This window comes from Streptococcus sp. HMSC074F05 (assembly GCF_001808725.1).
In the GTDB taxonomy this organism is placed as follows: domain Bacteria; phylum Bacillota; class Bacilli; order Lactobacillales; family Streptococcaceae; genus Streptococcus; species Streptococcus parasanguinis_I.
In genome coordinates this window covers 695,724-753,394 of sequence record NZ_KV794411.1, presented here as the reverse complement: position 1 = coordinate 753,394, position 57,671 = coordinate 695,724, and the positions used below count along the sequence as shown (strand labels likewise).

General features: G+C 41.3%; 57 protein-coding genes, 3 pseudogenes and 1 other annotated feature (1 of these 61 only partly in view). Of the genes and pseudogenes, 54 read left to right on the top strand and 6 right to left on the bottom strand.

Features of this window, described 5'->3' with window-relative positions; all coding sequences use genetic code 11:
- Nucleotides 1-612 carry the 3' portion of a UDP-glucose 4-epimerase GalE gene (gene galE / locus HMPREF2685_RS07425; RefSeq protein ID WP_070466171.1) on the top strand. It extends 387 nt beyond the left edge of the window, so only the last 612 of its 999 coding nucleotides appear in the window; its start codon lies beyond the left edge, outside the window; its stop codon occupies nt 610-612.
- Between the two features lie 128 nt (nt 613-740).
- Nucleotides 741-1,325 carry a DUF1307 domain-containing protein gene (locus tag HMPREF2685_RS07420; protein WP_003007820.1) on the top strand — a complete coding sequence of 195 codons (585 nt, stop codon included), beginning with the start codon at nt 741-743 and terminating at the stop codon, nt 1,323-1,325.
- A gap of 574 nt (nt 1,326-1,899) precedes the next feature.
- On the opposite strand, the gene HMPREF2685_RS07415 is transcribed toward HMPREF2685_RS07420, so the two are convergent.
- A complete protein-coding gene (locus HMPREF2685_RS07415) occupies nt 1,900-3,417 on the bottom strand; it encodes an ATP-binding cassette domain-containing protein (RefSeq protein ID WP_070466169.1) in 1,518 nt (505 codons plus the stop codon).
- Nucleotides 3,418-3,675: 258 nt separating this feature from the next.
- On the opposite strand from HMPREF2685_RS07415, the pseudogene HMPREF2685_RS10750 reads away from it, so the two are divergent.
- The 8 genes and pseudogenes from HMPREF2685_RS10750 to HMPREF2685_RS07375 form a co-directional block, all read left to right on the top strand.
- Nucleotides 3,676-4,932 (top strand): annotated as a pseudogene (locus tag HMPREF2685_RS10750) (hypothetical protein); the annotation flags it as partial.
- Nucleotides 4,933-4,934: 2 nt separating this feature from the next.
- Nucleotides 4,935-5,168: an Imm74 family immunity protein gene (locus HMPREF2685_RS07405; protein ID WP_024056346.1), complete on the top strand. Its 234-nt coding sequence runs from the start codon at nt 4,935-4,937 to the stop codon at nt 5,166-5,168.
- Nucleotides 5,169-5,470: 302 nt separating this feature from the next.
- Nucleotides 5,471-5,818, top strand: a complete 348-nt coding sequence (locus tag HMPREF2685_RS07400; RefSeq protein WP_003007812.1) for a barstar family protein — start codon at nt 5,471-5,473, stop codon at nt 5,816-5,818.
- Between the two features lie 153 nt (nt 5,819-5,971).
- On the top strand, nt 5,972-6,640 hold the full coding sequence (locus HMPREF2685_RS10880; RefSeq protein ID WP_053090794.1) for a hypothetical protein: 669 nt from the start codon (nt 5,972-5,974) through the stop codon (nt 6,638-6,640).
- 11 nt (nt 6,641-6,651) lie between these two features.
- Complete coding sequence (locus HMPREF2685_RS07390) at nt 6,652-6,957, top strand: PTS family porter (RefSeq protein ID WP_024055942.1); 306 nt, start codon at nt 6,652-6,654, stop codon at nt 6,955-6,957.
- A 3-nt stretch (nt 6,958-6,960) separates the two neighbouring features.
- Nucleotides 6,961-7,149, top strand: a complete 189-nt coding sequence (locus HMPREF2685_RS07385) for a hypothetical protein (RefSeq protein WP_070466168.1) — start codon at nt 6,961-6,963, stop codon at nt 7,147-7,149.
- Nucleotides 7,131-7,340, top strand: coding sequence for a hypothetical protein (locus HMPREF2685_RS07380; protein WP_070466166.1), 210 nt, complete (start codon nt 7,131-7,133; stop codon nt 7,338-7,340). The genes HMPREF2685_RS07385 and HMPREF2685_RS07380 overlap by 19 nt, the downstream gene beginning before the upstream one ends.
- Nucleotides 7,341-7,346: 6 nt before the next feature.
- Nucleotides 7,347-7,730, top strand: a pseudogene (locus HMPREF2685_RS07375) (ISL3 family transposase); the annotation flags it as partial.
- 120 nt (nt 7,731-7,850) lie between these two features.
- Here HMPREF2685_RS07375 and gshAB read toward each other — a convergent pair.
- A complete protein-coding gene (gshAB, locus tag HMPREF2685_RS07370; protein ID WP_070466164.1) occupies nt 7,851-10,115 on the bottom strand; it encodes a bifunctional glutamate--cysteine ligase GshA/glutathione synthetase GshB in 2,265 nt (754 codons plus the stop codon).
- A gap of 381 nt (nt 10,116-10,496) precedes the next feature.
- Here gshAB and HMPREF2685_RS10875 point away from each other — a divergent pair.
- The 5 genes and pseudogenes from HMPREF2685_RS10875 to trxA all read left to right on the top strand — a co-directional run.
- Nucleotides 10,497-10,688, top strand: a pseudogene (locus HMPREF2685_RS10875) (IS3 family transposase); the annotation flags it as partial.
- Between the two features lie 565 nt (nt 10,689-11,253).
- Nucleotides 11,254-12,291, top strand: a complete 1,038-nt coding sequence (locus HMPREF2685_RS07360) for a M42 family metallopeptidase (protein ID WP_070466162.1) — start codon at nt 11,254-11,256, stop codon at nt 12,289-12,291.
- Between the two features lie 395 nt (nt 12,292-12,686).
- Nucleotides 12,687-14,672 (top strand): peptide ABC transporter substrate-binding protein, encoded by a 1,986-nt coding sequence (locus HMPREF2685_RS07355; RefSeq protein ID WP_070466161.1) that lies wholly within the window; start codon nt 12,687-12,689, stop codon nt 14,670-14,672.
- A gap of 119 nt (nt 14,673-14,791) precedes the next feature.
- A complete protein-coding gene (locus tag HMPREF2685_RS07350) occupies nt 14,792-17,821 on the top strand; it encodes a CocE/NonD family hydrolase (RefSeq protein ID WP_070466159.1) in 3,030 nt (1,009 codons plus the stop codon).
- A 97-nt stretch (nt 17,822-17,918) separates the two neighbouring features.
- Nucleotides 17,919-18,233, top strand: a complete 315-nt coding sequence (gene trxA / locus HMPREF2685_RS07345) for a thioredoxin (protein WP_070449103.1) — start codon at nt 17,919-17,921, stop codon at nt 18,231-18,233.
- Between the two features lie 381 nt (nt 18,234-18,614).
- Here trxA and HMPREF2685_RS07340 read toward each other — a convergent pair whose 3' ends face one another.
- The gene (locus tag HMPREF2685_RS07340) at nt 18,615-20,096 is read right to left on the bottom strand and encodes an alpha-amylase (protein WP_081103056.1); all 1,482 of its coding nucleotides are present in this window, start codon (nt 20,094-20,096) and stop codon (nt 18,615-18,617) included.
- Between the two features lie 208 nt (nt 20,097-20,304).
- Between HMPREF2685_RS07340 and HMPREF2685_RS07335 the strand changes: the two genes are divergently transcribed.
- The 3 genes from HMPREF2685_RS07335 to HMPREF2685_RS07325 are packed head-to-tail and all read left to right on the top strand — an operon-like array spanning nt 20,305 to nt 24,354.
- A complete protein-coding gene (locus tag HMPREF2685_RS07335; RefSeq protein ID WP_070466693.1) occupies nt 20,305-21,936 on the top strand; it encodes a M20/M25/M40 family metallo-hydrolase in 1,632 nt (543 codons plus the stop codon).
- A 38-nt stretch (nt 21,937-21,974) separates the two neighbouring features.
- The gene (locus tag HMPREF2685_RS07330; RefSeq protein WP_070466157.1) at nt 21,975-22,718 is read left to right on the top strand and encodes an ABC transporter ATP-binding protein; all 744 of its coding nucleotides are present in this window, start codon (nt 21,975-21,977) and stop codon (nt 22,716-22,718) included.
- A complete protein-coding gene (locus tag HMPREF2685_RS07325; protein WP_070466155.1) occupies nt 22,708-24,354 on the top strand; it encodes a hypothetical protein in 1,647 nt (548 codons plus the stop codon). Before HMPREF2685_RS07330 ends, HMPREF2685_RS07325 begins: the two co-directional genes overlap by 11 nt.
- 193 nt (nt 24,355-24,547) lie before the next feature.
- Here HMPREF2685_RS07325 and HMPREF2685_RS07320 read toward each other — a convergent pair whose 3' ends face one another.
- A complete protein-coding gene (locus HMPREF2685_RS07320; protein ID WP_070466153.1) occupies nt 24,548-25,390 on the bottom strand; it encodes a DegV family protein in 843 nt (280 codons plus the stop codon).
- A 129-nt stretch (nt 25,391-25,519) separates the two neighbouring features.
- Here HMPREF2685_RS07320 and HMPREF2685_RS07315 point away from each other — a divergent pair, with 129 nt between their 5' ends.
- Both HMPREF2685_RS07315 and HMPREF2685_RS07310 read left to right on the top strand, forming a co-directional pair.
- Nucleotides 25,520-26,089: a TetR/AcrR family transcriptional regulator gene (locus tag HMPREF2685_RS07315; RefSeq protein WP_037599347.1), complete on the top strand. Its 570-nt coding sequence runs from the start codon at nt 25,520-25,522 to the stop codon at nt 26,087-26,089.
- A 99-nt stretch (nt 26,090-26,188) separates the two neighbouring features.
- Nucleotides 26,189-26,758: an HD domain-containing protein gene (locus HMPREF2685_RS07310; RefSeq protein WP_070466151.1), complete on the top strand. Its 570-nt coding sequence runs from the start codon at nt 26,189-26,191 to the stop codon at nt 26,756-26,758.
- 33 nt (nt 26,759-26,791) lie between these two features.
- Here the strand turns inward: HMPREF2685_RS07310 and HMPREF2685_RS07305 are convergent, their stop codons facing one another.
- Nucleotides 26,792-27,670: a polysaccharide deacetylase family protein gene (locus HMPREF2685_RS07305; protein WP_070466692.1), complete on the bottom strand. Its 879-nt coding sequence runs from the start codon at nt 27,668-27,670 to the stop codon at nt 26,792-26,794.
- Between the two features lie 175 nt (nt 27,671-27,845).
- On the opposite strand from HMPREF2685_RS07305, the gene HMPREF2685_RS07300 reads away from it, so the two are divergent.
- From HMPREF2685_RS07300 to HMPREF2685_RS07225, 16 genes are all read left to right on the top strand, one after another.
- Entirely contained in the window at nt 27,846-29,132 is a 1,287-nt protein-coding gene (locus HMPREF2685_RS07300) for a homoserine dehydrogenase (protein ID WP_070466149.1), read from the top strand.
- A gap of 2 nt (nt 29,133-29,134) precedes the next feature.
- Nucleotides 29,135-30,001, top strand: a complete 867-nt coding sequence (gene thrB, locus HMPREF2685_RS07295; RefSeq protein ID WP_070466147.1) for a homoserine kinase — start codon at nt 29,135-29,137, stop codon at nt 29,999-30,001.
- 83 nt (nt 30,002-30,084) lie between these two features.
- Nucleotides 30,085-31,065, top strand: a complete 981-nt coding sequence (locus HMPREF2685_RS07290; protein ID WP_037585223.1) for a hypothetical protein — start codon at nt 30,085-30,087, stop codon at nt 31,063-31,065.
- A 118-nt stretch (nt 31,066-31,183) separates the two neighbouring features.
- A complete protein-coding gene (gene murB, locus HMPREF2685_RS07285) occupies nt 31,184-32,080 on the top strand; it encodes a UDP-N-acetylmuramate dehydrogenase (RefSeq protein ID WP_070466145.1) in 897 nt (298 codons plus the stop codon).
- Between the two features lie 207 nt (nt 32,081-32,287).
- Complete coding sequence (locus HMPREF2685_RS07280) at nt 32,288-33,445, top strand: ABC transporter ATP-binding protein (RefSeq protein WP_070466143.1); 1,158 nt, start codon at nt 32,288-32,290, stop codon at nt 33,443-33,445.
- Nucleotides 33,426-34,232, top strand: coding sequence for an ABC transporter permease (locus HMPREF2685_RS07275; RefSeq protein ID WP_049475040.1), 807 nt, complete (start codon nt 33,426-33,428; stop codon nt 34,230-34,232). Before HMPREF2685_RS07280 ends, HMPREF2685_RS07275 begins: the two co-directional genes overlap by 20 nt.
- On the top strand, nt 34,229-35,002 hold the full coding sequence (locus HMPREF2685_RS07270; protein ID WP_070466141.1) for an ABC transporter permease: 774 nt from the start codon (nt 34,229-34,231) through the stop codon (nt 35,000-35,002). Before HMPREF2685_RS07275 ends, HMPREF2685_RS07270 begins: the two co-directional genes overlap by 4 nt.
- Nucleotides 34,999-36,069: an ABC transporter substrate-binding protein gene (locus HMPREF2685_RS07265; RefSeq protein ID WP_031573562.1), complete on the top strand. Its 1,071-nt coding sequence runs from the start codon at nt 34,999-35,001 to the stop codon at nt 36,067-36,069. The genes HMPREF2685_RS07270 and HMPREF2685_RS07265 overlap by 4 nt, the downstream gene beginning before the upstream one ends.
- A 145-nt stretch (nt 36,070-36,214) precedes the next feature.
- Nucleotides 36,215-36,682: a hypothetical protein gene (locus tag HMPREF2685_RS07260; protein ID WP_049507336.1), complete on the top strand. Its 468-nt coding sequence runs from the start codon at nt 36,215-36,217 to the stop codon at nt 36,680-36,682.
- Nucleotides 36,683-36,713: 31 nt separating this feature from the next.
- The gene (locus HMPREF2685_RS07255; RefSeq protein ID WP_070466139.1) at nt 36,714-37,139 is read left to right on the top strand and encodes a hypothetical protein; all 426 of its coding nucleotides are present in this window, start codon (nt 36,714-36,716) and stop codon (nt 37,137-37,139) included.
- 133 nt (nt 37,140-37,272) lie between these two features.
- Nucleotides 37,273-37,710: a lipoprotein BUG3 gene (locus tag HMPREF2685_RS07250; protein ID WP_148130449.1), complete on the top strand. Its 438-nt coding sequence runs from the start codon at nt 37,273-37,275 to the stop codon at nt 37,708-37,710.
- Nucleotides 37,711-37,756: 46 nt separating this feature from the next.
- Nucleotides 37,757-38,200, top strand: a complete 444-nt coding sequence (locus tag HMPREF2685_RS07245; RefSeq protein WP_070466135.1) for a hypothetical protein — start codon at nt 37,757-37,759, stop codon at nt 38,198-38,200.
- 342 nt (nt 38,201-38,542) lie between these two features.
- Nucleotides 38,543-38,983, top strand: a complete 441-nt coding sequence (locus HMPREF2685_RS07240; protein ID WP_070466133.1) for a hypothetical protein — start codon at nt 38,543-38,545, stop codon at nt 38,981-38,983.
- On the top strand, nt 38,976-40,676 hold the full coding sequence (locus HMPREF2685_RS07235) for a hypothetical protein (protein ID WP_070466131.1): 1,701 nt from the start codon (nt 38,976-38,978) through the stop codon (nt 40,674-40,676). The genes HMPREF2685_RS07240 and HMPREF2685_RS07235 overlap by 8 nt, the downstream gene beginning before the upstream one ends.
- 15 nt (nt 40,677-40,691) lie before the next feature.
- Complete coding sequence (locus HMPREF2685_RS07230) at nt 40,692-40,979, top strand: hypothetical protein (protein ID WP_083279708.1); 288 nt, start codon at nt 40,692-40,694, stop codon at nt 40,977-40,979.
- Between the two features lie 58 nt (nt 40,980-41,037).
- Entirely contained in the window at nt 41,038-41,376 is a 339-nt protein-coding gene (locus HMPREF2685_RS07225; protein WP_261710401.1) for a hypothetical protein, read from the top strand.
- Here HMPREF2685_RS07225 and HMPREF2685_RS07220 read toward each other — a convergent pair.
- On the bottom strand, nt 41,359-41,793 hold the full coding sequence (locus tag HMPREF2685_RS07220; RefSeq protein WP_070466128.1) for a DUF6556 family protein: 435 nt from the start codon (nt 41,791-41,793) through the stop codon (nt 41,359-41,361). The two genes, HMPREF2685_RS07225 and HMPREF2685_RS07220, sit on opposite strands and share 18 nt — an antisense overlap.
- Before the next feature lie 192 nt (nt 41,794-41,985).
- Here HMPREF2685_RS07220 and HMPREF2685_RS07215 point away from each other — a divergent pair, with 192 nt between their 5' ends.
- The 18 genes from HMPREF2685_RS07215 (at nt 41,986) to lacG (ending at nt 57,532) form a co-directional block, all read left to right on the top strand.
- Nucleotides 41,986-43,128, top strand: a complete 1,143-nt coding sequence (locus tag HMPREF2685_RS07215; RefSeq protein ID WP_070466126.1) for a cysteine desulfurase family protein — start codon at nt 41,986-41,988, stop codon at nt 43,126-43,128.
- Between the two features lie 18 nt (nt 43,129-43,146).
- Nucleotides 43,147-44,367 (top strand): tRNA uracil 4-sulfurtransferase ThiI, encoded by a 1,221-nt coding sequence (gene thiI, locus HMPREF2685_RS07210; protein WP_031573605.1) that lies wholly within the window; start codon nt 43,147-43,149, stop codon nt 44,365-44,367.
- Nucleotides 44,368-44,419: 52 nt separating this feature from the next.
- Entirely contained in the window at nt 44,420-44,962 is a 543-nt protein-coding gene (locus tag HMPREF2685_RS07205; protein ID WP_070466124.1) for a hypothetical protein, read from the top strand.
- 137 nt (nt 44,963-45,099) lie between these two features.
- Nucleotides 45,100-45,187: a sequence feature (ribosomal protein L21 leader region), on the top strand.
- 34 nt (nt 45,188-45,221) lie between these two features.
- Nucleotides 45,222-45,536 carry a 50S ribosomal protein L21 gene (gene rplU / locus HMPREF2685_RS07200; RefSeq protein WP_003007734.1) on the top strand — a complete coding sequence of 105 codons (315 nt, stop codon included), beginning with the start codon at nt 45,222-45,224 and terminating at the stop codon, nt 45,534-45,536.
- 15 nt (nt 45,537-45,551) lie between these two features.
- Nucleotides 45,552-45,896 (top strand): ribosomal-processing cysteine protease Prp, encoded by a 345-nt coding sequence (locus HMPREF2685_RS07195; RefSeq protein WP_031573608.1) that lies wholly within the window; start codon nt 45,552-45,554, stop codon nt 45,894-45,896.
- Between the two features lie 17 nt (nt 45,897-45,913).
- Nucleotides 45,914-46,207: a 50S ribosomal protein L27 gene (gene rpmA, locus HMPREF2685_RS07190; protein WP_003002805.1), complete on the top strand. Its 294-nt coding sequence runs from the start codon at nt 45,914-45,916 to the stop codon at nt 46,205-46,207.
- Nucleotides 46,208-46,420: 213 nt separating this feature from the next.
- Nucleotides 46,421-47,167 carry a DeoR/GlpR family DNA-binding transcription regulator gene (locus HMPREF2685_RS07185; protein ID WP_009731217.1) on the top strand — a complete coding sequence of 249 codons (747 nt, stop codon included), beginning with the start codon at nt 46,421-46,423 and terminating at the stop codon, nt 47,165-47,167.
- Nucleotides 47,168-47,357: 190 nt separating this feature from the next.
- A complete protein-coding gene (locus tag HMPREF2685_RS07180; RefSeq protein ID WP_023918370.1) occupies nt 47,358-47,834 on the top strand; it encodes a PTS sugar transporter subunit IIA in 477 nt (158 codons plus the stop codon).
- A 35-nt stretch (nt 47,835-47,869) separates the two neighbouring features.
- The gene (locus HMPREF2685_RS07175; RefSeq protein WP_003010999.1) at nt 47,870-48,175 is read left to right on the top strand and encodes a PTS sugar transporter subunit IIB; all 306 of its coding nucleotides are present in this window, start codon (nt 47,870-47,872) and stop codon (nt 48,173-48,175) included.
- Between the two features lie 94 nt (nt 48,176-48,269).
- The gene (locus HMPREF2685_RS07170) at nt 48,270-49,745 is read left to right on the top strand and encodes a PTS transporter subunit IIC (protein WP_003007726.1); all 1,476 of its coding nucleotides are present in this window, start codon (nt 48,270-48,272) and stop codon (nt 49,743-49,745) included.
- Between the two features lie 202 nt (nt 49,746-49,947).
- A complete protein-coding gene (gene lacA, locus HMPREF2685_RS07165) occupies nt 49,948-50,373 on the top strand; it encodes a galactose-6-phosphate isomerase subunit LacA (RefSeq protein ID WP_003007724.1) in 426 nt (141 codons plus the stop codon).
- A gap of 16 nt (nt 50,374-50,389) precedes the next feature.
- Nucleotides 50,390-50,905, top strand: coding sequence for a galactose-6-phosphate isomerase subunit LacB (lacB, locus tag HMPREF2685_RS07160; RefSeq protein WP_003002763.1), 516 nt, complete (start codon nt 50,390-50,392; stop codon nt 50,903-50,905).
- Nucleotides 50,906-50,915: 10 nt separating this feature from the next.
- Complete coding sequence (locus HMPREF2685_RS07155; protein ID WP_049515165.1) at nt 50,916-51,845, top strand: tagatose-6-phosphate kinase; 930 nt, start codon at nt 50,916-50,918, stop codon at nt 51,843-51,845.
- 1 nt (nt 51,846) lies between these two features.
- Nucleotides 51,847-52,827, top strand: a complete 981-nt coding sequence (gene lacD, locus HMPREF2685_RS07150) for a tagatose-bisphosphate aldolase (RefSeq protein ID WP_003007720.1) — start codon at nt 51,847-51,849, stop codon at nt 52,825-52,827.
- A gap of 309 nt (nt 52,828-53,136) precedes the next feature.
- Complete coding sequence (locus HMPREF2685_RS07145) at nt 53,137-53,970, top strand: PRD domain-containing protein (RefSeq protein ID WP_070466123.1); 834 nt, start codon at nt 53,137-53,139, stop codon at nt 53,968-53,970.
- Between the two features lie 35 nt (nt 53,971-54,005).
- Nucleotides 54,006-54,323, top strand: a complete 318-nt coding sequence (locus HMPREF2685_RS07140) for a PTS lactose/cellobiose transporter subunit IIA (RefSeq protein WP_049498249.1) — start codon at nt 54,006-54,008, stop codon at nt 54,321-54,323.
- A complete protein-coding gene (locus tag HMPREF2685_RS07135) occupies nt 54,323-56,023 on the top strand; it encodes a lactose-specific PTS transporter subunit EIIC (protein WP_070466121.1) in 1,701 nt (566 codons plus the stop codon). The genes HMPREF2685_RS07140 and HMPREF2685_RS07135 overlap by 1 nt, the downstream gene beginning before the upstream one ends.
- 102 nt (nt 56,024-56,125) lie before the next feature.
- Nucleotides 56,126-57,532 (top strand): 6-phospho-beta-galactosidase, encoded by a 1,407-nt coding sequence (lacG, locus tag HMPREF2685_RS07130; protein WP_083279707.1) that lies wholly within the window; start codon nt 56,126-56,128, stop codon nt 57,530-57,532.
- Nucleotides 57,533-57,671: the final 139 nt, after the last annotated feature.

The window sequence follows — 57,671 nt, the reverse complement described above, 5'->3', positions numbered from 1 at the left end:
CCGATTCTTGAAACCACTCCACAAAAGCCGATTAATCCTTACGGGGAAAGCAAGCTCATGATGGAAACCATCATGCGCTGGGCTGATCAAGCCTACGGCATCAAGTACGTGCCCCTTCGTTACTTTAATGTAGCGGGTGCTAAGCCAGATGGATCCATCGGAGAAGACCATGGACCAGAGACCCATCTCTTGCCGATCGTCTTACAAGTAGCCCAAGGCAAACGCGAGAAGATCGCTATTTTTGGGGATGACTACAAGACACCAGATGGCACCAATGTTCGGGACTATGTCCATCCATTTGACTTGGCAGATGCCCATCTTTTAGCAGTGGAGTATCTCCGAAATGGCAACCCATCTACTGCCTTTAATCTGGGCTCATCGACTGGATTCTCCAATCTTCAAATCGTTGAAGCAGCCCGCAAGGTGACAGGACATCCGATCCTACTTGAGCTGGCCGATCGCAGACCAGGAGATCCAGATACCCTGATCGCATCCTCTGAGAAGGCGCGTGCCATCCTCGGCTGGCAACCAAAATTTGACAATATCGAAACCATCATTCAAACAGCCTGGGCTTGGCATTCCAGCCACCCAGATGGCTACAATGATCGATAAGGAGGGACTGCGAACATCATTTTTGAGACTTTTTTAATAACATCTAAAACGACAGTTGATCTTGACAAATGACTCGTTTCAGACGTCAGTCATTTCCCTAACCATCATAAAAAAGTGAGGTATTCAAAATGAATAAAACCACAAAAATGTTAGCCGTCTTCTTGACAGCGGGTCTTCTTTTAGCTGGTTGCGCACAAAAAGAGAGTACAAAATCTACTAGTCCATCGTCTACTAAAGCGACCAGTAAAGCAACAAGCAAATCATCCGCTAAAGAGAAGACAAAAGAGTCATCAACTGATGAAAGTAAAAAAGAAGATGCACTAGCAGGTGCACAAAAAACCGTTCTCGAAACGAGTGATGAAGCAGGTAAGTCAACTATTACCTTGTATTACAAGGGAGATACCTTGTTATTACAAGAAAAAGTTGATGATTACGACGTCTCAAAAGTGCCTGGTGAGAACCCTCTTGAAACCATGAAAGAAGCCGTTGCCAAGAGCCAAGAAAAATTCAAAGATCTGATGGGCCATGGATTTGAACTAACATCAGAATACAAAGACGGAATCTTTTATATCCGCAATACCATTGATTACACAAAAATCGATTTTAATAAATTAAAAGAAATCGTCCCAGGCTTTAATCCCCTAGATGACAAAACAGTCAGTTATTCAGTAACGAAAGACAGTCTTATCAAGGGCGGAATGGTCGAAAAATAAAACAAAAAGAGAGTAGCTCAGTTTGCTGCTCTCTTTTTGTTTTAGAATGAATTCATGGGTATATTTTGGTAGAATAGGATTTAAGGAAAAGAGTATTTAAATGAGTGATAATTTTTATAGAGAGTGCAAATCATGATTTGCATTTGTACGAATAAAATCTTTAGTTGAGTAATTACAGTTAAGAAGTCCACTGACGAGTAGGAAGTATTGAGAAGATCAATCCAGTTTACTTATGCACTGATCAAACGATTCATCCCTTTTGAAATTAAAGATGTAATAGAAGAGGTTGGAAGAAATACAATTAAATATAAAAAAGAGGCTGGGACAAAAGTCCTAGCCTCTCAATTATTTTTGGATTGTCGAGCAAGACGCAGTGGTTGAGTGGGCTCTACTACGCTGATTTCATCAGCTTTTACAGCCCTACTCAACTGTGCGGAGGTGGGACGACGAAATCGAATTCTAACGAATTACCGATTTCTGTCCCACTCTCTTTTTGAGGTTAAGATGACCTCAATCTATCTGTGCCTGATGATGTATTGATCATGGTAAAACAAATCTTCGTGAGAAAGCAAGTCTACTCATTTTTTTGAATGATTAGTTCTCCAGATCTAATTTCCCAGACTTGGTCAAAGTTCTTCAGTGCTTCATTCTGTCGGTGTAAAGTAATGATGACAGCACACGGTAAGTCTAGTACTTTTTTCAATTCTGCCTCGAACTGATGAGCATCCAAGGCTGAAAAAGGTTCATCCATAATAACTAATGGACTCTGGCGGTTTTTTTCTCGATTGAGGTACATACGTTGTTGTTGACCACCTGACAGGGATTGAGGAGGTGTTGCTTCGAATTCCGCATCCTTAAACTCTGCGTGGAAAGTATTGAATAGCGTAACATTATTTTCATAACTAGAGATGAAGCTATGCTCTTGTTGCAAGATCAGGCCAAATCTTCCCCAAAGCTGATTTAGAGGAAGATCATTCAGCAAGATCTCGCCTTGGAAATCCTCATCCGTACCATTTAAAATATTGAGTAGGCTACTCTTACCTGATCCGTTCTCTCCTATGAGAGCAATCTTATCTCCTTTGTGAATGGTGGCAAAAGAAATCTTCAATGTTGATTCCCCAAGTTGTTTAGAAAGATTCTTCAATGTGATCGTTTTAAAGGAAGGCTGTGGTGACTGAATTGAAGATGGATGCTTAACAATAGTTTGAAAGCTTTTAATTACAGGTTTTACCGACTCCAACATTTGCAGATCGTAAAGGATTTCTTGAATTGGTTCTGAGAAGGCTGTAATATAACCAAAACTTGCAACCACCTCAGGGATACCAATTTGATGATGATATAGAGAGTAAGCTAGATAGGAAAAGAGAATAAGGCTAATGAATTCAAAAGAAATACCCGTCAAGAGAATACCTGTAATTTTAGTCAAACCATACCCAAGATACTTATCCTGCAAGTTTTTGAGAGAACTTCTTTGTTGCTCTATAAAATGAGGTAGAGTGAGTTTGTTAACTAGGTGATGTCCTCGGAATAGATCCTCCAAGGTACGATAATAATCACCTTGCTTTTCAAGATAGGTTTGTCTACGCTTCGCAGTCAATTGACCAACGATCTTTGGAATTTGAATACTGATGGCTGTTGAAATCAGTAGGATCAGTGCCACTATTGGATTGATCGTTTTGGTAATAATGATGGTATAAATCAAAATTCGTAGAATCTGCTTAAAAAAACTCATCAGTGGAGGTAGATAATCTTTTTCCAGTGAATCAAGATCATTAGATTGATAAGAAATGTATTCTGCGACTGTTTTCTGCTTGAAATCATGGTGGGCAAGTCCTAAAAGAGATTGAAACCAATCGTTCTTTAGATTTGTCGAAAAGAGAATGGCCTGTTTCCAGTCAAGTCGCATTTGGATGTAGTTGCAAGTCAGGTAACCTATAACTGCGATGCAATAACCTGACAAAGCTATTTGATAGTGGCCACGAATTAACTCTTGTGTAAAGTATGGAAGAAGAGCCGTACAAATATTGGACAGTCCACTAAAGAGAAAATTAAAGAAAAGATACCAGCGCAGAGGCTTAAGGTATTGAAGCATAGACGAAACTCCTTGATAAAGCTATATGAAAATATAACATAAAACTGATAATGACATAACAGCCCAGTTACATTAATGAGCAAATAGGGGCATTATTTAGAAACTTTCTTTTTTGTAAAATATAACTAAATTATAGCATATGTTGAAGTCAGTTTATTAATTTAGAAGAAGTTTGTCTATGTATTTCTCAAAAAAATTTGATATTAGGATGATTCTGTAGGCGTGTTAATTTAAACAAAAGAATTGCTAGCGACAGAAGATGCTGCGAGTGGAACCTACTTGCCTCCAAGTAGTGGATCTGATCTATCGTGGAAGCAAACAACCTCTTTAGGATGGCAAAAACGTCAAGCCATTCTGAACAAAGTGAAGAATCCGAAAGTTGAAACATTAGAAGAAAAACTCTCAAAAATGTCACGTGCTGAACTGGAGGAAGAGTATGGAGATGTGATTCAAGCCTATAAAAGGTATACGAATATGGGGCAAGGTGATGCGATCCTTGCCAAATGGGATATGAACGATCTCAAATTGTTATGGAAGCGGTATAATGAAGTAAAGGATGATCACTTAGGATTATTACCTTCAGAATTAGCCAAGGTGGACCCGAAATTTAAGAAACGTATCGATGCAATGGATCAAGAAGCGTTAGAAGAGGCCTACCCAGAACTTAAAACATTGATCTCCATGGCTCATGTGAATCCATATGCACAACTATTTAAATCTGAAACAGAACGAGCTAATTATGATTACCTACTAGACCGCTATTTCCTTTTAGATAGTCAAAAAATGCTTAGTTGGCGAGATCCTGCTTTTCAAACTAAATATGATTATTATATAATTGAAGAAGGTATTGATCCTTTTACAGGCAAACCTGCTACACAGGAAGAAATCAATCGGGCAAAAAATATCAAAAAGGTGAGAACTGTTACTGAGAGCTTCCAACTGGCAAGTACCCTGTATACCTCTTATGTAGGATACAATCAGTACTACAATAAACCCTATACAACGTTCTTGGATGTATATAGTAAGGTAAAAGGGAAAATTCCTGTCTTCAATAGGAAACCAGTAATTCCTGTTTTTTCAAATAGATATTCAAAAATAGATTTTACTCAAACTGACTTTGATGTTGAGTTAATAAGAGGTAGATTGAAAACTGATCCAGATACGGCTTTTTTCTGGTCAGGACGAACAGATGGCATTGGAGGAATGGATGTTGCGAAAAAAATAGCAAAAAATAAAGGAGGAGTTACATTAGAATCTACGATTGATGATACGAACATTGTAATGCCTGAATGGGATTTTAATACTCCTTCAAGTGTAACAGCTTGGGAGGAAGCTTCGAATGTTTACGCAGAGCAAGTATCTGGTGAAATAAGAGCTGTAGTTGGTAGCGAACTACGACCAGGAAATATTTGGGAAAACATCGAACTACCAAGATTGAAGGCCAATCCAAATGTTACTAAGGTTACAACAATAGATCCTAAAACAGGGGTAGAAAAAATTATATTCGAGAGGTAGAAATGAAAATTACAGGAACAAGATCAACAATTACTTTTGATTTAGAGAATGGTTTCCTCATAAAAGCACAAGGAGAATTGCTGATCAATAAAAAATTTGTTGTTTATAAAGATAGTATGACACAATGGGAGCCTCCTCATGAGAATCTTCCGATAACTCAAAGAGAAATAGAAAATATTATTAATACAGCTAAAAAAATGGAGAGCAATCAAACTATTCAATTAGACTTTGTATAATTATATTGTATTCTAAGAGAAATAAATCTCTATACAAGTGGTCAGGTTGTCTATCATGGGACCAAACTCCTAGGTGGAAGTGAAGAAGATGCTCAAACTGCAAACTTTATCGGGAACATCGTAGGAGGTTATGTGGCCTCCTCAGCAACCAGCAAGTTTAGTTTGAATCAACCTATTTTTTCAAATCGATATTCAAAAATAGATTTTACTCAAAACAGAAGACCATTATAAAACATTTTAAAAAAATAGAATAGAGGTTTGAAATCCTGAAAAATAGAATTCATTACATTACGAAACTTGAAATGCAAGATCGATTGCCTTTCAGTGGCTTTGTAGCAAATTTTGATGGGAAGCAGATCCAAAACAAAGAAGAACTATTTCGTTTTCTTGAAAAAAATGTCGGACTTCCTGATGCCAATAATTGGTCATCTATTACAGATTGGCTGACAGACTTATCATGGATAAAAGCTGAAGAATACAACTTTATTCTTGAAAATTATGATAGCTTCTTAAAAGATGACTTATCATCTAAAGACTTATTTTTAGAAATTTTGGAAGAAGATATTCTTCCTTGGTGGGAATGCGATGTTGAAAAGCATGTTGTTGGCAGTAAGGTCAAGAGTTTTCAAGTTTACATAGTAGAAAATTAAAAATAGGACAAAGTTTTAAGGAGCTACCTTAAGGTAACCACTTATGTTGGATATAATCAGTACTACAATAAACCCTATACAACGTTCTTGGATGTATATAGTAAGGTAAAAGGGAAAATTCCTGTCTTCAATAGGAAACCAGTAATTCCTGAGGTGAACCTTAAGGTAGATATCAATGGTAAAACTATAACAGAAACCACAAAACCTTATGATCGCGAACATATTTTACGAAATATAGAAGAAAGCAGGCTTGCGAGGGAGAGTTCAGGGTTTAAAGACTTTTCAACCACGAGGCTTCAGCCGGTAGCCAAGCCTCAGCCTGCACCTAAGAATTTAGATGTTGAGGGACCAGTAGTAAATAATATTCAATCTAAATATCCCGATTTGCAAACTTATGAATATAATTCATATACAAATCCTGGTCCACTAAATGATTTAAGAGGTCAGCCTAATGTTAATTTTTATGGGGGACGGTATGATGTTGAAGTTTTGAAGTCTCCTAAAATATTATATCGAGCTGGCGACCAAAGCAATCCGCTAGGGCAATGGTTTACAGAATCAGCCCCACATTCTGAGATAGAAGTTAGAATAAATACGGCAGTAAAACCAATTTGGACAGATCGTTCAGGAAACTACACTGGTAGCTCTCCTTTAAATACAGTTTACGAAATAAAAATACCAGCTGGCACAACAATATACAGAGGACCTGTTGCGAGTCAAGGAGGCATCTATCAAGGTGGTTTGGAATATGAACAAATTTTTATTGAAACTCCGTGGAAAATAGAAGGTGTAGAGGTTATTAGCTCAAAACCATTAAATTAGTGAGGAAAGAAATGAAACGAAAAGAATTATTAGATAATATCAAATTAATATTACCACTATTAAATCAATACAATGATGGGACAATTCATGTACAAATTTCATTTTTACAAGGATTAGAATGTGCATTGGAAAATGGTGACTCACTCCCTACAATAAGAGAAATTAAAGATATCCTTTATCCTCCAAGAGGAGGTCTATCAGACTTTTCTGTTTGGAAGAATGATTATTTGGAACGACTAAAAATTAATGAAGAAATTGAAGCCTACAATAATAGATTATGGGAGCTTTTAAATCAAATAGAAAACTTGGAATCATAGTAAATGCATCAAATTTTAAAATTAGAAGCATTTCATCAATCTCATACAAGAATTCCAAGCGGAAATGAAGATTCTGCTTTTGATGGTTTTTGGAAACCAGGAGGACAGACCTTCCCAGGAAATATGCCAGAAGGCATCATGAAAGATATTAGTACCCAAAGAGGAGAACACACATGGAACATAGTAAATTAGGCTGGGAAGATGTTATCCAGTTTGAAGAAGTAAAAGGTTATGGACAACATGTTTGGCGACATCATGAGAAATATTTTTTTGTTACAGATGAAGGGGGAATAGCTGAACAGAGGGTAGTCTATGAATTCCCATTAGAACTATTTCAATCACCCTACCAAGTTTTTCTGAGTTACTTGAAAAGTCTAACTTAATTTGACAATTTAGGCAATAAAGAAATCCTAGACAAGCTTTTGAGCTATTCAGAAGACTTGAAATACCACTATAATCTCTATCAGCTCTTGCTTTTTCACCTTCAGAATAAGGAACCAGAGAAATTTTTTGGACTCATTGAAGACAATATAAAGAAGGTTCATTCTCTTTTTCAGACTGTCTTTAAAACATTTCTAAAGGACAAAGGGAAAATCATCAATGACCTTCAGTTATCCTATTCCAACGCAAAATTGGAAGCGACTAATAATCTCATCAAACTTATCAAACGCAATGCCTTTGGTTTTCGGAACTTTGAAAACTTCAAGAAGCGAATTTTCATCGCTCTGAATATCAAAAAAGAAAGGACGAAATTTGTCCTTTCTCGAGCTTAGCTTTTCTTCAACCCACTAAAGTTGACAAAGAGCCGTAGATTTTAGGTATTTACCTTGTCTACTTAAGAGGTATCATATCATCGAGATAAAGGTGATTTGTTTGTTCCTAAGAATTAGGTTTTAGGTTTGACTTGTGGCAACTTCTGGAAAAAGCTTGTCTAGAATTTTTGGAGTGATAGCTTGTCCAGGACCTTCAGCACAATAGGTGTGAATATACATAGCGGGATTGAAGTTGAGCTCGATACAAGTGAAATGAGGTTTTTCCTTGCTAGCAGGCTGAGTTTTATCTGGAATGATGAGGTCAACCCCGCAAGCCCAGGCCCCCATGCTAGTTGCCATAGCTGCTGCCAATTCTTGGTAAGAGGAATCTATTGTCTCAGTGACATCAATAGAGTCACCACCTGTAGAAATGTTGGAGTTACGGCGGAGATTGACCTTTTTCCCTTCTGGGAGAATATCATCAGGTGCATAACCTTGCTGAGTCAACATCAATTGTTCGATGTCTCCTAGCTTAATGATTTCCAGAGGTGAGCGGTGGTCACGGCCTCGCAATGGATTGGCATTTTTCTGAGCGACTAATTCACGAATGGTGTGTTTGCCATCACCGACAACATTAGCAGCGACACGAAGGAGGACAGACTCACAACGCCCGTCCAGAATGAAGAAACGGTATTCGGTTCCTGGGATAAATTCTTCAACAAGAACAGCTGTATCTTCTGCAAAGGCAATCTCGAGAGCTTTCTTATAGTTATCAAGGCTGGCAGGCTCTTGGAAAATGGAAATGCCCAGACCGAAGTTGGTTGATTTTGGTTTAACCACAATTTGCTTGCCCTTGATAAGAGGATAGTAGGCTAGACCTTGTTCTAGACTGGTAAATTCGTCGCCGGCAGGGACAGGGAAGCCAGCATCAGCCAGGATTTTTTTGGTCACGGTTTTATTAGCCATGGCAAGAGGAACTACATAGTTGTCTTTTGAGGTCATGTTACCATTTTTGACGTACTCAACATGATCTTTATGCCAGAGTTTAAGGAATTGATCCTGCTCATCTAGGATTTCAAAATGAAGCCCTTTTTGAATGGCATCAAAGAGCAGCATCTGGGTAGAAAGTTCCATCTCCTCATAACCCTTAAGGGCATAGTGGGCAGTCCAGTCGTAATCATGATAGGCAAGCGCCTTGTCAAGGGCAAAGTCAGAAAGGGACTTGTCTTTGATATGAGGAAGAAGTTGAGCAGCTAGTGTCTGACTGGAATCTGCAAAGGCATCTTTAACTTGTTTGACCAGCCCTTGATGATAGTCACCAAGCCCAAAATGTTGCACCAGTTGGTCTAGAGCTGTCGTAATGTTCTGAGTTTCAGCTTCAGAAGGTAGAGGTTCTAAAGGATGAGAGAGGGCAATTTTTTCATTCAGCGCGTGACCTTGAGCCAGAGCCTGATCAACATTTTCAGGGGCATCCAGCCAGAGGAAGGCTAGAAGGAGTAGGTGTACGGTATCCATGGTAGTTTGGCTAATACCGATACGCTCAAAGGGGTTGAGGTCGAAGTTACGGAATTCTAGGTAGGTGATTCCCTTGTCAAGGAAGGAGCGATTAACCTTTTGTCCACGGAAACGAACAGCCGAGTAAAATTCCTTTTCCGCAATCAAATCACCTTGTTCGATATAGTTTTCGATGGCAGAGACATAGTCTTCTAGGCTTGCAAAAGATACTTGTATTTCTTCCTTATTGACATAACCATGGTCGCTGTTTCGGAAGGAACGCACGAGTTCTGGCACTTCTTGGTCGAAGAAGCCTTGCTCAGCAACAGGTGCAGCACCAAAGAGATAGGTAATCACCCAACGATAGCGCAAATAGTTCTGAGCCAGCTTAAGATAGAGGGCGTTTTTGAAAGCAATTATATCAATCTGGTCACTTTCTTGGAATAGGGCTTCAACCAAATCTTTCCCTAGTTCCATATTATAGTGGATACCTGAGATAGCTTGTAGTTTAGTTCCGTATTTTTCGGCCAAGTAGTTACGATAATGGCGTTCAAATTCATTTTCTAGTTGGGCAACTTGGATTTCTTGGGCGTTGATACGAGGAGGCATGGACAAGGGCCAGAGAAGTTCATCTTTACTGATGGAACGTCCAGCTACATCGGTAATGGCTCCAAGAAATCGACGAGCCTCAGTGGTAGATTTAGCAACTGGTGTGATGAGTTCCATCTGAAACTCACAAAAATCTGTTTGAATATAAGGGTGGAAACTTCGAGCTCCTAGGCAGGAAGGGTGAGGCGTATGTGCTAATTTTCCCTGTCTATCGACACGAAGACTTTCGCGTTCAATTCCAAAGTTAGCTTGAAGGATAGGGCTAGTAGGCTCCAGCTTTTGAAGCAGTTGATTTATAGTCATAGAATCACCTTTTCATCTAATGTTAGTGATAGTCTATTATAAATAGGAGAAGAAAACAACTTTCCACTACGGTTAAGGGGAATTTCCGAATGTTTCAGATAAGAATTCTTAAAACCAGTTGTTTTTTAGCTCTATTATATGCAAAAATTGTAAAATACCCACTGATTTTTATGTAAAATGTTATTTCTCTTGGAATTTAAATCAAATTAGCCTATACTAATGACGTATATATGAGAACGAAAGAATCCCTAAGGTCGGCACTGCACCCATAAAATGAGACACAAGAAAACACTCCTGTTGAATTCTGGTAAACTAGAAACAGGGGTGTTTTGTTATGGTCAAAAAGCATATTCAGTAGAAACTAAGCTAGCCTGTATCGAAATGAAGAAGGCAGGCAAATCAAATAAAGTTATCATGGATACCCTCAGCATCAAAAATGCTAGTCAGGCCAAGACTTGGTGGCAATGGTATCAGAATGATGAATTGTACCGTTTCCACCAACCTGTGGGGAAACAATATACTTATGGTAAAGGGATGAAACAATTATCTGAAGTAGAACAGTTACGTTTGCAGGTAGAATTACTAAAAAAGTATCAGAACTTGATAAGAGAATCGACAAAGTAAGTCTTATCAATCTAGTAGAAGAGTATAAGAAAACGTGCCCTGTATCGATTATTTTAGAATGTTTCGGCATCAAACGCTCCACCTTTTATCGCTGGAAAAAGGAGTGTAAGAATTCTCAGAAAAGAAACGAAATAGCAGATAATGCCTGTATCGAATGGTTTCACTCTATTCTCAAGTCTGAAACCTTCTATCTTAATAAGTGGAGAAACATAACTGAAGATAGTCTAACAGATATTGTCAAAAATTACATCATATTTTATCCTGATGATTATGTATTACCATTGAAATAGCCTGCGTGGAACTTGTTTAGACACCGTTAGTTGTGGACAAGTTTCTTTTTTAATTTAGGTACACTAAATGAAACTCTACCAAAATGTGTTGAAAATATAAATAGAACTCTGGCTTTCTCCTAATGCAAGTACGGAAAGAGTTGAAAAACTCCAACCTGTAACCTCTCCTCTAGCTATTCCACCTATTTCATGCTAGAATAAAGAAAAACACATTTGGAGGCATTATGAATCAGACAGTAACTTATTTGCAGGAATTGACAGCCATTCCTTCCCCGACCGGTTTTACACGGGAGATCGCAGACTATTTGGTCAAAACCATTGAAGGCTTTGGGTATGAGGTAACTCGGACTGCTAAGGGAGGCGTGAATGTGACCGTTCCTGGTGTGATCACAGACAAGCAACGCTACGTCACAGCCCATGTGGATACCTTGGGGGCTATTGTTCGCGCGGTGAAAGCAGATGGCCGCCTCAAGCTAGACCGTATCGGCGGTTTCCCTTGGAATATGATTGAAGGGGAAAATTGTACGGTCCATGTAGCCAATACCGGAAAGACCCATTCGGGGACAATTTTGGTCCATCAGACTTCTTGCCATGTCTACAAGGATGCGGGAACTGTCGAGCGGACCCAGGACAATATGGAAGTCCGTCTGGATGAAAAAGTGACCAATGAAAAAGAAAGCCGTGCTCTTGGCATTGAAGTGGGTGATTTTGTCAGCTTTGATCCCCGAACCATTGTGACAGATACTGGCTTTATCAAATCTCGTCATCTAGATGACAAGGTGAGTGCGGCGATTCTCTTGAAACTTTTGCGCGTGTACAAGGAAGAACAGATCCAATTGCCAGTAACGACCACCTTTGCCTTTTCAGTCTTTGAAGAAGTAGGGCATGGGGCTAATTCTAGTATTCCGGCTGAAGTGGTCGAATACTTGGCAGTGGACATGGGAGCTATGGGAGATGACCAAGCGACGGATGAATACACGGTATCCATCTGTGTCAAAGACGCTTCAGGACCGTATCACTACGAATTCCGTCAGCATTTGGTAGCCTTGGCAAAAGCCCAAGAAATCCCTTATAAGTTGGATATCTATCCTTTTTATGGATCAGATGCCTCTGCAGCCATGAGCGCAGGAGCAGAAGTGAAACACGCTCTTCTTGGGGCAGGGATCGAATCTAGCCACTCATATGAGCGGACCCACTTGGATTCTGTAGTCGCAACAGAGCGCATGGTCGATGCCTACCTCAAGAGCGAATTAGTAGATTAAAAATAACAACTATATTACGTAGTGGTTTAGACTGAAGAGAGAGTTGTTTTAGAAACTTTCCTAGGTGAGTACGGACGTCAGCGAACTTCTACGAAGTTCCATGACTTAGTTTTGAACCTAAGGTTTCAAAACTCCCGAGTGCCTGAAACAAATGTGTTTCAGGCACCTATCTCACAGCGGAAAGTTTCGTTATACTTTTGTTTGGATCTAAAATCAATTATTTCAATTATTATAAATCGCTATGTCATTGGATTTTAAAAGGATATGATTCTATTCAAAACTACTCTCCGGGGTAGTTTTTTAAAAAAACTAAAATTTTCTGAAAATTCCTTTTCTTCTGAAAATCTTTGTGGTATAATCTTAAAATAAACTTAAAATTTCTTAAGGAGTTTTACATGAAAAAAAGAAATGTCATTGCACTTGCGGGAGTTGCTCTCCTTTCAGCAGGTATCCTAGCGGCTTGTTCTGGTGGTTCTAAATCATCTAGCTCAAGCAACGGCCAAAAATTCTCATATGTCTATGAGACGGAGCCTGAAAACTTGAACTATATCACATCTGGTAAAGCAGCAACCCACGATATCACAGGAAACTTGATTGATGGTTTGTTTGAAAATGACAAATACGGTAACTTGATTCCATCTCTTGCAAAAGATTGGACGGTTTCTCAAGATGGCTTGACTTATACTTATAAACTTCGTGATGATGCTAAATGGTATGATTCAGAAGGTGAAGAGTATGCGGATGTCACGGCTAAAGATTTCGTCACAGGGATCAAATATGCGGCTGATAATAAATCAGAAATGCTCTACATCATCCAAGATTCTATCAAAGGCTTGAATGACTATGTCAGCGGTAAAAATAAAGATTTCTCAGCTGTAGGAGTAAAAGCAGTTGATGATCATACCCTTCAAATCACTTTGAACCAACCAGAATCTTACTGGAACTCTAAATTGACTCTTGGGATCACTTTCCCTGTCAACGAAAAATTTGTGAAATCAAAAGGGGATAAATTCGCTCAAGCAAGTGATACTAGCTCCCTTCTTTACAATGGTCCTTACATCTTGAAGAGCTTTACTTCAAAATCTTCTATCGAAATGACTAAGAATGAAAACTACTGGGATAAAGACAAGGTCTACGTCTCAGATGTAAAATTGGAATTCTACGATGGACAAGACCAAAGTAAATTGGCCAAATCATTCGGTGAAAATGCTCTTAGCTTGGCAAAACTTTTCCCAACTGGATCTGGTTACTCAGAGCAAGCCAAAGAATTTAAAGACGAAATCACCTACACTCCTCAAGATGCTGCTTCTTATGTCATTGGTACCAACATCGACCGTCAATCTTACAAACACACAGCTAAGAAGACCGACGAAGAAAAACAATCTACTAAGAAAGCCCTCTTGAACAAGGACTTCCGTCAAGCGATCAGCTTTGCCTTCAACCGTGAAGCTTATGCTGCTCAATTGAACGGAAAAGACGGAGCAAGCAAGATCATCCGTAACCTCTACATTCCACCAACATTTGTCCAAGCTGATGGTAAGACCTTCGGTGAAATGGTGAAAACACAATTGGATACCTACGGAGATGAGTGGAAATCTACTAAACTAGATGATGGTCAAAACGGTCTCTTCGATGCGAAGAAAGCGAAGGAAGAGTTTGCAAAAGCGAAGACTGCCTTGGAAGCAGAAGGTGTGAAATTCCCAATTCACATCGATATGCCTGTGGACCAAACCACTCCATCAAGAGTTCAACGGGTGCAATCTTTCAAACAATCAGTTGAAGAAGCACTTGGTAAAGAAAATGTCGTCATCGATATCCAAATGCTTTCGAAAGAAGACCTTCAAAATGTGACCCTCTTTGCACCAAATGCGGCTGGCGAAGACTGGGATCTCTCTGATAATGTTGGATGGAGCCCTGACTACCAAGACCCATCAACTTACATGGATATCTTGAAAGCTTCATCTGGTGAAAATACAAAGACTTTCCTTGGATTTGACCCAAGTGAAAACAATGAAGCAGCTAAAAAAGTTGGTCTGTACGACTTTGAAAAGATGATCAAAGATGCTGGTGCAGAAACACAAGACGTCAACAAACGCTATGAAAAATATGCGGCTGCGCAAGCTTGGTTGACTGATAGCGCCCTTGTTATGCCAACTTCTTCATCAACTGGACGTCCATTCTTGACACGTATCGAACCATTCTCAGCTCCATTTGCATGGACTGGTGGTAAAGGAAAAGACCACGTGATCTACAAAGGAATGAAACTCCAAGACAAAGCTGTGACAAGTGCTGACTACAACAAAGCCCTTGAAAAATGGCAAAAAGAACAAGCAGAGTCAAATAAAAAAGCACAAGAAGATCTTAAGAAACACGTTAAATAAGGATCGATAACCGAGGCTGATGCCTCGGTTTTTTTGTGGATCAGATGAATATCTGTTTGATATTAAAGCGCTTACATAGTATAATGGGAGTGTTGATTACAAAAAGTTAGGAGACTGACATGAAAAAGAAAACAATGGTTTCCATTGTCGCATCGAGCTTACTGATCGCGCCAATGGTTTTGCACCAAGTAGTAGCAGCAGATGAGCAGACAGAAGAGTTAACTCCATCGACAGAAGTGGTCCAAGCTCCATCTACTGAAGCAAGACCGACAGCAAGTGACACAAGTACTAGCTCTAGTGAAGAAGGGACAAGCTCAAGTGAGGTATCGCTGGATCGGGGGGCAGGTGCCAATCAAGTAGCTCCTACAAGAGAAGCCCACACAGCCCCAAGTGATCCAACTGTTCCAGTAGCAACTCCAGCAGTAACAAACAGGGAAGCTGCACCTCAATCCACTCCTACTTCAGAAGCACCGGCAACAAGTCAGGATTTGGCAAAAGTCACAGGTTCGACCCTTGCAAGTGATCAGGCTACTAAAGAGTTGACAGTGCAAGATGCTGTTAATGGCTTGCTTCAATGGGCAGCAACGGATCCAAGCCAATTGGGCCAAAGCCAAGCAGATCGGGAACGCTTTGCCAAGAGTTTAGGTTTGATTGAAAGATCAGAAGATCTGACTCGTAAGGTCAGTCAGCCAGAATTGGCCAAGATGTACGAAACAGCTAAGAAACTCTACGATGCCTATCGTGCTGAAAAGAAAAGCCCGCTCTTTTTAAATGGTCGTGCCCAGCCAATTTTCCCTTATACGACGGGAGAAAAAGAAGACCAAGACTACAAATATGAAGACAGCCAAATTGTCCGCTTCCCAGTCTATGTCGAAACGGACTACGATACCGATGCAGATGGCAAGCCAGACTTAGTCAAAGCCATTGTTCAATTACCAAAAGCAGTCGCGCAAGGTGACTTTAAGGCGGCGACCATTCTGGAAGCGCGTCCTTACGTAGCAGGAACACTCGATGAAAACTACGTGACCCTTGAAAGTCTGGGGCTTCCAACGGACGGTAGCTACGACATGAAGAAACTGCACAGCCAACCTGCAAAGAGACAGCCAGTTGGCAATGAGACGACAGTAGAAGCAGCGAAAAAAGCCAAAGCATCGGATTGGTACTACTACAGTCCCTACGAGTATATCTATGACTACGAAGATCTCAACTGGTACGACTATTTCTTGGTCAGAGGCTATGCCTTTATCTCAAGCGCTGGACTTGGTACCAAGGGATCAGAAGGATTTAACACGACGGGGTCTGATCTCGAAATCAATGCCTTCAAGAATATCATCGAATGGGTCAATGGCAAACGCAAAGCCTACACTGATAAGACTAGCAATGTCGAAATCAAGGCAGACTGGGCAACGGGTAATGTCGCAATGACCGGTTTATCCTGGGCTGGAACTACGACCTTTGGTGTGGCAGCGACAGGCGTAGAAGGCCTAAAGACCATCGTTCCAGCAGCAGGGATTGCCTCTTGGTATGATTATTTCAATAGCCAAGGAACCCAGTTTGGCAATGCGCCTTATAGTGATCTTTCATGGCTATCCCTCTACGTTAGCACGCGGATGCTGGACCAAGACGACTGGGCAGGGATTTGGCAAAACTATTCCAACTACATCAACCAATTGAACAAGGACCAGTACGCCCATGATCGCAACTACAGTGATGTCTGGAAGGAGCGGGATTATACACTTCATCCAGAAAATCTCAAGACCAGCGCCCTGATCGTCCATGGCTTGAATGATGACAATGTCAAGACCAAACACTTTGAACTCATGTACGATGCCCTCAAGAAAGCAGGACAAGATGTTAAGCTCTATCTCCACCAAGGAGATCACGTCTATCCAGCGGCTATGTCACGGGGATACGGCATCACTGCCAATGGTCAGGACTTTTATGACCTGCTCAATACTTGGCTGACCCATTACCTCTACGGAGTGGACAATCACGTCGAAAGTTTGCCAGCGGTCCTAGCTCAAAACAACTATGATCCAAGCAAGTGGACCAGCTATGATAACTGGAAGAGCAGTCAACGTCTCTTCTTGAATGCAAGCTCGAAACGCCTAGAAGAAACCATTTCTAGTGATTATGCGGCTGCAGGTGTTGAGATCGCTAACCGTAATGAAACTGTCAGCAAAGCCTCCTCTAAGGCCAATCTGACCTTCGTTTCTGATGTTACTGAGGACACTACGATCAAGGGCCACATCCCTGTTCATTTCAAGGCAGCTCTTGCCAAGGGTCAAGGAAAGAATTTCCAAATCAACGCCCTCTTGGTAGATGTGGCAGATGAGGACTTTGACGTGGTAGGAAATGGTAGCGTCAAGCAAGATAAAACGGCAGACGCTTTCTGGATGGGAAGCAATTTAAGCAACCTATCTGTTGCCGAATACGAAACCATCAAGACCAAGTACAAGGTGATTGCGAAAGGCTGGATCAACCTTGCGAACCCTGAGTCTGGCTACGATTCAGCAAGCTCTCGCGCTAGCATCGAGCCAAAAGTTGGTGAATACCACGATTACACCGTTTATCTCCAACCAAATCTTTATACGGTTAAGAAAGGTCACAAGTTAGCCCTAGTCTTTAACACCTATGACCCGTCTGATTTAACGGTGGAGCATCCCTATGAAGTAACCTTTAAGACAGATTCTATCCAGGCAGCGATTCCAATTGTCGAAAAGACCCGCGCCCAAAAAGCAGCCTATGTACCGAGTGCAACAGATACAAACTATGCGAATTTACCAGAAGTTGAAGGTGCTACTCTAGTCGCTCCAGAAGTGCACTACAAAGAAGAATATAGGCTTCCAACTCCAGAACACCGTGTCCAATCAAGCCAAACTCTTCCTGAAAAAGAACAACAGATGCAAACAGGATCAGCAAGACAAGAGAAACCTCATCATACACTAGCTGTATCCTATGGCCCTAAATTTGTTTCATATGGATTGGCAGAAGATACTCAAGAAGTGACACCTGCAGTAGGAGGAGAGCAGGTAGACCATACGCTTCCTCAAACAGGGAGCAAAGACCATTCTCTGGGTCTCTTAGGGGTGATCAGCCTAACAGCTTCTAGCTTCATCTTTTGGCGCAAAAAGAGAGAAGATGCCTAAGGACTCCCCGTAGCAAATATTTCTAAAATGGCATCTTTTAGTGTAAAATAAAAGTAGAAATGCAGAATCAGTAGTCACTACTGAAAAAGGAGGAAATATGGCACACATAATCACAGATGCAACTTTTGAACAAGAAACCAGCCAAGGCCTTGTCTTGATTGACTTTTGGGCAATTTGGTGCGGTCCATGCCGCATGCAAGCTCCAATCTTGGATCAGTTGGCAGAAGAAGTACATGAAGATGATTTGAAAATCTGTAAGATGGATGTAGATGAAAATCCAAATACAGCACGTCAATTCGGTATCATGTCGATCCCAACTCTTCTATTTAAAAAAGATGGACAAGTTGTCAAACAAGTGGCTGGAGTTCATACGAAAGCCCAATTGAAAGAAATCATTGCAGAATTGAGCTAAAAAGAAGGGAGTGGGAAAGAACTCCGACTAGTTAAAAAGAGTTCGTTTTCCCACCCCCGTATAGCTTCAACAGTCTGGGAGACTGTTGAAGGTTGTGGATAAAGGAAACTTTGTTTCCCTCATTAGGTATCTTCGGAGCTTAATAAGCGAACGAAGATACCAATCAACCACTGCGTCATACAGTTATTTCTATCAAACATCGAAGGCTGGATAATTTTTTCCAGCTTTTTTTGATGCTCTTTATTTCTTTCAAATAGACGCGATACCCATTGACAGCGCTTTCTTATAGTGCTAAAATGAAGCTGTATTTCCTATAAAATTTTTACAGGAAAAAATTCTCCTAGGAAGATGTAGATCCTAGGAGAACATTACATATAAAGGTTATTGCCCCTCTGTATTTTGGGCTACCCAGACACTGACGGAGCGCTCTGCCACTGGGAATTCGGCAGTACCGTCTTCTTGGACTTGGACGGTTTCGTTACAATTTTCTAGGACATCATAGTAGGTGAGACCTGCGTAGGATGAGCCGATCTCCATGATTTTTGTAGCAGCTTGGTTATTGGAAATCAAGCAGGCGATTGGTGCTGATTCTTCTGAACCTGAACGTGTCCAACCAATGCAATTAGGATCATCGAAGTAGTCCGTTTGTTCCCCATAGGCCAGATCTTTACGAACCCATAAGAGGCGATCGAGAACCTCTTGGAAACTTTCTTGCGCAAATTTGCCCTCGATCCCGTAGTAGTCTCCATAGAAGACACAAGGCAAACCAGCTTCACGAAGTAAGATCAAGGCATAGGCTGCAGGCTTAAACCATTCTTCAATGGTAGATTCCAAGGCTTGTCCTCGTTGGGTATCATGGTTGTCCACAAAGGTTACGGCTTCTTCAGAATGATTGAGCGCTAGTGTTCCGTCAAAAATAGTTCGCAGGTCGAAATTTTCACCTTCTTGACTAGCTCTGAAGAGATTTTGGTGGAGGGCTACGTCGACCAGGTCATACAGGTAATCAATGCTTTCCAAGTACTCATCGTTGGTTTCTGTGTCCCCATTCCAAAATTCACCAAAGACGTAGAAATCTTCACCATATTTTTTGGTAATATTGTGGATGAAATTCTTCATAAAGAAGGAGTCAATGTGTTTGACTGCATCCAGACGGAAGCCCTCAACCCCTGTCGTTTCGATAAACCATTCAGCCCATTGATCGAGATTTTCTACAACCTCGGGATGTTTGAAATCGATATCGGCGTACATGAGGTAATCGTAGTTTCCGTTTTCTTTGTCTACCAGATCTCCATGAGCCCAACCTTTGTTGTCCCCTTGGATTTGGTAGATTCCATTCTTATTACGAGAAGCATCGTAGTCCGTACCGGTGAAATGGTACCAATGCCAGTGGAAGTCATTATAGGCGCCATTTCGGCCATCAAAGGTGAATTTGGTCCATCCTTGAATGGTGAAGGGCTCAGTGAGGACCTTGTTTCGATCCATTGGATCCACCTCAACGACCTCGAATTCCTCTAAGCCATCGGCAGCAGCTTTATGGTTGAGAACGACATCGGCCATTGGTTGAATCCCTGCATCTTTGAGGGCTTGAATGGCTTGAAGATAATCGTCTTTGAAGCCATATTTGGTGCGAACCGTTCCTTTTTGATCGAACTCGCCCAAATCAAAGAGGTCATAGACTCCGTACCCAACGTCATTGTTAGAAGTAGCTTTAAAGGCAGGCGGCATCCAGACCTTGCGAATACCCAAGTCTGCTAAGTGTTGCGCATCTTCAGCAAGACGCGACCAGTGGTTCCCATCAGCGGGCAAATACCACTCAAAATATTGCATTAAGGTTTGATTTTCCATTTTTATTTCTTCTTTCATGTGAATGTCCCTATTTTACCAAAAATAGTTGGATGCGACAAACGTTTGCGCTGGAAGCAAGCCCTTTCTGGAAAAGAAATCGCATACATGAAAGAAATGAAGTGAGAATATAAAAAGTAGCATTTTATTTACGTAGAAATATCAGTCCGGTACATATATTTCTATTCATTTTATAGTTTGATCATAACAAAGGAGGATTGGTTTGAAAGTGAAAACCACCAATAGAGAGAGCATCGAAAGGATTTTTACCGAAGCCTTGGCCATTCCGAGCTTCACCAATACTGAGACAGAGCAAGCAATCGAAGCCTATCTGGATCAACGGATTGGCCAGATCCCCTATTTCAAGGAACATCCGGACCATTTTGGGCGCTATCAGGTGCCACAGGATCACTTGCATCGGTCGGTCAATTGGGCCTTGGTTGATAAGGGCAAGAAAAAAACAGTTATCCTTTTCCACCACCATGATACAGTCGATTTAGAAGACTATGGAAATTTGTCGGAGATCGCGCTCGATTCTGATCAAGTAGCAGAAGCCTTGAAAACATTGGATAGGCGACCCGATATGCAGGCAGATTTAGCTTCTGGAGAATGGAAATTTGGCAGAGGCTCTTGCGATATGAAAGCAGCCTTGGCCCTGCAATTGGGAGTTCTGGAAGCCTATGCAGCAGCTCCCTCAGAAGGTCAGGTCAATCTGCTCTATCTCTCTGTTGGAGATGAGGAATCCTATTCACGTGGGATGCGAGGAGCCTTGGGCCTCCTCACAGATTTGCAGGAAACCTTTGATCTCAATTATGTATTAGCAGTGGATTCAGAACCCTTTGAATCAGAAGTAGGAAAAGAAAAGGTCCTTCACATTGGCACAGTCGGCAAACTCATGCCGGTCGTTGTGGCGCAAGGTGTCTTGTCCCATATGAAGGAGCCCCTCAAAGGGATCAATGCCTTGTCGCTCCTAGTAGCCATCGCAAGCCAGCTAGATCTTCATCCCGATCTGGCAGATCAGGCCTTGGGAGAAACGTCTCCCCTTCCTTCTTGGTCCTATCTCAGAGATTTGAAGGAGCAGTACGATGTATCGACCGTGCTGTATGCGGCTGGTTATTTCAGTGTGTTGCATTTGAAGAAAACACCCCAAGAGCTCTTGCAACGAATCTATGAGCTTAGTCAGGAGGCCTTGGACGCCTTCTACAAGAAGTATGAGCACTTGCAGGATCAGGCTGGCCAAGAACATATTATTGCAAGGCCAAGAGTCATCACCTATCAAGAACTAGAGGAACGTTGCCAAGCCTTAGAGGGCTACCAAGACTTTAGAGAAGCTTCTAATAAAAAAGCGGAGCAAGATTTTCGTAATGGGACCAGCTACCAGGGCCTTGCGATTCAGCAAATCCAGCGACTCCTTGAGTTTCTCGGAGATAAGGATCCTATGGTGGTTATTGGTTTTGCGCCCCCATATTATCCTTCCATGAACTGCCGCTTTTTAGACAATACCGATTTCAATATCGTGTCCCTCATCACTGATTACCGCGAGTATCTGGACCAAAGAGGTTACCTCTTGAAAGTGGAAGAATACTTTATGGGGATTAACGACACCAGTTATTGTGCCTTGGAAAAGGATGTGGCCTCTTATCAAGTCGTCCTAGATAGCCTAGCTACACCAGCCCAGGTCTATGATCTGGATCTGGAAAAAATTGCTCAAATTCAGGTTCCAGCGGTCAATCTAGGCCCTTGGGGCAAAGAATTGCATAAGCGAGGAGAGCGGGTCTACAAAGAAGACTTCTTGGAGACCATTCCAAACTATCTGCTAGAATTGCTCTACCATTTCGATGATCGCTTATCAACAGAATAAGAAAAACGGTCCCAACGAGGATCAATTAGGGAGTTAACATGATTACATTTCACGGAGTTACCAAAGATTACGATGGGCACATTGCCCTCAACCACTTGGATCTGACCATCGAAGATGGACAAATTGTCGGCTTGATTGGTCACAACGGAGCTGGAAAGTCAACGACGATTAAGAGCCTGGTCAGTGTCATCACCCCAACCACTGGATCAATTGAAGTGGATGGTCAGGACCTCTATAGCCATCGACTGGCGATCAAAAAGAAGATCGGTTATGTGGCAGATTCGCCAGATCTTTTCTTGCGTCTCACAGCCAATGAATTCTGGGAGTTGGTTGCGACCTCTTATGATATGAGTCAGAAAGACTGTGATCAACGATTAGAAGAGCTTCTTACGATCTTTGATTTTCAGAGCCACCGCTATGAAGTGATTGAATCCTTTTCACATGGGATGCGCCAGAAGGTCTTTGTTATTGCAGCCCTCTTGTCAGATCCAGATATCTGGGTCTTGGACGAACCCATGACCGGTTTGGATCCACAGGCTTCTTACGATTTAAAACAAATGATGCGTCAGCATGCGGATCGGGGCAAGACGGTTATTTTCTCTACCCACGTCTTAGAAGTGGCTGAACAACTCTGTGATAAAATCGCCATTCTTAAAAAGGGAAATCTCATTTTCTATGGGACGATCGAGGAATTAAAGGGCCAGCACCCCGAAAAAAGTCTGGAAAGTATTTATCTCAGCTTAGCGGGTCGTAAGGAAGAAGGTGGCGATCATGCGTCTTAAGATTATCCAGCAGCTTGTCAATGTCAATATCATCTATGCCAGTCAGCCCGCTCAGATCGCAAAATTACGTGCCAAACAGGCCAAAAAACCAGACGTCAAACTCAATGTCGCCCGCAAATCGGTGCTCAACTACCTCTTTTTAGGATTAGTCTATTTCCTCATATTTGGCTTGCTCTTTAGTATCTATGATTTTGTCCACCAACCAGCCTTCTTTGTCAATATGGTGGCCCTCTTTTCCTTGATGACCATTTCCCAAGGCTTTATGAGCTTTTACAATGTCTTTTATGAAAGCAAGGACCTCCAGTTTTACCGGCCCTATGCCTTCTCAGATGCGGAAGTCATTGCTGGAAAGAGTATCTCTGTCATCCTGACCCTCCTCATGGCTATCCTTCCCCTGGTCAGCTATTTTCTGATCCTGCCTGTGCAAGCAGGCGGCTTTAATCCGTTAGGGATCCTGCTAGGCCTCTTTTGTGCCTTGATTCTCTTAGGAGTTCTCTTTTTAGCGACGATCATCCTAGCTCATTTGATCACTAAGACCCTCTTTTTCAAAAAACACACGACCCTGGTCTCCAACATCATGGTCGGAATTGGTTCCCTTCTGAGTCTAGGAGCTTATCTCTATCTGAATCTAGTCCAGACCCATCGGGTAGAAGTGACAGGGGGCGCAGATATTCCCATTCTATTTCCACCTTTTACTGCCTTTCATCAGTTCATTCTCCATCCTTTTGATGGAGAAGCGATCCTTGGCCTTCTGGGCTGGATCCTGCTCCTTCTGGTCTTGATCGGCCTGGTTCGAAAAATTGTGATCCCGCAGTTCTATGATGCAGCCCTTGCAGTTGCGACCAACCAAACCGTCAAAGAGCGCGTGAAAGTGCTCCATGTTGGTCAGAAAGATTCCTTTAGGCGATTTGTCATTCAGTATCATCGCAGACTCTTGAGCGATGGAACCCTTATGGTGCAAGTCCTCTTGATGATGAGTATTCTGCCATATATTTTCCTCCTCAGTGGAGCAGCAGGAGCGTCTAAAAATATAGGAGGACTCAGTTCTTACTTGACGCCCCAGTATCTGGTGCCACTGACCCTTGTTGCCATCTTGATCGGTGTTTTCAACAGTTTTGGAGGTTTGACCAGTATCGGTATTTCGCTGGAGCGCGAAAACTTTGAGTACCTGAGATCGCTCCCTATTGATTTCAAACGCTATCTCTTCATGAAGTTTTGGTTGCTCTATCTGGTGCAATCCATCCTTCCTGTCATTCTTCTAGTTGGCGTTTGTCTCTATTTTGGCGTCCATCCCTTGGCTATCCTTGCCATGTTACTGATCTGGATCGTAACCACCATTCCGATCTGCATTCGAGACTATGTCAAAGATTTTCAGAACTTTAGCACCAATTGGACCAATATCACGGAGTTGATGACCCGTCATCGTGGGAATGCAGTTCTTCAGTCTATTCTCTTGATTGTCTTTCTCTTTGTGATGTTTCTTTTGATTATTGTCAGCTTCATTTGGACCTATCATTCCGTCAGCACCCTGCTGGCTGTGATCCTTTATTGTGTCATCCTGTTAATTGGAGCAGGCATCAGCTACACCATCTACCGCAAAAAAATCCGCACTCTCTACCAAGAGATCGGAGAATAAAAATAGAGAGTGGGACAGAAATCGGTAATTCGTTAGAATTCGATTTCGTCGTCCCACCTCCGCACAGTTGAGTAGGACTGTAAAAGCTGATGAAAGCAGCGTAGTAGAGCCCACTCAACCACTGCGTCTTGCTCGACAATCCAAAAATAATTGAGAGGCTAGGACTTTTGTCCCAGCCTCTTTTTAGTGGTGATTAAATTTCATAGCCCATGAGGAGGCCGCCTTCTTCGGCGTAGAAACTACAAAGTCCAGAAGTAGGAAGGACTTCGATCATTGCATGGGCAAATTTTTCACGAACCAATGCAGAGAATTGCTCGATAAATTTTTCATTGTTGCGGTGAGCGATGGTGATATGACCGCCAGTATACCCCGCCTTGATCAATTCATCAAAAGCAGCCTTGATCGCTTTCTTTTGGCCACGAGCTTTCTGGAGCAACTCAAGAGTACCGGTCTTACTAGCTTCTCCGACCATACGGATATTGAGGAGCCCGACAACAGTCCCGATCAATTTGCTGAGACGCCCATTTTTGACCAGATTATCAACCTTGGCCAAAACAAAGAGCAACTTCGTCTTAGACTGATAGGTGGTGATCACATCGACAACTTGATCAAAATCAAGGCCTTCAGCGACCAACTGATTGAGCTTGCGAACGATTAGGTCCACCTCACCCCCAGCTGATAAGCTGTTAATGACGTGGATATTGGCATTTGGATGCTCTTCTAGATAAATCTTCTTGGCTACCTCGGCACTATTGTAGCTACCTGAAAGGGTTCCAGTGATGGTCACAACGACAATATTTTCAGCCCCTTCAAAGGACTTCATGTAATCATCCGGACTTGGGCAGGCAGACTTAGATGCAGTCGCAGTCGCATACATCTCCTCCATCATCTGATCAATATTGAGTTGGGCATCATCTGTATAGATGGTATCACCCACTTGGATGGTCAGTGGGACACTGACAAACTCCGTATCTGGTGCCAGGTTGTCCAAAGAGCGGTAGTCACAGCCTGAATCCGCAATAATTTTCCATTTCATCAGTTCATACCTCATAATTGTATAAAAATGTACATTGACAAGTAGATTGTCTTCTTTTACAATTATATCATGAAGTGCAATGCTATCCAAGCAGATATCATCAGGTGAGACAGATAGAAAGTAAATGTTATGGCAGAAAGAAAAATATCCGAGAAATCCTTGGAAAATCTCAAACGATTTAACCAAGAAAACAATGCGATTACACGAGAATCCATCGAAATCTCTCTCCTGCAACTATTGGAGAAAAAAGATCTGAAAAAGATCACCATCTCTGAGCTGGTTCAGCGTGCTGGGGTCTCTCGCGCGGCCTTTTACCGCAATTATGGATCAAAAGAAGAGATTCTAGAGTCTATCTTTCAATCTAGTATCGCAAAGATTACCAAGTCTTTAGATGGCTACAACCTCAAGACAGATCTCTACCAAGTCTGGGTCTATCTTTTTAAGGAAGTTAAGAAAGAAGCTAAGATTATCAGCCTGGCCATTGATTACAATTTTGAGCGACTCTTGACCAAGGCAGTCTATGACTTTTTAGAGAAACGAAATGGCAGCTCCTCAAATGGCGCTGGCAGCTACCTCAATTCTTTCTGGAGCTCAGCTATTGTCTCTGTCATCTCCAAGTGGATCAAGGATGGCATGAAGATCCCAGCTGAAAAAATCGCTACGTTAGGTCTCCCCCTCTTTCCACAAAAGAAGAAGTAAGAACCACCGAGAGGTGGTTTTAAAGTAAACTGCGCCTCTCCATAACTAGTTCAAATGAATAGATAAAACTGAGCACAGATTGAACAAAGGACAAGAACGATGATCGAAGAACGAATTTTTGCTGCTAAGCAGTATGTGAAAACCTTATTTGCTGATCGATCGGATGGTCATGATGTAGAGCATACCCTCCGCGTCTATAGCAATGCTATGAGAATCGCACAAGCAGAAGGTCCATGTGATCTGGAGATAGTGGGCTTGTCAGCTCTTCTTCATGATGCTGATGATGATAAATTGTTTCAAACAGAGAATAATGCGAATGCTCGCATGTTTCTAGAAGAGATCGGTATTCCTCAAGACCAAATCGACCAGATTTGTCGGGTTATCAATGCTGTTTCTTTCAGTAAAAATCGTGGTAAACATCCAGAAACCTTAGAAGGCAAGATTGTCCAGGATGCGGACCGCCTAGATGCGATAGGAGCTGTAGGAATTGCGCGAACTTTTTCCTATGGTGGCCACAAAGGGAGGTCTCTCACTGATACTGTCCAACATTTCTATGACAAGTTGCTCCTCTTAAAAGATGAAATGAACACGGAGACTGCAAAGCAAATAGCAGAAAGTCGCCATCAATTTTTAATCACCTTTCTAAAAGAACTAGAGAAGGAACTCTAACAAAAGCCCCCTATCTCAGATAGGGGGCTTTCTTTATTCTTGGATCATGGCTAGGAGGTCCTCTCCTGTAGTGGTTGGAAGGATCCGGACTCGTTTGAGGGCATAGAGGCCATCAGCTGAACTGGCGAGTCCATTTTTAGTGGTGAGGCCTAGTTTGTAGTCAGCTTTCTTGGCTTGGTCGATTGTAACCTGGCTGTAGCGACCAGATGGGTAGACGATAACGCTAGTATTTTGATCCAGCACCTTATCCAGCAGGCGTTTAGAAGCGACCAGCTCATTCTTTTGGGTTTCAAGACTGGAATTGGCTAGGTCTGGATGATTGACCGTATGGCTTTCAAAGGTCAAGCCAGCTTTTTTCATCTCTTTGATTTGGTCAAAGGTCAGGACATTTTCTTTTTCTTTTTGTGTAAAGTCCGTGATGATATTGTTGGTGGCGGTCATCTTGTACTTCTTAAGAAGCGGATAGACGATGGTATAGAAATCCTCGACGCCATCATCAAAGGTCAACCAGACATATTTCTTTCCTTTTGGCACTTCATTTTTTGCGAGGATGCGATAGGCTTCCTCAGGCGTCAGGGTGTAGTAACCCGCTTTTTTCAGGGCCTTTAGTTGGCTTTCAAAGGTTTCTGGATCGACAATCAGATTGGCATTGGCAGCTTCAGACTCGGCCATATTGTGCACGGAGTGGTACATGAGGATGGGCAGTTTAACCGGCTTTTTCACTCGGGTCCACTCGATAGAGGAACTGTGTTCATCTAGCGAGCGCGTCACGGCAGTACCACTGGTATTTCCGTCACTCAGCTGAGTGATCCTTTTGATCAGAAGAAAGCTACAAATAAAGATACAGACCAAGAGGAGTGCATTGATTCCAAGTAGGACTTTGATTTTTTTAGGTACTCTTCGTTTACTCATAGTGTCACCGTTTTCATCATTTTCTCTATTGTACCACAAATTCTATGTTCTTTTCCAGAACTTGCTACAGGCAGATCCTGTCATGAAAATTCAGAATTTTTAAGGCAATTGGCTGTCAAACGCTCAAGTTTTTGTTATAATGGAGCTACTATAGAAAATTCAAGGAGTCAATAGGATGTCTGTTAAGATTGCCTTACTAGGATTTGGTACTGTTGCAAGTGGCGTACCATTTTTATTAAAAGAAAACCATGAAAAAATCACCCAGGCAGCTCAAGATGAAATCGAGATCGCTAAGGTCTTTGTTCGTGATGATGCGGAAAAGGAAAAATTGCAAGCTGCTGGTCACAACTACAACTTTGTGACCAATGTTGATGAGATCATTCAAGACAAAGACATTGCCATCGTTGTCGAATTGATGGGTCGTATCGAGCCAGCTAAGACCTTTATCACCCGTGCCCTGGAAGCAGGCAAGCATGTAGTTTCTGCTAACAAAGACCTTCTTGCCGTTCATGGAAGCGAGTTGCTAGAGATTGCTCAAAAACACCAAGTGGCCCTTTATTATGAAGCTGCCGTAGCTGGTGGGATCCCAATCCTTCGGACCTTGGTGAATTCCCTTGTTTCTGACAAGGTGACCAAAGTGCTCGGTGTGGTCAATGGAACCTCTAACTTCATGATGACAAAAATGGTCGAAGAAGGCTGGACTTATGAAGATGCTTTAGCAGAAGCGCAACGCCTGGGTTACGCTGAAAGTGATCCAACCAACGACGTTGAAGGAATAGATGCTGCCTACAAGATGGTGATCTTGAGCCAGTTCGCTTTTGGAATGAATATCCAATTTGACCAAGTAGGTCACAAAGGAATCAGCCAAATCACTCCTCAAGATGTCTCGGTCGCTCAAAGCCTTGGATATGTCATCAAGCTGGTCGGCTCCATCGTTGAAACAGAGTCAGGGATCGCAGCAGAAGTGACACCAACCTTCCTTCCAAAACAGCATCCACTCGCAGGAGTGAACGACGTTATGAATGCAGTCTATGTAGAATCCATCGGTATTGGGGAGTCTATGTACTACGGACCAGGTGCTGGTCAAAAACCAACTGCGACAAGTGTCGTAGCCGACCTCGTTCGCATTGTCCGTCGACTAAAAGAAGGAACAATCGGTAAAGCCTTCAATGAATACAGCCGCCCTCTTCAATTGGCTAAGCCAGAAGACGTGAAGAACAATTATTACTTCTCAATTAAGGCACCAGATGCGACTGGTCAAATCTTGCGTCTTGCGGAGATCTTTAATGCAGAAGGAGCTTCCTTCAAACAAATCCTCCAAGAAGACTCAGATGGTCAATTTGCAAGTGTCGTCATCATTACTCACCGAGTCAACCAAACACAATTCAAGAACTTGGTTGAAAAATTGGATTCAGAGGCGAATTTCGAACTCTTGAATACCTTTAAAGTCTTGGGAGAATAAGCATGAAAATTATTGTTCCAGCAACCAGTGCCAATGTAGGGCCAGGCTTTGATTCTGTTGGGATTGCCGTGACTCGCTATTTGACTATTGAAGTCCTTGAATCAGCTGATGCTTGGTTTATTGAGCATGATCTAGGAGCAGGGATTCCGACAGATGAGAAAAACCTTTTGCTCTCAACAGCTCTTTCTATTTCAACAGACATGCAACCCCATCGGATCAAGATGACCAGTCAAGTGCCCTTGGCGCGTGGTCTTGGTTCTTCTAGCTCGGTCATTGTCGCAGGGATTGAATTGGCTAACCAATTAGCCAACCTCCAGCTGTCAGATGCTGAGAAATTACGCATCGCGACCGAGATCGAAGGTCATCCAGATAATGTAGCTCCAGCTATTTTTGGAAATATGGTCATCGCGAGCTACATCAGTGAAGATGTCCAATATGTCACGGCTGACTTCCCAAGCTGTGACCTTGTGGCCTTTGTACCGAGCTACCAATTGAAGACCAGTGATAGTCGAAATGTCCTACCGAAAGAATGGTCTTATAAAGAAGCTGTTGCAGCTAGTAGCGTAGCCAATGTCGCTATCGCAGCTCTCCTCAAGGGAGATTTGCTGACGGCCGGTCGCTCTATCGAGTCAGATCATTTCCATGAGCGCTACCGTCAATCTCTTATCAAAGAGTTCCCTCAGGTCAAAGAAGTCGCACATGCGCATGGGGCCTACGCTACCTATCTGTCAGGAGCAGGCCCAACAATCATGAACCTCTTAGCGCCAGAACATACAGCAGCCTTTGTCGCAGCTCTTGAAAAACTCGGGCTAGAAGGTCAGATTTTCCAACTTAAAATCGACACTTTTGGTGTTCGTGTTGAGAAATAAACCTCAATGTAACACAAATGAAAGAAGGATGTATACGAATGTATATGTCCTTTTTGCTTCTCCTATGGTAGAATGGGAATTGTATGGGGAAAAGCTCAAGCTTTCCCGAAAATCTAGGGGGAAATATGAAACCAGAATATTTATATAGTATTGCTACCGATCTTGGGCTGCAATTTGATGGCGAAGCCCGTGTGATGTATGGAGAGCGTGAAGGCTTCTTGTTAGTCATTGAAGGCGCTCAAACCAAGAATGTATTTACCATTTCACTCAGTGTGAAACAAGGTTCCGAAGGAGACTTGATCGAAGATAGTGAAATTCTTTGGAATGAATTAAAAGAACAATCAAAAGCCATTAATGCCATCTCTTCTGATGGTTACTTGACCTCGATCGTAGTCAAAGGTGGAATGACCAAAGGGAAGGCTGTCGAAACCTTATGGACAGCTATCCAAGATATTGTTGATTTCTTGCTCAACCACCAATTTGTGCAAGTGAATGCGCAAACGGGTGAGGAAGGGCCAATCGGTCTGTATCAAATTGGAGATGCGATCTTTTTAATCGACGATGAAACCTTTAGAGCCTACCAAGCCGAAGTGCAAGATACAGTTGAGGCTTATGAAGCGCGGGAAGAAAACTTCCTTTTAGGGATTGTAGGGGCTGTGATCGGTGTAATCATCGGTGGAGCAGTTGCCCTCTTGGTAGCGCGTCTTGGCTATGTATCTGTTTTAGCAGGGGCTGCCCTCGGTTATTGTACTATCAAAGGTTATGAGATTCTTGGTAAGAAATTGACTAAAAAAGGTGTGGTAGTTTCAGCTATTTTGATGGTCTTGACCGTCTTTTTGGTCAACCAATTAGATTATACTTTGGCGCTTATGAGTGAACTGGATTTGCCATTTGATATGTCCTGGACGCTTCTCAATGAAGCGACATTTTCAGGGGACGTCCCAGATAAATTTTACTTGAATCTAGGCTTGCTAGCTGTCTTTACTCTTGGTGGTGCTTGGATTTCGGTCAAATCAGCTCTGGATGGACAAAAGAATCGTGCTATCGCACGTAAAATTGCATAATAAATTGTAAAAGGAAGGCCTGAATATTATAGGTCTTCTTTTGTTTTTTAGGGTCGAAAAATAGTCAAAAATTTGGTATAATAGTTTGTATTTTTATAGAGAGAGAACAGACAGAAAGATGAATGAAAAAATGAATCAAATTCTTGAAGGGATTGATATCCGTTTTCAAGAACCTTTAAAACATTATACCTTCACAAAGGTCGGTGGGAATGCTGAATTTTTAGCCTTCCCTCGCAACCAATACGAATTAAAACGCATCGTCCAATTTGCCAACCAAAAGCAAATTCCATGGATGGTCCTGGGCAATGCGTCCAATATCATTGTCCGTGATGGGGGCATTCCGGGATTTGTCATTATGTTTGATCGCTTGCGTGACATCAGTGTGGACGGCTATGTGATCGAAGCAGAGGCAGGAGCTAAACTCATCGACACCACTCATGTGGCATTGCACCATAGTTTGAAAGGCTTCGAGTTTGCTAGTGGCATTCCAGGCAGTGTCGGTGGTGCTGTCTTTATGAATGCGGGAGCCTATGGGGGAGAAATCGCTCATGTCCTAGTATCCTGTAAGGTCTTGACCAAAGACGGAGAGATCGAAACTCTGTCAGCGAGTGAACTAGCTTTTGGCTACCGTCATTCTAAGATTCAAGAGACAGGTGCTGTCGTCATCTCTGCCAAATTTGCTTTGTCACCAGGCAATCACGAGGTGATCAAGCAGGAGATGGATCGGTTGACCCATCTTCGTCAGTTGAAACAACCCCTTGAATACCCTTCTTGTGGATCTGTCTTTAAGCGTCCTGTTGGCCATTTTGCAGGTCAATTAATCAGTGAAGCAGGTCTAAAGGGCTATCGAATCGGTGGTGTGGAAGTTTCTGAAAAACATGCCGGCTTTATGGTCAATGTCGATAATGGAACGGCTAAGGACTATGAAGATTTGATCGCCCATGTCATTGAGGCAGTAGAAGCTCACTCAGGCGTCCGTTTAGAACCAGAAGTTCGCATAATCGGCCAAGCCTAAAAGCTTAAGTATTGAAGAACAATTGATTGTGAATCATCGATAGCATCAGTCGGAGAGGGGGTGAGTGCCTATCGATACCGTAAATAGGTGGGGCAGTCTAGTAAGTCCCCGAGAGGTATTGGTGGTCTGACAGGTCTTCCTGTCAGCCGCTGCGTTTTCGTTTGAAAAGCAGTTTGCTAATCGCAGTAAAGAAGGAATTTGTGTGAATTGAAAAAACCAATTATTGAGTTTAAAAATGTTTCAAAGGTCTTTGAAGATAGCGGAACCGTTGTCCTAAAGGATATCAATTTTGAATTGGAAGAAGGGAAGTTCTATACCCTGCTCGGTGCATCTGGATCAGGAAAATCAACTATCCTTAATATTATTGCTGGTCTTTTGGATGCTAGCTCTGGAGATGTCTACCTTGATGGGGAACGGATCAATGATGTCCCTACCAACAAGCGGGATGTCCACACCGTCTTTCAGTCCTATGCCCTGTTTCCGCATATGACGGTCTTTGAAAATGTGGCTTTCCCCCTTCGTTTGAAAAAGCTGGACAAGGCTGAGATTGAACGCCGTGTTTCAGAAGTCTTGAAAATGGTCCAGTTAGCAGGATTTGAAAAACGTTCAATCCAAAAATTATCGGGTGGTCAACGCCAGCGGGTAGCTATTGCCCGGGCTATTATCAATGAACCACGAGTGGTCCTTTTAGATGAGCCTTTGTCTGCACTTGACTTGAAACTTCGGACAGACATGCAGTATGAGTTGCGGGAATTGCAACAACGCTTGGGCATTACCTTTGTCTTTGTTACCCACGACCAAGAAGAAGCCCTTGCCATGAGTGACTGGATCTTTGTCATGAATGAAGGAGAGATCGTCCAATCTGGTACACCAGTAGATATCTATGATGAACCGATCAACCACTTTGTAGCGACCTTTATCGGGGAGTCCAACATCCTAGATGGTCGCATGATCGAGGACTACTTGGTTGAGTTCAATGGCAAACGCTTTGAAGCGGTCGACGGGGGGATGCGTCCAAATGAACCAGTTGAAGTCGTCATTCGTCCAGAAGACTTGCGCATCACTCTTCCTGAAGAAGGCAAGCTTCAAGTAAAGGTGGACACCCAGCTCTTCCGTGGTGTGCATTACGAGATCATCGCCTATGATGATTTGGGAAATGAGTGGATGATTCACTCTACTCGTAAGGCCATCGTGGGAGAAGTCATCGGGCTAGACTTTGAACCAGAAGACATCCACGTCATGCGTCTCAATGAAACCGAAGAAGAATTCGATGCGCGGATCGAAGAGTACGTTGAAGTGGAAGAGCAAGAAGCTGGTTTGATTAATGCCATTGAGGAGGAGAGAGATGAAGAAAACAACCTCTAATCTATTTATCCTCCCCTATTTCTTGTGGATTTTTCTCTTTGTCTTGGCTCCTGTAGTCATGATTATCTTTCAATCGTTTTTCAACGTTGAAGGGCAGTTTTCACTTGAAAACTACAAAGAGTTCTTTACTTCGCAAAATCTGACCTATTTAAAGATGAGCTTTAATTCGGTCCTTTATGCCGGAATCGTCACCTTGGTGACGCTCTTGATCTCCTACCCGACTGCTTACTTTTTGACGCTGCTCAAACACCGGCAGTTGTGGTTGATGTTGATCGTCTTGCCAACCTGGGTCAATCTCTTGCTCAAGGCCTATGCCTTTATCGGAATATTTGGGCAAAACGGCTCCATTAATAGCTTTTTAAGCTTTCTCGGAGTCGCTCCCCAGCAGATCCTCTTTACTGATTTCTCCTTTATCTTTGTAGCCAGCTACATCGAGTTGCCTTTTATGATCTTGCCGATCTTTAATGTCTTAGATGACTTAGATCCAAACTTGATCAATGCCAGCTATGATTTGGGAGCCAATCGTTGGGATACCTTCCGTCATGTGGTCTTCCCCTTGTCCATGAATGGAGTCCGCTCAGGTGTGCAGTCTGTCTTTATTCCTAGTCTGAGTCTCTTCATGTTGACACGGATGATCGGTGGAAACCGAGTCATTACCTTAGGGACTGCGATTGAACAGCACTTCCTGACAACACAAAACTGGGGAATGGGTTCTACCATCGGAGTTGTTCTGATCCTTGCTATGCTCCTTACCATGTGGGCAACTAGAGAAAGGAGAGAACGATGAAAAAAGTATCTCATTTCTATCTAGCTTTTGTCTTTCTGATCCTCTATCTTCCTATCTTCTATTTGATCTTTTATGCCTTCAATAAAGGGGGAGATATGAATGCCTTCACAGGGTTCACGCTTGAGCATTTCAATGAATTGTTCGCAGATGGTCGCCTGATGCTGATCTTATCAGAGACCTTCCTCTTGGCCTTCTTGTCAGCCTTGATTGCGACAGTGATTGGAACCTTTGGAGCCATCTATATTTACCAATCCAAGAAAAAGTTAGAAGGACCTTTGCTCTCCATTAACAACATTCTCATGGTAGCGCCAGACGTTATGATCGGGGCCAGCTTCTTGATTCTCTTTACGACGGTGAAGTACCAGCTAGGTTTCTTATCAGTTCTAGCTAGTCACGTGGCCTTCTCGATTCCCATTGTGGTCTTGATGGTTTTGCCGCGCCTTAAGGAAATGAACCGGGATATGGTTAATGCAGCCTATGACTTAGGAGCTACTCAAGTGCAAATGCTCAAAGAGATCATGTTGCCTTATCTGACACCAGCCATTATCGCCGGCTACTTTATGGCTTTTACCTATTCGCTTGATGACTTTGCCGTGACCTTCTTTGTAACCGGAAATGGCTTTACAACCTTATCTGTAGAGATCTACTCACGTGCCCGTCAAGGAATTTCCCTCAGTATCAATGCCTTGTCTGCCCTTGTCTTTCTCTTTAGTGTGCTCTTGGTCATCGGTTACTACTTTATTACTCGTGAAAAGGAGGAAGCAGCATGAAAAAACTTTATTCATTCCTAACTGGGATTGTCCTTGTCATTCTGGTCCTCTGGGGAATTAGCCACCAGATCGAAGCGAGCATGAATACCAAAAATAGTGACAAGCTGGTCATCTACAACTGGGGAGATTATATCGATCCAGACTTGCTCAAGGAATTCACCAAAGAAACAGGGATTCAGGTGCAATATGATACCTTTGATTCCAACGAAGCCATGTACACTAAGATCAAGCAAGGTGGAACTACCTACGATATTGCGATACCTAGTGAATACATGATTGCCAAGATGATGGATGAACATCTGGTTGAAAAGTTGGACCAATCCAAGATCAAAGGGATGGAAAATATCGATCCAAAACTCTTGAACCAATCGTTTGATCCGGGCAACCAATATTCAGTCCCTTACTTCTGGGGTACCTTGGGGATCGTCTACAATACCAAGATGGTCAAAAATGCTCCTGAACATTGGTCAGATCTCTGGCGTGAAGAGTACAGAAATGACATCATGATGTACGATGGTGCGCGTGAGGTCATGGGAATTGGTCTCAATACCTTGGGCTATAGCCTCAATGAAAAGGATCCAAAGAAATTGCAAGAGGCAGTAGATAAACTCTACACCTTGACGCCAAACATCAAAGCTTTGGTTGCTGATGAGATGAAAGGCTATATGATCCAAAACAATGCGGCTATTGGGGTGACCTTCTCAGGAGAAGCCAGCCAAATGCTCGAAGCCAATAAGGATCTTCGCTATGTCGTCCCAACTGAAGCCAGCAACCTTTGGTTTGATAACATTGTCATTCCAAAAACCGTGAAAAATAAAGAAGCAGCATATGCCTTTATTAACTTCATGCTTCGTCCTAAAAATGCTTTAAAAAATGCTCTTTATGTCGGCTACTCAACGCCAAATAAAAAAGCCAAAGCCATGTTGCCAAAAGAAATCCAAGATGACCAATCCTTCTATCCAAGCGATGAAACACTGGACCATTTGGAAGTCTATCAACAATTAGGCAAGAAATTGCTTGGAGTCTATAACGATCTTTACCTTCAGGTCAAGATGTATCGAAAATAACACAAAAGGAACTTCCGGGTTCCTTTTTGATTACCTTTAAAAAGCTCTAACTAGTGACTTAGATTGAGATTCAAATGAAAGATGCTATAATAGTAAGGAAAGTGACCGCCTATTTAGTCATGAAAGGAAGGATTGGAGAAAAAAAATGAAGAGACGAGTGGAATTATTTTTAATCATCCTGTTACCGATTCTAGGACTGGTTTTTCTTGGAGGAAAAATCATGACCCTGACCAAAAGGCCGGAGCAGAAGATAACAAGCACTTCTTCAAAGAAAGTTGTACAAAAATCAAAGGAAGAAATAAAAAAAGAGCAAATCGCTTATCTAAAAGAGCACGAGCAAGAAATCGTCGATTTTGTGAAATCCCAAAATCCAAAAGTCGAATCCGTTCAGGTTAATTGGAACAGTATGCAAATTGAAGAGTCTGGGAATGGAACGCCTCAGGGTGGTGGATACAATTTATCTATTTCTGGTAAAATTAATCAATTAGAAAACACAAAATTCTCCGTTGATTTTTACCTAGAAGATCAAAATAGCATACCAACTATCAAAAAAATGGGGATGCTAAATGATATCTATATCGAGGAAAATGGTGGCTGGAAAATTTTTTCCTAAGTAAATAGAAGTATTAGTGTTATTAGGAAACATGAAAAGTAAAATGAATTGTACACTTAAGTTAATATCTTTAATGCTAATTTTCACAATTATTGGAGGTTGTAGTGTAAAGCAAAAAGCTCATACGAAACAAGCACAAACTGCAACCTCTTCCTCCACTAAAGAAGATACAGCAACTGTTACTCAAAGGCAAGTCGACTTCTTAAAAAAACACGAGTCCGAAATTACGAACTACATAAAGTCGAATGATCCAGAAGTTGTTCGGGTCAAGTATGACTGGGATAGCGTGAAAGTAGGAGATAGTGGTTCTTTTACAGAATCTGGGTTTGACATTCGTTTAAAGGTCTATGGGGCAAATGATAAGGAACTCAATGGTTATTCATTTTTTATTGTCCCAAAACCAAATGTTGAGAATCCAACTTCAATTGATTCAATCTCTGGTTCGAATTTTCCTTAATAAAATCAACAGATCATTCTAGCTATGAAGAGGGAAGGATTCCAAAAATACTTAAGCTATGAGTTTATAATAGATCCAGAAATGATAGGTGGACATTTTAAAGAAAAATCTGTACAAAATGGTAGGAGGACTTATGAAAAGTCGAAAAATCATGATGATAGGTGTATCAATTGCGGTGGTGCTATGTATAGTTGGATGTACCGTGAAACAGAAGGAAGATACCAAGCAAGATAAAACGAATGTTTCATCGTCAATCAAAGTAGACAAAAAAGCCATTAAACAAAAACAGCTCGCTATTCTCAAGGAACATGAGCAAGAAATCGTCGATTTTGTGAAAGCCCAAAATCCGAAAGTTGAATCCGTTCAAATATATTGGGATGAAACTGAGTGGGGAGTAGCAGGAAATGGGACGCCACAAGGTGGTGACGAGATGATTCTCATTTTTGGCGGATTTAATCAAAATTCTGAATCGAGTTGGAGAGTTGATGTAGTTGTGGAAGATGGAAAAATAAAATTAAAGACAATGTCTTTGGGCCAATACTTAAGGATAGGTGGAAGAATTTTCGAATAAATAAGTTGATAGATCAATTTGAAGTGTATAGATTGGAGAAGATTAAATGAAGAGACAAATGGAACTATTTTTGATTATTTTGTTACCAATCCTAGGACTGGTTTTTCTTGGAGGAAAAATCATGCCCTTGACCAAAAGACCCGAACAGAAGATAACGACCTCATCTCCAAAGAAAGTCGTACAAAAACCAGAAGGAGACATAAAAAAAGAACAACTGGACTACCTAAAAGAACACGAACAGAAGGTTATTGATTTAGTCAAAGCACAAAATTCAAAAGTTGAATCCGTTCAGATTGATTGGGATCAGACACAATGGGGTGATGGTGGACTGACAACTCCTGAATATTATATGAGTGTTTATGGACGTATAAATAATATTGAAGAATCGGGTTGGGGAGTAGATATCCCAATTAATGATGACAATACATTGAATCTAGATGAGATGTATATAGGATCCGACATTAACATAGGGGGAAGATTATTTGAGTAATTTGAACTTAAAATGATAGGAAAAAACGTGCTATGTGTAAGTAATAGACCATTAGTCTAGATCGTAACCAACGTCATAACTCTTTAATTTAAAACTTTGATAATCAAAAGTAAAGAATTAATTAACTCATGTTTTAAAAAGCTCTATGTAGTGAGATAACTTGATTTTCAAACTATAAATGCTATAATAATTAAAATAATATTCATCTAGTTTTCAATCTTAGAATAGAAAATAGCAGATAAATAGTATGAGTTGAACAAATGACTATTACAATGAGTTTGTTAAGAGAAATGACAGGTGGAAATTTTAGAGAATAATCTGTACAGAATGATAGGAGGACTCATGAAAAGTCGAAAAATCATGATAATAGTTGCTTCAATTGCAGTGTTGCTAAGTATAGGAGGATGTACCGTGAAACATAAAGATGATACAAAACAAGGAAAAACGATTGCTGCTTCATCTACGAAAGACCTAAAGGAAGATGAAGAAACTATAAAGAAAAAACAACTGGACTATCTAAAAGAACACGAACAGGAAATTGTTGATTTAGTCAAAGCACAAAATTCAAAAGTTGAATCCGTTCAGATTGATTGGGATCAGACACAATGGGGTGATGGTGGACTGACAACTCCTGAATATTATATGAGTGTTTATGGACGTATAAATAATATTGAAGAATCGGGTTGGGGAGTAGATATCCCAATTAATGAGGATAATACATTAAATTTAGATGAGATGTATGTAGGATCCTACATTAGAGTAGGGGGGAAATTATTTGACTAATTGGAATTTAAAAAGTTTTGATAATCTATATGCTTCATTAGCAGAATCAGCTTACAGAGATAGACCAAATAAGTTTCCATATGAACAATTGGATCCGGAAAGTCGAAAAAAATTTGATTCAGGGAAATCCATTGAATTTAATTTCTCCATAGATGCAAAAGATAAGGATGGACAGATAACTAAAGGTGGCGGTACGGATCTACCGAATGGTGGCAATGTTTATCTTCAACCGGATAATAAAAAGTTGTTAGAGGATGAAGAAACTGGATACCACGCTTATTATGTCACAGATACTGATACGATCAACGCGAATACGCACCAGACTTATTTTTCGATTCGTGGAAGTGATGGTTTTGGAATTAATTTACCACAAATCAAAAAAGGTAATTTTAAGGAATTTAACTATCAAGATTGGATCAATAATGATGCAGCTTTTGCTCTTACGGATGCGATCGTCCCTCAAGCACAGTATGCTACAAAAGGGATGAAAGAAAAGATCGCTGAATTAGAGGAAAAAGCTGCACCGGATGCTAAAATGGATGTAACGGCTCATTCGCTTGGAACAATGGTATCCGTACAAGGTTTGGCAGGATTATCTGAATCAGAATTGAATCACGTTGGAAAAGCAGTTCTTTTTGATGGCCCAGATACAACAGCTAGTTTAAAAAAAGCTGGGTATAGTGATGAAAAACTGAAATTATTAGATGAAAAAATTGTTTATTATGTCAACCCTTTTGATCCAGTTAGCATGCTCAATCGGGATAGACCTTGGGATCAACAACTTGGTAAAGTTAATGTAGTTGTCCCAATTAAGTATACTAGTATGATGAACAAGTATTCCTCTCATGATTTCGGTGCCTATCAAATAGACAGTTATGGCAATATCCTAACGGCATCGGAATCCTATCATCCAGAGTTGTTAGTTGCAGGTCAGAGACTTGCTAAGCTGAACAGAAGAACTATAGATAACCTGAAGAATTATATTCCTGAGGAAGCAATTGAACGCATTGTGACAATGAAACCAGAAGTATTTCAAAAACTTACTTCATTGTTACATGAAGCATTAAAAGATCCTTTGAATCATAAGACAGAAATTTATCTAATATTCCGTGACGGATTTGGTATTGGTATCACTGATGCCACGAAAATAATTTCTAATATACCTTCAATTGCTTCAGGACTTTCAGAATATTTACAAGAATATGATAAAATTATAAAAGATGCTCAGAAAGCTTCTTTGGAATGGGATAGAAAAAATTTAGACCTCAAGAATCCTAATAATTTGCACAACAAAATCAAAAGTGTTGGGAGCTATGCGGAGCGAATCTTACTTCGAACAGAATTGTTATATGCAGCAGTTCAATTGGCAGATGCAGATATTGAGCAGAAGGTGTCAGAAACAGAGAAAATGATCACGACTGCGGAAAAAAATGTAAAAGCTTCGGTTGAATCATCTAGAAATACTGTTTATGCATTAGGATGGGCATTATTGGCAAGTGAAAGAGAAAGTTTAATGACTGACTTGACTTTTGAACATTTGTGGGATAGCGGAATTGCGGAGACCGATAAAAGTAATTTAAAGAACTACAAAGAAAAAATAAGTGGCTTCTCAAAGAGTATGATTCAATGTGCGCAGAAACTTGTAGAGGTTGATGAACAAGGCGCTGCTGATATTTTTGGATCCTTATCATAAAAGAAGGAGGAAACGATGCCAATAAGTTTACCGTTTATGAATGAAAAACTGATGGAAGTACTGAAAGCACAGCAGAGATTAGCAGTAAAAGCGGCTGTTGCAGTGGCAGTTAATACTATAAAATTTACAAATGCTCCTCTTCAACGAAACTTGAAAACAAAAGCAGAGGAATTAGAAAACTATGCTAAAAAGACTTACAGTGAAAATATCACGGATGGTCTTGAAGGACAAGCCGCAACTGCGGCAAAAGACTATTTGTCTAAAGTGAGCAAACCAGAACTGACTAGTCCGCTTAGAAATTGAGAATTGACAGAAGATGAAGGAAGATCTTTATAAATTAGAACTTGAATTTGATAGTAAAATGAAACAGTTAAAGAAAAAAGAGGAATCTCTTGAAGAAGATCTCTCTTATTTTCTACAGCAAACGGATCAGTTGAAAGAAGAAGTCTATCGCATGGCAGAAGGTGAGTTACCTGCAGAAGTTCATACTTATTTTTTCCAAATGGATGAAAATAGTGAACGATTTCGACGTGACGTCTTTGAACAATTGGATCAAATCCAGGAAGAGCGCTCAAAGCTCAAATGGGAGTATGACAATGAGATAGATGCTTTCTATAAAAATCAGAAAAAGCTGGAATCGAAAGCCAAAAAAAAAATCAGTAAGGGCGCCCTTACTGATTTTTTAGTTGGTTCCGGATGATGCTGTATCTGTCCCACTGTCTGTTACTGTGGAGCCTTGGTCTTGTGCGACAGATGAACTGGTGTCTGTAGCGGATGAGCTATCGGTTTCTTTTTGTGAACTAGCATCTGTATTGCTTGAATCGGTTTGCGTATTGGTATTAGCATCTGTATTGGTAGCGCTAGAGTCAGAACCCTTATCATGAACCACGACGACGCTGGTGCTACTAGATGGTTTGTCTTCTGTCTTTTGATTGTCTTTATTGAGCAGGCTCATAATGGTAAAGGAAGTGACGATAATCCCTAAAAGACTAGCAATTGTAGCTACAACCGTTTGAAATACGGATAGGCCTTGTTTGACTTTTTCACCACGTGAGGGTCTAGAATCTGTAGTATCCTCAGGTTTTTGGTTTTTGTTGCTTCTTGAATATTGTGACATGTTCATTCTCTTTCTATCAAAAATTGTTTTTTAACACTTTCCTATTATAAGTCATTTTCTGAAAAATGTCTAAAAAGAACTGAATTTTATGGAGTGATTTTACCTCATCTCTCTTTATCAAATCCTTGTCCCAAGCGGTTAGAAATGATAAAATAGAAGTTACGTAAAAAGAAAGTGATGGATGTGTAGGACATGATTTATTTTGACAATTCAGCAACGACCAAACCTTATCCAGAGGCCCTTGCGACCTATACAGAAGTAGTGACACGGATCTGGGGCAACCCTTCTAGTTTGCACAATCTAGGTAGTCAAGCGACTCGTATTTTAGAAGCTTCTCGGAAACAAATTGCGGAGCTAATTGGCAAGAAAGCTGAGGAAATTTACTTCACGTCTGGTGGGACCGAAGGGGACAACTGGATCCTCAAGGGTGTCGCTTTTGAGAAAGCTCCTTATGGCAAGCATATCATTGTCTCTGACATCGAGCATCCCGCTATCAAGGAGTCCGCTGCTTGGTTAAAGACGCAGGGATTCGAAGTGGATTATGCTCCAGTGGATGCGCGTGGCTTTGTTAAAGTGGATGCCTTGGCTAGTCTTCTCCGTCCAGATACGACCTTGGTCTCTATCATGGCCGTCAACAATGAGATTGGCTCCATCCAGCCCATCCATGAAATCGCGGCTCTCCTTGAGGATCGCCCAACGATTAGTTTCCATGTCGATGCGGTTCAAGCTTTAGCCAAGGTAGCAACAGAAGTTTATCTACCAGAGCGCGTGGACTTTGCGACCTTCTCTAGTCATAAATTCCATGGTCTTCGTGGAGTTGGCTTTGTCTACATCAAAGAAGGCAAAAAGATCACACCCCTCTTAACGGGTGGAGGTCAAGAAAAAGAAATGCGCTCGACAACTGAGAACGTGGCAGGTATCGCAGCAACAGCAAAAGCCCTACGCTTAGCTATGGAAAACCAAGAAGCTTTTGCCAGTAAGACCCAGCAGATGAAAGAAGTGATCCGCAAAGAATTGGCCAACTATCCAGATGTCACTATCTTTTCTGGTGAGGATCACTTTGCCCCTCACATCTTGACTTTCGGGATCAAGGGAGTTCGTGGTGAAGTAGTGGTCCATGCCTTTGAAGAGTTTGATATTTACATCTCGACCACTAGTGCCTGCTCGTCCAAGGCTGGAAAACCAGCTGGAACCTTGATTGCCATGGGAGTGGACAAGAGTGTTGCACAGACAGCTGTCCGCCTCAGTCTCGATCTTGAAAATGACATGAGCCAAGTCGAGCAATTCTTGACCAAGTTCAAACTGATTTACGAACAAACACGAAAAGTACGTTAATTTTAGAAGGAAATCAATATGACCTTAACCTATTCAGAAATTATGATTCGCTATGGAGAGCTTTCTACTAAAGGGAAAAACCGCATGCGTTTCATCAATAAACTTCGCAATAATATCCAAGATGTTTTATCTATTTATCCGGCTGTCAAAGTGACAGCGGACCGCGATCGGGCCCATGCTTATCTACATGGGACGGATTATGAGCCGGTGGCAGAATCCCTCAAGCAAGTTTTTGGAATCCAAAATTTTTCACCTGTTTACAAGATTGAAAAATCAGTACCAGCCTTAAAAGCGGCAGTGCAAGAGATTATGAAGGAGATTTACAAGGACGGCTTGACCTTTAAAATCTCAAGTAAGCGTAGCGATCACACTTTTGAACTCGATAGCCGTGAACTCAATCAAACCTTGGGTGGTGCTGTCTTTGAAGCCATCCCAACGATTCAGGCTCAGATGAAAAAGCCAGATATCAATCTGCAAGTCGAAATCCGAGAAGAAGCAGCCTACATCTCTTATGAAACCATCAAGGGAGCAGGAGGTCTTCCAGTTGGGACTTCTGGGAAAGGGATGCTCATGCTTTCTGGTGGGATCGACTCTCCAGTAGCTGGCTACCTAGCCTTGAAGCGCGGTGTGGACATTGAGGCGGTTCACTTTGCGAGTCCCCCATATACCAGCCCAGGTGCTCTTAAAAAAGCCCATGATTTAACACGGAAGTTGACCAAGTTTGGGGGCAATATCCAATTTATCGAGGTGCCCTTCACAGAGATCCAAGAGGAAATCAAGGCAAAAGCGCCGGAAGCTTACCTCATGACCCTGACCCGTCGCTTTATGATGCGCATCACAGATCGTATTCGCGAGGTTCGCGGTGGTTTGGTGATTATTAATGGTGAAAGCTTAGGACAAGTGGCTAGTCAAACCTTAGAGAGTATGCAGGCCATCAATGCGGTAACCAATACACCGGTTATCCGTCCAGTGGTAACCATGGACAAGTTGGAAATCATCGATATTGCCCAAGAGATTGATACCTTTGAAATCTCTATCCAACCGTTTGAAGACTGTTGTACCATCTTTGCACCAGATCGTCCAAAGACGAATCCGAAACTCAAAAATGCAGAGCAGTATGAGCAACGGTTGGATGTGGAAGCCTTAGTTGAGCGAGCTGTAGCAGGCATCATCGTAACAGAGATCACACCAAAAGTAGAAAAAGACGAGGTTGATGACCTGATTGAGGATTTGCTATAGGAGAGACTGGACGTATCCAGCCTCTTTTTCTAACCAACTTAAAGGAGACAAGATGAAAAAAATTATCGTATTAATGACAAGTTTGCTTCTGTTGATAGGCTGTGTCAAAGTATCGTTTACTGGCCCGAAAAAAGAAGAGAAGACTAGCCAATCAAGCAATAGAAAAAAAGAACCCCTCACATTTGTCAGGGCCGAGCAGTATAAAGACCAGGACAACGAAGTCTTGGAAGCGTCTGAAAAATTTATCAAGGAACATCCAACGCTTGGAGAAGCTGGAAAATTATTTGTCTTTTTTCCAGGATATACCTTTGGAAATGAGGAAAATCGCTTCGCCTTATTCTTTATTGTGAATCGTACCACCACAACCATCGATCGTGATGGATCCTTTGTCCTGAATTTGGAATATGATGGAGAGCCACTTTTTAAAGATGTCACAGTTGACTATGAAGTGAGCGAATCGGGTGTGTTAAAACCCAATACTGCTGCAGCGATTCCGATAAAAATTACTAAGGAACAAGAAGAAAAAATGAAGGGGATGAACGATTCGTCTAAAGCCAAAATGAGCTTCAATGACTTTAAATTTAAGGATAAGTAGATGAAAGCCGGTTTTGAATGCGATCTTAAACTATAAGATACAAAAAATAGATTTTTCAAAGAAAATTCGCTTTCAAAGCGCAAAAATACTTGTCTTTGTTTGATAGAAGTGATATACTTAGAGAGTTGACTATGCACATGCCTGTGCAACCGCTCGAACATCGTCGCTCATTTCCATGAGAGTAAGTGGTTCGTCCCACGATGCTAGGCGAGTCTTCACAAAAATACGGGGAAACCCAAAAATACATAGGAGGTGCATAATGAGCACATACGCAATCATTAAAACTGGCGGAAAACAAGTTAAAGTTGAAGTTGGTCAAGCAGTCTACGTTGAAAAATTGAACGTTGAAGCTGGTCAAGAAGTTACATTTAACGAAGTTGTTCTTGTTGGTGGTGAAAACACTGTTGTCGGAACTCCACTTGTTTCAGGAGCTACTGTTGTTGGAACTGTTGAAAAACAAGGAAAACAAAAGAAAGTTGTTACTTACAAGTACAAACCTAAAAAAGGTAGCCACCGTAAACAAGGTCACCGTCAACCTTACACTAAAGTTGTCATCAACGCTATCAACGCTTAATTTTTAGGAGAACACATGATACAAGCAGTCTTTGAACGAGCCGAAGATGGCGAGCTGAGGAGTGCAGAAATCACTGGGCACGCTGGAAGCGGTGAATATGGCTTTGATGTCGTGTGTGCATCGGTTTCGACTCTAGCCATTAACTTTATCAACTCTGTTGAGAAATTTGCAGGCTACGAACCGGATCTAGAATTAAACGAAGAAGAAGGTGGCTTCCTTCGGGTCACAATCCCGACAGATATTCCACCACATCAAAGAGAAATGACCCAACTATTCTTTGAATCATTTTTCTTAGGGATGGCAAACTTATCGGAGAACTCTTCAGAGTTCGTCCAAACAAGAGTTATCACAGAAAACTAACATGGAGGAAAACAATTATGTTGAAATTGAATCTTGCTAACTTGCAACTTTTCGCCCACAAAAAAGGTGGAGGTTCTACATCAAACGGACGTGATTCACAAGCAAAACGTCTTGGAGCTAAAGCAGCTGATGGACAAACTGTAACAGGTGGATCTATCCTTTACCGTCAACGCGGTACTCACATCTACCCAGGTGTGAACGTTGGACGTGGTGGAGACGATACTTTGTTCGCAAAAGTTGAAGGCGTAGTACGCTTCGAACGTAAAGGTCGCGATAAAAAACAAGTTTCTGTTTACCCAATCGCAAAATAAAAAGGTTCAGTGAACCTTTTTATCCCGAGCCTTGATCCAAAGGTGAGGAAGCTAGAAATAGCAAAATTAAAGCTTTCTGATTTATCAGAAGGCTTTTTTCTTTTATTTATTTAAAAATATCATGTTTACCCTTGTTAATATAATGTTTGAATTTGTGTTTTTTGAAAAATATAGTATAATAGAGACAAATATAGTAGGAATGGAAGTAGTACCATGAAAGATAGCAGACATGTTGAAATTCTTCAGGAACTGGATCGAAAAAGTGTGGTATCAGTCAAAGAACTCAAGGAACTCTTTGGGGTGACAGACATGACCATTCGTCGCGATCTGATCGATCTTGAAAAACAAGGTCTTTTAGTTCGTGTACATGGTGGAGCCCACAAAAAGGTCAAAGATAGCTTGTTAGAGGCTTCTCACAGTGAGAAAAATCTCATCAATATTGATGAGAAACGAACCATAGCAAAAAAATGTGCAGAGTTGATCGAAAATGGGGATACCGTCTTTATTGGGTCTGGTACGACAACAGATTTTATCGGCGACTATTTAGAAGGAAAGGAAATCAGTATTGTCACCAATTCCCTCCCCATTTTTGAAAAGCTAAAGGATTTTCCAAATTATGACCTGATCTTAGTTGGTGGTCGCTACCGGGTGAAGACACAAACTTTTGTCGGTCAATTTGCCAATAAACTCTTGAAAGAAATCAAGGTTTCTAAAGCTTTCATCGGGGTCAATGGCATCGATGGGCATCATGTTTCCACAGCCAATGAAGAAGAAGGAAATGGTAATGCTATTATTCTAAACAATGCAATTGAGAAATATGTGGTTGCCGATAACAGTAAGTTTGATAGCTATTCTTTCTATAGTTTCTATCGAGTGGAAGACCTGAATGCCATTATTACTGATGATAGTATTCCAAAGAAGATCAAAGACAAATATGCCTTGTATACGAAAATCATATAGAACAAAGTGGTCTCAAAAAAGAGACCACTTTTTACTGATTTAATGATGTTGGAAAATGACGGATAGAAAGCGCTTTAGAGTGATATACAAACAAAATTAAACAAATTTAGACAAAAAATGATTGACACTCAATCAATATAGTGATATACTGAAGCTATAAAATAAATAGTTAGATAAGGAGGTGGCAACAATGGGATTAAATCAACTCTTTAACAAAGATCTTGTATTTTGCCTACATGCCAAGGATCAAACAGATCTCTTTGAGCAGGTAGCAAGCTTATTGGAAGAGCGACAGATTGTGACACCAACCTATCGTTCCGCTTTGATTGAGCGTGAAAAGTCTTTCCCGACTGGATTAGACATGGAATTTCTTGGTAAGGACTTACCAAATGTGGCGATCCCGCACACAGACATTGTCCATAATCTCACTGAGAATGTGGTTGTGGTTCGTTTGGATCAACCGGTAACTTTCCATAATATGATTGCTCCAGATAAGGAAGTTCAAGTTTCACTCTTATTCTTTATTATCAATAATACGAGCTCAAGCCAAACGAATATTTTGGCCCAGCTGATGGATTTCTTTACTTCCAATGGAAATCTCGAAGCTCTATCAAAATTAGATAGTGAAGATAAGCTTTATCAATACATAACGGAAACTATTTCCTAAAACATTCGTAAATATTTATAATGGAGGACATCCAAATGATTAAAATTTTAGCTGCCTGTGGGGCAGGCGTTAACTCTAGCCACCAAATTAAGAGTGCGGTAGAAGAAGAGTTGTCAAACCGCGGTTATGATGTGCGTTGTGACGCTGTCATGGTCAAAGACGTCAATGAAGACTTGATTTCAGGTTATGATATCTTTACTCCAATTGCTGCAACTGATTTGGGATTCGATCCTGGTATTCCAGTGGTAGAAGCAGGACCAATTTTATTCCGTATTCCAGCAATGAGTGCGCCAGTCTTTGATAATATCGAAGCTGCCATTAAAGAACATGGATTAAGTTAATATTTTTTTAAAACAGTTTGTAAGCGTTATCCAATGATAAAATTGGGAACGATTAAAGCCTAATATAACAAATTATAAATCGGGAGGATTTATTATGAATGGCATTATTGATTTTGCCAATAAGTTTTTCAAACCCATCCTAGACATGGGTGCTCCGATCATCATGTTGATCGTCTTGACTTTATTGGCTCTCTTGTTTGGAGTGAAATTCTCTAAAGCCCTTGAAGGTGGTATTAAACTTGCCATCGCCCTTACTGGTATCGGTGCTATCATCGGTATGTTGAATGGAGCTTTCTCAGCGTCTCTTGCAAAATTCGTTGAGAACACAGGTATTCAATTGAATATCACTGACGTTGGTTGGGCACCTCTTGCGACCATCACTTGGGGGTCTGCCTGGACACTTTACTTCTTGTTGATTATGTTGATCGTCAACGTTATCATGCTTGCGATCAAGAAGACTGATACACTTGACGTCGATATCTTCGATATCTGGCACTTGTCTATCACTGGTCTTTTGATCAAATGGTATGCGGACAACAACGGTGTCAGCCAAGGTTTATCACTCTTCTTGGCAACTCTTGCAGTTGTCCTTGTAGGGATTATGAAAATCATCAACTCAGACTTGATGAAACCAACATTTGATGATTTGTTGAATGCACCAAGTTCATCACCTATGACTTCAACTCACATGAACTACATGATGAACCCAATCATCATGGTCTTGGATAAAATCTTTGACAAATTCTTCCCAGGTCTTGATAAATACGACTTCGACGCTGCTAAGTTGAACAAGAAGATCGGTTTCTGGGGATCTAAATTCTTTATCGGTTTCCTTCTTGGTATCGTCATCGGTATCATGGGTACTCCACATCCAGTTGCTGGTGTCGCAGATGCGGACAAATGGGAATTGGTTATTAAAGGTTGGTTGAGCCTTGGTTTGACTGCCGGTGTCTGCTTGGAATTGTTCTCATTGATCGGTTCTTGGTTCATCGCAGCGGTAGAACCATTATCACAAGGTATTACAAACGTTGCTACTAAACGTCTTCAAGGACGTAAATTCAACATCGGTTTGGACTGGCCATTTATCGCTGGTCGTGCTGAAATTTGGGCTTGTGCGAACGTACTTGCACCAATCATGTTGATCGAAGCAGTGCTTCTTTCTAAAGTCGGAAATGGTATCTTGCCACTTGCAGGTATCATCGCTATGGGTGTGACTCCAGCCTTGTTGGTTGTAACACGCGGTAAATTAATCCGTATGATCATCTTCGGAAGCCTTCTCTTGCCACTCTTCCTTCTTTCAGGAACATTGATTGCACCATTTGCAACTCAATTGGCTAAGAGTGTTGATGCCTTCCCTAAAGGGGTAGCTTCTACTCAATTGATCACTCACTCAACTCTTGAAGGACCAGTTGAAAAATTGCTCGGTTGGACAATCGGTAACGCAACAACTGGTGATATCAAAGCTATCCTTGGTGTAGTTGTCTTCTTGGCATTCTATATCGGAATCTTCGCTTGGTACAGAAAACAAATGATCAAACGTAACGAAGAATATGCTGCAAATGCAAAATAATCGTCATATGTAGTTTGAAAACTGACACCATATCTTTCGTGGATATGGTGTTTTTATTTTAAAAAAATGTTCGAAAATAAACAATTTAATGTTGACTTTCGTTCAAAATAGGTGTAATATAATATCAAAAGTAAGAAAATGTTCCTTTGGGAAAATTTAACAACAGGAATATTTGCTGAAACAAACAAAAGGAGGACAGGACATGTCTATTGTAATTGGTGCAGATGCTGCAGGATTAAGATTAAAAGATCTCGTGAAAGAGTTTCTTGTAAAAGAAAACTTCGATGTTGTAGATGTAACCGCTGAAGGTCAAGATTTTGTAGATGTGACACTTGCAGTTGCGAGCGAAGTGAACAAAAACGATCAAAATCTTGGAATCGTGATTGATGCTTATGGAGCTGGTCCATTTATGGTTGCGACTAAAATCAAAGGAATGGTGGCAGCAGAAGTTTCAGATGAACGTTCTGCTTATATGACACGTGGACACAACAATTCTCGAATGATTACCATGGGAGCTGAAATTGTTGGAGATGAATTGGCGAAAAACATTGCCAAAGGCTTCGTCAATGGTAAATACGACGGCGGCCGTCACCAAATCCGTGTTGATATGTTGAATAAGATGTGCTAATGAGAGGAGAATTCAAATGAGAATTGCAATTGGTTGTGATCACATTGTGACAAATGAAAAAATGGCTGTTTCTGATTTTTTGAAATCAAAAGGATACGAAGTGCTCGACTTTGGGACTTATGACCATACACGTACCCACTATCCAATCTTTGGTAAGAAAGTCGGTGAAGCCGTAGCAAGTGGCCAAGCAGATCTTGGTGTTTGTATCTGTGGTACTGGTGTTGGGATTAACAATGCGGTTAACAAAGTACCTGGTATCCGTTCTGCCTTGGTACGCGATATGACAACTGCTCTCTATGCTAAAGAAGAATTGAACGCAAATGTCATCGGATTTGGTGGTAAAATTACTGGTGAATTGCTCATGTGCGATATCATTGAAGCATTCATCCACGCTGAATACAAACCAACTGAAGAAAATAAAAAATTGATCGCTAAGATCCAACATGTGGAAACCCATAATGCTCATCAAGCGGATGCTGATTTCTTTACAGAATTCCTTGAAAAATGGGACCGTGGTGAATACCACGACTAAGAGGTGACGTATGATATTAACGGTCACGATGAACCCTTCGATTGATATTTCTTATCCTTTGGATGTACTCCAGTTGGATACTGTCAATCGTGTGGCTGAGGTGAGTAAGACAGCTGGTGGGAAAGGTCTTAACGTTACTCGTGTACTTTCTGAGATAAAGGATCCAGTGGCAGCGACTGGCCTACTTGGTGGTCGGACGGGGCAATTCATTCTCGATCATTTAGGAGAAGGGATAGAGGAACGTTTCTTTGAAATTGCTGGAGATACACGTAATTGTATCGCCATCCTTCACGAAGGCAAGCAAACAGAAATCTTAGAAAAAGGTCCAACCATTTCTGAGAAAGAAGGGCAAGACTTTCTCGACCATTATCGTCACTTGGTTGAACAAGTAGAGGTTGTTGCCATCTCTGGAAGTCTTCCTGCTGGTTTACCAGTGGACTACTATGCTAGCCTTGTCAAGATTGCAAGCGAAGCAGGAAAACCAGTCGTACTCGATTGCTCGGGAGCTTCTTTAGAAGCTGCCATTCAAGCAGCTGTCAAGCCTACGGTCATTAAACCAAACAATGAAGAATTATCACAGTTGTTAGGAAAAGAAGTGAGTAAGAATGTGGAAGATTTAAAAGAAGTTCTTCAGGATTCTCTCTTTGATGGCATCGAATGGGTGATTGTCTCCCTTGGTGCAAATGGCGCTTTCGCTAAGCATGGGGATGTCTTCTATAAGGTAGATATTCCTAAGATCGATGTTGTCAATCCAGTCGGATCTGGTGATTCGACTGTTGCAGGGATTGCATCTGGTCTCTATCATCATGAGAGTGACGCAGACTTGCTCAAGAAAGCAAATGTTCTTGGAATGTTAAATGCGCAAGAAGCACAAACAGGACATGTCAACATGGGGCACTATGATGCCTTGTATCAACAATTAATCGTAAAAGAGGTATAAAATGGTATTAACAGAACAAAAACGCAACTATTTGGAACGTCTTAGTACAAAAGACGGTGTCATTTCAGCTTTGGCTTTCGACCAACGTGGGGCTTTGAAACGCTTGATGGCCAAATACCAAGACACAGAACCAACAGTAGCACAAATGGAAGAATTAAAAGTCCTTGTAGCTGATGAATTGACAAAATATGCTTCATCTATGTTATTGGACCCAGAATATGGTCTACCTGCTACAAAAGCCTTGGACAAAGATGCAGGACTTTTGCTCGCATACGAAAAGACAGGCTACGATACGTCTAGCACCAAACGCTTGCCTGACTGCTTGAACCTTTGGTCAGCAAAACGCATCAAAGAACAAGGCGCAGATGCTGTGAAATTCTTGCTCTACTATGATGTAGACAGTGCAGATGAACTCAACCAAGAAAAACAAGCTTATATCGAACGCATCGGTTCTGAATGCGCTGCTGAAGATATTCCATTCTTCCTTGAAATCTTGGCTTATGATGAAGGAATTGCAGATGCAACCTCTGCTGAATATGCGAAAGTGAAACCTCGTAAGGTGATTGAGGCTATGAAAGTCTTCTCAGATCCTCGTTTCAATATCGATGTCTTGAAAGTGGAAGTTCCAGTTAATGTGAACTTCGTGGAAGGATTTGGAGAAGGAGAAGTAGTCTATAGTCGTGAAGAAGCAGCTGCTTTCTTCAAAGAACAAGAAGAAGCAACCAACCTTCCATACATCTACCTCAGTGCTGGTGTATCAGCAAAACTCTTCCAAGAAACTTTGGAATTTGCTCATGCATCAGGTGCTAACTTCAACGGTGTCCTTTGTGGACGTGCGACATGGGCAGGTTCAGTAGAAGCTTACATCAAAGATGGAGAAGCAGCTGCTCGTGAATGGCTTCGTACAGAAGGTCGTCAAAATATTGAAGAATTGAATGCGGTCTTGGCTAAAGTGGCAACACCTTGGACAGAACGCGTGTAAGAAACAAATCGTTATTGCCTCCTAAAGCAACATTTAGAACATTGGAAGGAAGAAATTCCTTCCAATGTTCTTCATTATTTTTAGGCTTTGTTTATTTTTTATAAAAAATGTTTAAAAACTTTCGCTGTAAGGGTTTACAAAATAAAAAACTTATGATAGAATAAGTCCATAAGTTAAATAGCAGTGAGCGTTACTAAGTTAGATTAGGCGTGACCACAAGTAGATTGAACAATTAGCGTAGGCTAGTTTTTTCAGTTGCTTCGTGGTCATTTTTATTTGCTTTTAACAAATTTTGCAAAGGAGAGCCTCATGTATCGTATTATCCATCCAATGAACAATAATGTTGCTTTGGTTCAAAATGAGCTTCAACAAGAGTTAATTGTTGTTGGGAGTGGGATTGCTTTTGGGAAAAAGAAACATGATCTGGTAGCTGATGATAAGGTCGAAAAAGTATTTCGTTTAAACACGGATGAATCAAGAGAAAACTTTATGGCCCTTCTAAAGGATGTTCCTCTTGATTTCATCACAACCACTTATGAAGTGATTGATACCTTGTCTAAGAAATATGCCTATCCTGTTCAAGAATATATCTATGTGACACTAACAGATCACATCTTTTGTTCTTACCAGGCGGTTCAACAGGGAAGATACAAACACAGTGATCTACCTGATGCGTCTGCTATGCATCCGATCCCCTATAAAATCGCAAAGGAAGCGATTGAAATCTTTCGAGAGCGGCTCTTGGATCAATTTCCCGATGACGAAGTGAACCGCATCGCCTATCACTTCATCAATGCACAAGGGGAAGTCATTCATGAGCAGGATCCTGATGTCCAAGATCGCCAAGCGATTTTGAAAGCTGTAGAGGAAAAATTAGCTCAAAATGGATTGAAACGAAAAGAAGAGAACAGTCATTTCTACGATCGCTTTATGATCCATCTTAATTATTTCCTTGACTCCCTAGATAAGGGAAGAGAGGATCCTGAAGGCTTGAGCGAGATGGAACAACTGATCCAGCTAAGTTATCCAAAGGCTTATGAGATTAGTCATCAGATCTACCAAACCATCGCTGAACAGACTGGAGCTAAGATATCTCCTAATGAAAAAGTCTATTTAGCCTTGCATATTCAACGTCTATTATAAAATTTTTAAAAAGGTTATCATAAGGAGGAACCAACATGAATAAAGAAGAAGTCCAATTACTTGGGTTTGAAATTGTCGCTTATGCCGGTGACGCTCGATCAAAATTGATAGAAGCATTAAAAGCTGCTGAAAATGGTGATTTTGCGAAAGCAGAATCCTTAGTAGAAGAAGCGGGTAGCTGTATCGCTGAGGCTCACAAATCTCAAACGACCATGCTAGCGCAAGAAGCTGCAGGAGAAGAAATCCCCTATAGCATCACCATGATGCATGGTCAAGACCATCTCATGACAACGATCTTATTAAAAGACGTGATTCACCATCTGATTGAACTGTATAAAAGAGGAGCAAAATAATGAATAAACTGATTGAACTAATTGAAAAAGGGAAACCTTTCTTTGAAAAGATTTCTCGAAACAAATATTTGCGAGCGATTCGGGACGGCTTTATTGCAGGGATGCCTGTGATCCTCTTCTCATCTATCTTCATCCTAATTGCGTATGTACCAAACGCTTGGGGATTCCATTGGTCTAAAGATATTGAAACTTTCTTGATGACTCCATATAGCTATTCTATGGGCATCTTGGCCTTCTTCGTTGGTGGGACAACGGCTAAGGCTTTGACTGATTCAATGAACCGTGACCTCCCAGCAACCAACCAAATCAACTTCATTTCTACAATGTTGGCTTCTATGGTTGGCTTCTTGCTCATGGCTGCTGAACCTGCTAAAGATGGCGGATTCTTAACAGCATTCATGGGGACTAAAGGGTTGTTAACAGCCTTTATTGCTGCATTCATTACTGTTAATGTTTACAAAGTCTGTGTGAAAAACAATGTGACCATCCGCATGCCGGACGAGGTTCCACCAAATATTTCACAAGTATTTAAAGACTTGATTCCATTTACATTATCAGTTGTACTCTTGTATGCACTTGAATTAGTTGTTAAAGCAAGCCTTCATGTAACGGTTGCTGAATCAATCGGTACTCTTCTTGCTCCTCTATTCTCTGCTGCTGATGGTTACCTTGGAATTACAATCATCTTTGGTGCCTTCGCCTTCTTCTGGTTCGTAGGGATTCATGGTCCTTCAATCGTTGAACCAGCTATCGCAGCGATTACTTATGCAAATGCCGAAGTAAACTTGAACTTGATTCAACAAGGAATGCACGCTGATAAGATCCTTACTTCAGGTACTCAAATGTTTATCGTTACTATGGGTGGTACTGGTGCGACTCTTGTCGTTCCATTCATGTTCATGTGGTTAACGAAATCAAAACGTAACCGTGCCATTGGACGTGCATCTGTAGTTCCAACATTCTTTGGTGTTAACGAACCAATCTTGTTCGGTGCTCCATTGGTATTGAACCCAATCTTCTTTGTTCCATTTATCTTTGCTCCAATTGCAAACGTATGGATCTTCAAATTCTTTGTTGATACCTTGGGAATGAACTCATTTACTTCTAACCTACCATGGACAACTCCTGGACCTCTGGGTATTGTTCTTGGTACGAACTTCCAAGTACTTTCCTTCATCCTTGCTGCACTTCTAGTAGTAGTGGACGTAATCATTTACTATCCATTCGTGAAGGTTTATGATGAACAAATTCTTGAAGAAGAACGTTCTGGTAAAGCAAACGACAGCTTAAAAGAAAAAGTTGCTGCAAACTTCAATACAGCTAAAGCAGATGCGATTCTTGAAAAAGCTGGTGTTGAAGACGAACCTGTTCAAAACAATATCACAAAAGAAACAAACGTCTTGGTTCTCTGTGCCGGTGGTGGTACCAGTGGACTCCTTGCCAATGCCTTAAACAAGGCAGCAGCAGAATACAATGTTCCTGTCAAAGCAGCAGCAGGTGGCTATGGTGCTCACCGTGAAATGTTGCCAGAATTTGACTTGGTTATCCTTGCTCCTCAGGTTGCTTCTAACTATGAAGACATGAAGGCTGAAACAGATAAACTTGGAATCAAATTGGCTAAGACTGAAGGAGCTCAATACATCAAGTTGACTCGTGATGGTAAAGGCGCTCTTGCATTCGTTCAAGAACAATTTCAATAATAAATACATTTACTGTTGATTGAAGTGAGATGGAGAAGGATTGCTCACTTACTCCTCTCCATCTTGCTTTATTTTTATTTTATGATTGAGAAGGGGAAACTTATGTCAAAAACATTACCTAAAGATTTTATTTTCGGTGGCGCAACAGCGGCATATCAGGCTGAAGGTGCAACTCATACAGATGGTAAAGGACCAGTTGCATGGGATAAATACTTAGCAGACAACTATTGGTATACTGCTGAACCAGCGAGTGATTTCTACCATAAATATCCAGTAGACCTACAGTTGGCGGAAGAATATGGCGTAAACGGAATTCGTATTTCTATTGCTTGGTCACGTATTTTTCCAACTGGTTATGGTGAAGTCAATCCAAAAGGGGTTGAATTCTACCACAATCTATTTGCGGAATGCCACAAACGTCATGTAGAACCATTCGTAACTCTTCACCACTTTGATACTCCGGAAGCTCTTCACTCAAACGGAGACTTCTTGAATCGTGAAAATATCGAACACTTCGTAGATTATGCTGCCTTCTGTTTTGAAGAATTCCCAGAAGTCAACTATTGGACAACCTTCAATGAAATTGGCCCAATCGGTGATGGTCAATACTTGGTTGGTAAATTCCCACCAGGGATTCAATATGACCTTGCCAAAGTCTTCCAATCACACCACAATATGATGGTTTCTCATGCACGTGCTGTGAAATTGTACAAAGACAAAGGTTACAAAGGTGAAATCGGGGTTGTTCACGCCCTTCCAACTAAGTATCCATTGGATCCTAAAAATCCTGCAGACGTTCGTGCTGCTGAGTTGGAAGATATCATCCACAACAAATTTATCTTGGATGCAACCTACCTTGGACACTATTCAGATGCAACCATGGAAGGGGTAAACCACATTTTGTCTGTTAATGGTGGTAGTCTGGATCTTCGGGACGAAGACTTTGCAGCACTTGAAGCAGCTAAAGATTTGAACGACTTCCTTGGAATTAACTACTACATGAGTGACTGGATGGAAGCCTTTGATGGCGAAACTGAAATCATCCACAATGGTAAAGGGGAAAAAGGAAGCTCTAAATACCAAATCAAAGGTGTTGGACGTCGTGTAGCTCCTGACTATGTACCTCGTACTGACTGGGACTGGATCATCTACCCTCAAGGTTTGTATGATCAAATAATGCGTGTCAAGAAAGATTATCCAAACTACAAGAAGATCTACATCACTGAAAACGGACTGGGCTACAAAGATGAGTTTGTGGACAATACGGTTTATGACGATGGACGGATTGATTATGTGAAACAACACTTGGAAGTCTTGTCTGATGCGATTGCCGATGGTGCAAACGTCAAAGGTTACTTCATCTGGTCTCTCATGGACGTCTTCTCTTGGTCTAATGGTTACGAAAAACGCTATGGTCTCTTCTATGTAGACTTTGAAACCCAAGAGCGCTATCCGAAGAAATCGGCTCATTGGTACAAGAAAGTGGCAGAAAGTCAAGTGATTGAATAAGTAAAAGAGGCTGGGACAAAAGTTCTAGCCTCTCAATTATTTTTGGATTGTCGAGCAAGACGCAGTTGTTGAGTGGGCTCTATTGCGCTGATTTCATCAGCTTTTACAACCCTACTCAACTGTGCGGAGGTGGGACGAC

Bases quoted from the DNA above. Each gene is read 5' to 3' on its own strand.
- HMPREF2685_RS07180 (WP_023918370.1), top strand. From the start codon at position 47,358: ATGGGATTAAATCAACTCTTTAACAAAGATCTTGTATTTTGCCTACAT.
- HMPREF2685_RS07260 (WP_049507336.1), top strand. From the start codon at position 36,215: ATGAAGAGACGAGTGGAATTATTTTTAATCATCCTGTTACCGATTCTA.
- HMPREF2685_RS07230 (WP_083279708.1), top strand. From the start codon at position 40,692: ATGCCAATAAGTTTACCGTTTATGAATGAAAAACTGATGGAAGTACTG.
- lacA (WP_003007724.1), top strand. From the start codon at position 49,948: ATGTCTATTGTAATTGGTGCAGATGCTGCAGGATTAAGATTAAAAGAT.
- HMPREF2685_RS07270 (WP_070466141.1), top strand. From the start codon at position 34,229: ATGAAAAAAGTATCTCATTTCTATCTAGCTTTTGTCTTTCTGATCCTC.
- HMPREF2685_RS07320 (WP_070466153.1), bottom strand. From the start codon at position 25,390: ATGAAATGGAAAATTATTGCGGATTCAGGCTGTGACTACCGCTCTTTG.
- HMPREF2685_RS07170 (WP_003007726.1), top strand. From the start codon at position 48,270: ATGAATGGCATTATTGATTTTGCCAATAAGTTTTTCAAACCCATCCTA.
- HMPREF2685_RS07220 (WP_070466128.1), bottom strand. From the start codon at position 41,793: ATGTCACAATATTCAAGAAGCAACAAAAACCAAAAACCTGAGGATACT.
- HMPREF2685_RS07310 (WP_070466151.1), top strand. From the start codon at position 26,189: ATGATCGAAGAACGAATTTTTGCTGCTAAGCAGTATGTGAAAACCTTA.
- HMPREF2685_RS07420 (WP_003007820.1), top strand. From the start codon at position 741: ATGAATAAAACCACAAAAATGTTAGCCGTCTTCTTGACAGCGGGTCTT.
- rplU (WP_003007734.1), top strand. From the start codon at position 45,222: ATGAGCACATACGCAATCATTAAAACTGGCGGAAAACAAGTTAAAGTT.
- HMPREF2685_RS07215 (WP_070466126.1), top strand. From the start codon at position 41,986: ATGATTTATTTTGACAATTCAGCAACGACCAAACCTTATCCAGAGGCC.
- HMPREF2685_RS07205 (WP_070466124.1), top strand. From the start codon at position 44,420: ATGAAAAAAATTATCGTATTAATGACAAGTTTGCTTCTGTTGATAGGC.
- thrB (WP_070466147.1), top strand. From the start codon at position 29,135: ATGAAAATTATTGTTCCAGCAACCAGTGCCAATGTAGGGCCAGGCTTT.
- HMPREF2685_RS07290 (WP_037585223.1), top strand. From the start codon at position 30,085: ATGGGGAAAAGCTCAAGCTTTCCCGAAAATCTAGGGGGAAATATGAAA.
- lacB (WP_003002763.1), top strand. From the start codon at position 50,390: ATGAGAATTGCAATTGGTTGTGATCACATTGTGACAAATGAAAAAATG.
- HMPREF2685_RS07275 (WP_049475040.1), top strand. From the start codon at position 33,426: ATGAAGAAAACAACCTCTAATCTATTTATCCTCCCCTATTTCTTGTGG.
- HMPREF2685_RS07340 (WP_081103056.1), bottom strand. From the start codon at position 20,096: ATGAAAGAAGAAATAAAAATGGAAAATCAAACCTTAATGCAATATTTT.
- lacD (WP_003007720.1), top strand. From the start codon at position 51,847: ATGGTATTAACAGAACAAAAACGCAACTATTTGGAACGTCTTAGTACA.
- HMPREF2685_RS07385 (WP_070466168.1), top strand. From the start codon at position 6,961: ATGCATCAAATTTTAAAATTAGAAGCATTTCATCAATCTCATACAAGA.
- thiI (WP_031573605.1), top strand. From the start codon at position 43,147: ATGACCTTAACCTATTCAGAAATTATGATTCGCTATGGAGAGCTTTCT.
- lacG (WP_083279707.1), top strand. From the start codon at position 56,126: ATGTCAAAAACATTACCTAAAGATTTTATTTTCGGTGGCGCAACAGCG.
- HMPREF2685_RS07415 (WP_070466169.1), bottom strand. From the start codon at position 3,417: ATGCTTCAATACCTTAAGCCTCTGCGCTGGTATCTTTTCTTTAATTTT.
- HMPREF2685_RS07240 (WP_070466133.1), top strand. From the start codon at position 38,543: ATGAAAAGTCGAAAAATCATGATAATAGTTGCTTCAATTGCAGTGTTG.
- HMPREF2685_RS07360 (WP_070466162.1), top strand. From the start codon at position 11,254: ATGAATCAGACAGTAACTTATTTGCAGGAATTGACAGCCATTCCTTCC.
- HMPREF2685_RS07355 (WP_070466161.1), top strand. From the start codon at position 12,687: ATGAAAAAAAGAAATGTCATTGCACTTGCGGGAGTTGCTCTCCTTTCA.
- HMPREF2685_RS07145 (WP_070466123.1), top strand. From the start codon at position 53,137: ATGTATCGTATTATCCATCCAATGAACAATAATGTTGCTTTGGTTCAA.
- HMPREF2685_RS07330 (WP_070466157.1), top strand. From the start codon at position 21,975: ATGATTACATTTCACGGAGTTACCAAAGATTACGATGGGCACATTGCC.
- HMPREF2685_RS07155 (WP_049515165.1), top strand. From the start codon at position 50,916: ATGATATTAACGGTCACGATGAACCCTTCGATTGATATTTCTTATCCT.
- HMPREF2685_RS07135 (WP_070466121.1), top strand. From the start codon at position 54,323: ATGAATAAACTGATTGAACTAATTGAAAAAGGGAAACCTTTCTTTGAA.
- HMPREF2685_RS07265 (WP_031573562.1), top strand. From the start codon at position 34,999: ATGAAAAAACTTTATTCATTCCTAACTGGGATTGTCCTTGTCATTCTG.
- HMPREF2685_RS07325 (WP_070466155.1), top strand. From the start codon at position 22,708: ATGCGTCTTAAGATTATCCAGCAGCTTGTCAATGTCAATATCATCTAT.
- HMPREF2685_RS07405 (WP_024056346.1), top strand. From the start codon at position 4,935: ATGAAAATTACAGGAACAAGATCAACAATTACTTTTGATTTAGAGAAT.
- HMPREF2685_RS07255 (WP_070466139.1), top strand. From the start codon at position 36,714: ATGAAAAGTAAAATGAATTGTACACTTAAGTTAATATCTTTAATGCTA.
- HMPREF2685_RS07300 (WP_070466149.1), top strand. From the start codon at position 27,846: ATGTCTGTTAAGATTGCCTTACTAGGATTTGGTACTGTTGCAAGTGGC.
- HMPREF2685_RS07175 (WP_003010999.1), top strand. From the start codon at position 47,870: ATGATTAAAATTTTAGCTGCCTGTGGGGCAGGCGTTAACTCTAGCCAC.
- HMPREF2685_RS07315 (WP_037599347.1), top strand. From the start codon at position 25,520: ATGGCAGAAAGAAAAATATCCGAGAAATCCTTGGAAAATCTCAAACGA.
- HMPREF2685_RS07390 (WP_024055942.1), top strand. From the start codon at position 6,652: ATGAAACGAAAAGAATTATTAGATAATATCAAATTAATATTACCACTA.
- rpmA (WP_003002805.1), top strand. From the start codon at position 45,914: ATGTTGAAATTGAATCTTGCTAACTTGCAACTTTTCGCCCACAAAAAA.
- murB (WP_070466145.1), top strand. From the start codon at position 31,184: ATGAATGAAAAAATGAATCAAATTCTTGAAGGGATTGATATCCGTTTT.
- HMPREF2685_RS07380 (WP_070466166.1), top strand. From the start codon at position 7,131: ATGGAACATAGTAAATTAGGCTGGGAAGATGTTATCCAGTTTGAAGAA.
- HMPREF2685_RS07225 (WP_261710401.1), top strand. From the start codon at position 41,038: ATGAAACAGTTAAAGAAAAAAGAGGAATCTCTTGAAGAAGATCTCTCT.
- HMPREF2685_RS07305 (WP_070466692.1), bottom strand. From the start codon at position 27,670: ATGAGTAAACGAAGAGTACCTAAAAAAATCAAAGTCCTACTTGGAATC.
- gshAB (WP_070466164.1), bottom strand. From the start codon at position 10,115: ATGACTATAAATCAACTGCTTCAAAAGCTGGAGCCTACTAGCCCTATC.
- HMPREF2685_RS07245 (WP_070466135.1), top strand. From the start codon at position 37,757: ATGAAGAGACAAATGGAACTATTTTTGATTATTTTGTTACCAATCCTA.
- HMPREF2685_RS07185 (WP_009731217.1), top strand. From the start codon at position 46,421: ATGAAAGATAGCAGACATGTTGAAATTCTTCAGGAACTGGATCGAAAA.
- HMPREF2685_RS07140 (WP_049498249.1), top strand. From the start codon at position 54,006: ATGAATAAAGAAGAAGTCCAATTACTTGGGTTTGAAATTGTCGCTTAT.
- HMPREF2685_RS07350 (WP_070466159.1), top strand. From the start codon at position 14,792: ATGAAAAAGAAAACAATGGTTTCCATTGTCGCATCGAGCTTACTGATC.
- HMPREF2685_RS07195 (WP_031573608.1), top strand. From the start codon at position 45,552: ATGATACAAGCAGTCTTTGAACGAGCCGAAGATGGCGAGCTGAGGAGT.
- HMPREF2685_RS07400 (WP_003007812.1), top strand. From the start codon at position 5,471: ATGCAAGATCGATTGCCTTTCAGTGGCTTTGTAGCAAATTTTGATGGG.
- trxA (WP_070449103.1), top strand. From the start codon at position 17,919: ATGGCACACATAATCACAGATGCAACTTTTGAACAAGAAACCAGCCAA.
- HMPREF2685_RS07250 (WP_148130449.1), top strand. From the start codon at position 37,273: ATGAAAAGTCGAAAAATCATGATGATAGGTGTATCAATTGCGGTGGTG.